This is a genomic window from Pseudomonas sp. FW305-20 (assembly GCF_058788075.1).
In genome coordinates this window covers 1-57,671 of the sequence record NZ_JBYTAJ010000023.1, presented here as the reverse complement: position 1 = coordinate 57,671, position 57,671 = coordinate 1, and the positions used below count along the sequence as shown (strand labels likewise).

Annotated in this window: 47 protein-coding genes and 1 pseudogene; 24 read left to right on the top strand and 24 right to left on the bottom strand. The window is 60.1% G+C overall.

Annotation, left to right across the window (positions count from 1 at the left end):
• Positions 1-476 precede the first annotated feature (476 nt).
• A complete protein-coding gene (locus AC3WP4_RS19495) occupies positions 477-1,379 on the bottom strand; it encodes a LysR family transcriptional regulator (RefSeq protein ID WP_102615673.1) in 903 nt (300 codons plus the stop codon).
• A gap of 166 nt (positions 1,380-1,545) precedes the next feature.
• Here AC3WP4_RS19495 and AC3WP4_RS19490 point away from each other — a divergent pair, with 166 nt between their 5' ends.
• The gene (locus tag AC3WP4_RS19490; protein WP_492575776.1) at positions 1,546-2,772 is read left to right on the top strand and encodes an MFS transporter; all 1,227 of its coding nucleotides are present in this window, start codon (positions 1,546-1,548) and stop codon (positions 2,770-2,772) included.
• Positions 2,773-2,914: 142 nt separating this feature from the next.
• On the opposite strand, the gene hemE is transcribed toward AC3WP4_RS19490, so the two are convergent.
• From hemE to AC3WP4_RS19435, 11 genes are all read right to left on the bottom strand, one after another.
• Positions 2,915-3,982 (bottom strand): uroporphyrinogen decarboxylase, encoded by a 1,068-nt coding sequence (gene hemE / locus AC3WP4_RS19485; protein ID WP_008149581.1) that lies wholly within the window; start codon positions 3,980-3,982, stop codon positions 2,915-2,917.
• A gap of 252 nt (positions 3,983-4,234) precedes the next feature.
• Entirely contained in the window at positions 4,235-5,653 is a 1,419-nt protein-coding gene (locus tag AC3WP4_RS19480; protein WP_008149580.1) for an FAD-dependent oxidoreductase, read from the bottom strand.
• Between the two features lie 33 nt (positions 5,654-5,686).
• A complete protein-coding gene (gltB, locus tag AC3WP4_RS19475; RefSeq protein WP_102615675.1) occupies positions 5,687-10,132 on the bottom strand; it encodes a glutamate synthase large subunit in 4,446 nt (1,481 codons plus the stop codon).
• A gap of 350 nt (positions 10,133-10,482) precedes the next feature.
• Entirely contained in the window at positions 10,483-12,081 is a 1,599-nt protein-coding gene (locus tag AC3WP4_RS19470) for an AAA family ATPase (RefSeq protein ID WP_102615676.1), read from the bottom strand.
• 10 nt (positions 12,082-12,091) lie between these two features.
• Complete coding sequence (gene aroB / locus AC3WP4_RS19465) at positions 12,092-13,192, bottom strand: 3-dehydroquinate synthase (protein ID WP_102615677.1); 1,101 nt, start codon at positions 13,190-13,192, stop codon at positions 12,092-12,094.
• A 151-nt stretch (positions 13,193-13,343) separates the two neighbouring features.
• Positions 13,344-13,862 (bottom strand): shikimate kinase AroK, encoded by a 519-nt coding sequence (aroK, locus tag AC3WP4_RS19460; protein WP_010464421.1) that lies wholly within the window; start codon positions 13,860-13,862, stop codon positions 13,344-13,346.
• A 4-nt stretch (positions 13,863-13,866) separates the two neighbouring features.
• Positions 13,867-15,957, bottom strand: a complete 2,091-nt coding sequence (locus tag AC3WP4_RS19455; RefSeq protein WP_102615678.1) for a type IV pilus secretin PilQ — start codon at positions 15,955-15,957, stop codon at positions 13,867-13,869.
• Positions 15,958-15,970: 13 nt separating this feature from the next.
• Positions 15,971-16,498, bottom strand: a complete 528-nt coding sequence (locus AC3WP4_RS19450; RefSeq protein WP_074872908.1) for a pilus assembly protein PilP — start codon at positions 16,496-16,498, stop codon at positions 15,971-15,973.
• Complete coding sequence (pilO, locus tag AC3WP4_RS19445) at positions 16,495-17,118, bottom strand: type 4a pilus biogenesis protein PilO (RefSeq protein WP_074872905.1); 624 nt, start codon at positions 17,116-17,118, stop codon at positions 16,495-16,497. Before pilO ends, AC3WP4_RS19450 begins: the two co-directional genes overlap by 4 nt.
• Entirely contained in the window at positions 17,115-17,681 is a 567-nt protein-coding gene (locus AC3WP4_RS19440; protein WP_074872902.1) for a PilN domain-containing protein, read from the bottom strand. The genes pilO and AC3WP4_RS19440 overlap by 4 nt, the downstream gene beginning before the upstream one ends.
• Complete coding sequence (locus AC3WP4_RS19435) at positions 17,681-18,745, bottom strand: pilus assembly protein PilM (protein WP_102615679.1); 1,065 nt, start codon at positions 18,743-18,745, stop codon at positions 17,681-17,683. Before AC3WP4_RS19435 ends, AC3WP4_RS19440 begins: the two co-directional genes overlap by 1 nt.
• Positions 18,746-18,963: 218 nt before the next feature.
• Here AC3WP4_RS19435 and AC3WP4_RS19430 point away from each other — a divergent pair, with 218 nt between their 5' ends.
• On the top strand, positions 18,964-21,405 hold the full coding sequence (locus tag AC3WP4_RS19430; protein ID WP_371916910.1) for a penicillin-binding protein 1A: 2,442 nt from the start codon (positions 18,964-18,966) through the stop codon (positions 21,403-21,405).
• A gap of 229 nt (positions 21,406-21,634) precedes the next feature.
• Here the strand turns inward: AC3WP4_RS19430 and AC3WP4_RS19425 are convergent, their stop codons facing one another.
• The 3 genes from AC3WP4_RS19425 to rpmE all read right to left on the bottom strand — a co-directional run bounded on the left by AC3WP4_RS19425 (position 21,635) and on the right by rpmE (position 24,132).
• The gene (locus AC3WP4_RS19425; RefSeq protein WP_008149557.1) at positions 21,635-22,903 is read right to left on the bottom strand and encodes a malic enzyme-like NAD(P)-binding protein; all 1,269 of its coding nucleotides are present in this window, start codon (positions 22,901-22,903) and stop codon (positions 21,635-21,637) included.
• Positions 22,904-23,086: 183 nt separating this feature from the next.
• Positions 23,087-23,887, bottom strand: a complete 801-nt coding sequence (locus tag AC3WP4_RS19420) for a thermonuclease family protein (protein ID WP_102615680.1) — start codon at positions 23,885-23,887, stop codon at positions 23,087-23,089.
• A 14-nt stretch (positions 23,888-23,901) separates the two neighbouring features.
• Positions 23,902-24,132, bottom strand: coding sequence for a 50S ribosomal protein L31 (rpmE, locus tag AC3WP4_RS19415; protein ID WP_008149553.1), 231 nt, complete (start codon positions 24,130-24,132; stop codon positions 23,902-23,904).
• Between the two features lie 371 nt (positions 24,133-24,503).
• On the opposite strand from rpmE, the gene AC3WP4_RS19410 reads away from it, so the two are divergent.
• The 11 genes from AC3WP4_RS19410 (at position 24,504) to AC3WP4_RS19360 (ending at position 38,476) form a co-directional block, all read left to right on the top strand.
• Positions 24,504-24,947 carry a hypothetical protein gene (locus tag AC3WP4_RS19410; protein WP_102615681.1) on the top strand — a complete coding sequence of 148 codons (444 nt, stop codon included), beginning with the start codon at positions 24,504-24,506 and terminating at the stop codon, positions 24,945-24,947.
• Between the two features lie 303 nt (positions 24,948-25,250).
• The gene (locus tag AC3WP4_RS19405; RefSeq protein WP_102615682.1) at positions 25,251-27,470 is read left to right on the top strand and encodes a primosomal protein N'; all 2,220 of its coding nucleotides are present in this window, start codon (positions 25,251-25,253) and stop codon (positions 27,468-27,470) included.
• Between the two features lie 238 nt (positions 27,471-27,708).
• Entirely contained in the window at positions 27,709-29,445 is a 1,737-nt protein-coding gene (gene argS, locus AC3WP4_RS19400) for an arginine--tRNA ligase (protein ID WP_102615683.1), read from the top strand.
• A gap of 1 nt (position 29,446) precedes the next feature.
• A complete protein-coding gene (locus AC3WP4_RS19395; RefSeq protein ID WP_074872886.1) occupies positions 29,447-30,151 on the top strand; it encodes an SPOR domain-containing protein in 705 nt (234 codons plus the stop codon).
• A 404-nt stretch (positions 30,152-30,555) separates the two neighbouring features.
• Positions 30,556-31,086, top strand: coding sequence for an ATP-dependent protease subunit HslV (gene hslV / locus AC3WP4_RS19390; protein ID WP_007899242.1), 531 nt, complete (start codon positions 30,556-30,558; stop codon positions 31,084-31,086).
• A 55-nt stretch (positions 31,087-31,141) separates the two neighbouring features.
• Positions 31,142-32,482, top strand: coding sequence for an ATP-dependent protease ATPase subunit HslU (gene hslU / locus AC3WP4_RS19385; protein WP_074872883.1), 1,341 nt, complete (start codon positions 31,142-31,144; stop codon positions 32,480-32,482).
• Between the two features lie 206 nt (positions 32,483-32,688).
• Complete coding sequence (locus AC3WP4_RS19380; protein WP_033055352.1) at positions 32,689-33,069, top strand: gamma-butyrobetaine hydroxylase family protein; 381 nt, start codon at positions 32,689-32,691, stop codon at positions 33,067-33,069.
• Between the two features lie 257 nt (positions 33,070-33,326).
• Positions 33,327-35,006: a class II poly(R)-hydroxyalkanoic acid synthase gene (phaC, locus tag AC3WP4_RS19375; RefSeq protein WP_074872880.1), complete on the top strand. Its 1,680-nt coding sequence runs from the start codon at positions 33,327-33,329 to the stop codon at positions 35,004-35,006.
• 156 nt (positions 35,007-35,162) lie between these two features.
• Positions 35,163-36,017 (top strand): poly(3-hydroxyalkanoate) depolymerase, encoded by an 855-nt coding sequence (phaZ, locus tag AC3WP4_RS19370; protein WP_074872878.1) that lies wholly within the window; start codon positions 35,163-35,165, stop codon positions 36,015-36,017.
• Between the two features lie 128 nt (positions 36,018-36,145).
• Complete coding sequence (gene phaC / locus AC3WP4_RS19365) at positions 36,146-37,828, top strand: class II poly(R)-hydroxyalkanoic acid synthase (protein WP_074872874.1); 1,683 nt, start codon at positions 36,146-36,148, stop codon at positions 37,826-37,828.
• A 27-nt stretch (positions 37,829-37,855) separates the two neighbouring features.
• The gene (locus tag AC3WP4_RS19360) at positions 37,856-38,476 is read left to right on the top strand and encodes a TetR/AcrR family transcriptional regulator (protein ID WP_008149531.1); all 621 of its coding nucleotides are present in this window, start codon (positions 37,856-37,858) and stop codon (positions 38,474-38,476) included.
• Between the two features lie 76 nt (positions 38,477-38,552).
• Here AC3WP4_RS19360 and AC3WP4_RS19355 read toward each other — a convergent pair whose 3' ends face one another.
• From AC3WP4_RS19355 to AC3WP4_RS19345, 3 genes are all read right to left on the bottom strand, one after another.
• Complete coding sequence (locus AC3WP4_RS19355; protein WP_074872871.1) at positions 38,553-39,371, bottom strand: phasin family protein; 819 nt, start codon at positions 39,369-39,371, stop codon at positions 38,553-38,555.
• A 10-nt stretch (positions 39,372-39,381) separates the two neighbouring features.
• Entirely contained in the window at positions 39,382-39,804 is a 423-nt protein-coding gene (locus AC3WP4_RS19350; protein ID WP_074872868.1) for a phasin family protein, read from the bottom strand.
• A gap of 237 nt (positions 39,805-40,041) precedes the next feature.
• Positions 40,042-40,317 carry a polyhydroxyalkanoic acid system family protein gene (locus AC3WP4_RS19345; protein ID WP_074872865.1) on the bottom strand — a complete coding sequence of 92 codons (276 nt, stop codon included), beginning with the start codon at positions 40,315-40,317 and terminating at the stop codon, positions 40,042-40,044.
• 155 nt (positions 40,318-40,472) lie between these two features.
• On the opposite strand from AC3WP4_RS19345, the gene ubiE reads away from it, so the two are divergent.
• From ubiE to AC3WP4_RS19290, 11 genes and pseudogenes are all read left to right on the top strand, one after another.
• Positions 40,473-41,243, top strand: a complete 771-nt coding sequence (ubiE, locus tag AC3WP4_RS19340) for a bifunctional demethylmenaquinone methyltransferase/2-methoxy-6-polyprenyl-1,4-benzoquinol methylase UbiE (RefSeq protein WP_007948968.1) — start codon at positions 40,473-40,475, stop codon at positions 41,241-41,243.
• Positions 41,243-41,866, top strand: coding sequence for a ubiquinone biosynthesis accessory factor UbiJ (locus AC3WP4_RS19335; RefSeq protein WP_074872862.1), 624 nt, complete (start codon positions 41,243-41,245; stop codon positions 41,864-41,866). Before ubiE ends, AC3WP4_RS19335 begins: the two co-directional genes overlap by 1 nt.
• Positions 41,863-43,467, top strand: a complete 1,605-nt coding sequence (ubiB, locus tag AC3WP4_RS19330) for a ubiquinone biosynthesis regulatory protein kinase UbiB (protein ID WP_074872859.1) — start codon at positions 41,863-41,865, stop codon at positions 43,465-43,467. Before AC3WP4_RS19335 ends, ubiB begins: the two co-directional genes overlap by 4 nt.
• Before the next feature lie 80 nt (positions 43,468-43,547).
• Positions 43,548-43,949, top strand: a complete 402-nt coding sequence (gene hisI, locus AC3WP4_RS19325) for a phosphoribosyl-AMP cyclohydrolase (RefSeq protein ID WP_074872856.1) — start codon at positions 43,548-43,550, stop codon at positions 43,947-43,949.
• The gene (locus tag AC3WP4_RS19320) at positions 43,942-44,274 is read left to right on the top strand and encodes a phosphoribosyl-ATP diphosphatase (protein WP_003220849.1); all 333 of its coding nucleotides are present in this window, start codon (positions 43,942-43,944) and stop codon (positions 44,272-44,274) included. The genes hisI and AC3WP4_RS19320 overlap by 8 nt, the downstream gene beginning before the upstream one ends.
• 25 nt (positions 44,275-44,299) lie before the next feature.
• Entirely contained in the window at positions 44,300-44,578 is a 279-nt protein-coding gene (locus tag AC3WP4_RS19315) for a twin-arginine translocase TatA/TatE family subunit (RefSeq protein WP_074872853.1), read from the top strand.
• Positions 44,579-44,588: 10 nt separating this feature from the next.
• Positions 44,589-45,041, top strand: coding sequence for a Sec-independent protein translocase protein TatB (gene tatB, locus AC3WP4_RS19310; RefSeq protein ID WP_074872851.1), 453 nt, complete (start codon positions 44,589-44,591; stop codon positions 45,039-45,041).
• On the top strand, positions 45,038-45,832 hold the full coding sequence (gene tatC / locus AC3WP4_RS19305; RefSeq protein ID WP_074872848.1) for a twin-arginine translocase subunit TatC: 795 nt from the start codon (positions 45,038-45,040) through the stop codon (positions 45,830-45,832). Before tatB ends, tatC begins: the two co-directional genes overlap by 4 nt.
• Positions 45,829-46,536, top strand: a complete 708-nt coding sequence (locus AC3WP4_RS19300; RefSeq protein ID WP_102615684.1) for a 16S rRNA (uracil(1498)-N(3))-methyltransferase — start codon at positions 45,829-45,831, stop codon at positions 46,534-46,536. The genes tatC and AC3WP4_RS19300 overlap by 4 nt, the downstream gene beginning before the upstream one ends.
• A 216-nt stretch (positions 46,537-46,752) precedes the next feature.
• Positions 46,753-47,832: pseudogene (locus tag AC3WP4_RS19295) on the top strand (methyl-accepting chemotaxis protein); the annotation flags it as partial.
• The gene (locus AC3WP4_RS19290) at positions 47,818-48,690 is read left to right on the top strand and encodes a methyl-accepting chemotaxis protein (protein ID WP_404942672.1); all 873 of its coding nucleotides are present in this window, start codon (positions 47,818-47,820) and stop codon (positions 48,688-48,690) included. The pseudogene AC3WP4_RS19295 and the gene AC3WP4_RS19290, both read left to right, overlap by 15 nt.
• A 452-nt stretch (positions 48,691-49,142) precedes the next feature.
• On the opposite strand, the gene mdoH is transcribed toward AC3WP4_RS19290, so the two are convergent.
• The 6 genes from mdoH to AC3WP4_RS19260 form a co-directional block, all read right to left on the bottom strand.
• A complete protein-coding gene (gene mdoH / locus AC3WP4_RS19285; RefSeq protein WP_074872838.1) occupies positions 49,143-51,713 on the bottom strand; it encodes a glucans biosynthesis glucosyltransferase MdoH in 2,571 nt (856 codons plus the stop codon).
• Positions 51,706-53,541, bottom strand: a complete 1,836-nt coding sequence (locus AC3WP4_RS19280; protein ID WP_074872835.1) for a glucan biosynthesis protein G — start codon at positions 53,539-53,541, stop codon at positions 51,706-51,708. Before AC3WP4_RS19280 ends, mdoH begins: the two co-directional genes overlap by 8 nt.
• 321 nt (positions 53,542-53,862) lie before the next feature.
• Positions 53,863-54,300 (bottom strand): D-aminoacyl-tRNA deacylase, encoded by a 438-nt coding sequence (gene dtd / locus AC3WP4_RS19275; protein WP_074872833.1) that lies wholly within the window; start codon positions 54,298-54,300, stop codon positions 53,863-53,865.
• Entirely contained in the window at positions 54,297-55,268 is a 972-nt protein-coding gene (gene pip / locus AC3WP4_RS19270) for a prolyl aminopeptidase (RefSeq protein ID WP_074872830.1), read from the bottom strand. Before pip ends, dtd begins: the two co-directional genes overlap by 4 nt.
• A 113-nt stretch (positions 55,269-55,381) precedes the next feature.
• Positions 55,382-56,302 carry an alpha/beta hydrolase gene (locus tag AC3WP4_RS19265; protein WP_102615687.1) on the bottom strand — a complete coding sequence of 307 codons (921 nt, stop codon included), beginning with the start codon at positions 56,300-56,302 and terminating at the stop codon, positions 55,382-55,384.
• A gap of 207 nt (positions 56,303-56,509) precedes the next feature.
• Positions 56,510-57,457: a choline ABC transporter substrate-binding protein gene (locus AC3WP4_RS19260; RefSeq protein WP_074872821.1), complete on the bottom strand. Its 948-nt coding sequence runs from the start codon at positions 57,455-57,457 to the stop codon at positions 56,510-56,512.
• Positions 57,458-57,671 lie beyond the last annotated feature (214 nt).

The following is a 57,671-nucleotide window of genomic DNA, read 5'->3' as shown; positions in this document are numbered from 1 at the left end:
GCTACTAAACGGAAGGGTGGCAGCTGCGCGCAAGTTAGTAGACCGGACACCGACCCAAATCCGGCGCACCCAAGGGCGCCATGCGCACAGCTACCATCAAGTGCAGACGTATGCCTGACTGAACGACACTTGTGCATTCGTTTGGGAGGGAAAACCGGGCTACTAAACCCGATCACTGGAAATCAGTGATGCGAACGAAATTACCGATAGCCCCCAAAGCGCACAAGCCGGCGGATTCTGGAGTAGTTGTAGGCAATGCCGCAAGGCGCTGTGGCCTGTTCAAGGTTGTTCGGAAATGTCTTACACCCTTAAGCGAAGCGTCCGATATGGCATCGGTAACTGCTCCTTTTTTGGTGAACTCGCGGACGCTTTCGCGGGCAAGCCCGCTCCCACAAAGTCCAGCAGCGTGCCGAAACAGGTGTTCACACCGCTGAACCCTGTGGGAGCGGGCTTGCCCGCGATTGACTGCGAAGCAGTCACGTCTTCAACGGCTCAACCTTACGCGTCAACAACTCCACAAACGCCTTGGCCATCGGCGACTTCTGATCCTTGCGCTGTACCAGCCACACGGCCGAAACCGCCTCAGGATCGAGCAACGGCCGATAGACCACCCCATCGATGCGCATCCGCTGATAAGACGCCGGCAGCACCGAAACACCCAACCCCGCCGCCACCAGACCAATGATCGTCATCGCTTCGCCCGCCTCTTGGGCAAAGTGCGGGCTGAAACCGGCATCCCGAGCCAGGCTGAGCAATTGTGCGTACAAACCACTGCCATAACTGCGTGGGAAAAATACGAAAGGCTCGAGGGCCAGGGCCGACAGAAACAAGCCCTCTTCGCTGTCGTTCACCAATGGATGCTTGGAGCTGAGCACCGCCACCAGTGGCTCACGCATCAGTTCCACCACGCTGAGCGAGTCCGGTAACCCAAGCGGTCGCATGATTCCTACTTCGATCGACTCCTCCACCAACGCATCGGCGACCTGGGTGCTGCTCATCTCCCGCAGGTTCAGGTGCACCGCCGGGAATCGCTGACGAAATGAAAAGATCGCCTGTGGAATAGTCGAGTTGAATGGCGCCGACGAGGTGAAGCCAATTTTCAGTTCGCCCAGCTCACCCAACTGCGCCCGCCGTGCAACATCCGCCGCTTTGTCGACCTGCGCCAGCACCAGCCGCGCCTCTTCCAGAAACAACCGGCCGGCTTCACTGAGCTCCACCCGACGATTGGTGCGCTCGAACAACCGTGCTCCCACTTCTTGTTCCAGCGCCTGAATCTGCTGACTCAGCGGTGGTTGCGAAATGCCCAGCACCTGGGCGGCGCGGCCGAAGTGCAGCTCTTCGGCGACGGCGATGAAGTAGCGCAGGTGACGCAATTCCATGAAAACTCCATTAGGTCGCTAAACCTATCAAACAGGTCGAACAATATATTGGATTGAATCATTAGGCGGCTATATGCTTTTTTCATTGCCTGACCGGCTGCTTGTCCCGAGGTCTGAAGTGAAAACTGCTGTCGCCCCACTCGCTCATGAAGTTCCGCCCGCCGCGGTGGACGATGTTATCGCCGAATTAAAGGAGATCTACATCGAAAAAGGCACGCCAATGTTCATGCGCACTGTGCTGGCGCTGTTCTGTGGCGGCTTCGCGACCTTCGCCCTGCTTTACTGCGTGCAGCCGATGATGCCGCTGCTGTCCCATGAGTACGCCATCAACGCCGCTCAGAGCAGCCTGATCCTGTCGGTCGCCACCGGCATGCTCGCCATCGGCCTGCTGATCACCGGCCCGATCTCCGATCGTATCGGACGCAAACCGGTGATGGTCGCCGCGCTGTTCGCCGCCGCGCTCTGCACCATCGCCAGTTCAGTAATGCCGAGCTGGCACGGCGTGCTGGTGATGCGGGCGCTGATTGGGTTGTCGTTGAGCGGCCTGGCAGCGGTTGCCATGACTTACTTGAGTGAAGAGATCCACCCGCAGCACATCGGCCTGGCCATGGGTTTGTACATCGCCGGCAACGCGATTGGCGGGATGTGCGGACGCTTGATCACTGGCGTGTTGATCGACTTTGTCAGCTGGCACACGGCGATGCTGGTAATCGGCGGCCTGGCCCTGATCGCGGCGGCGGTGTTCTGGAAAATCCTTCCCGAGTCGCGCAACTTCCGCGCCCGCTCTTTGCACCCGCGCAGCCTGATTGACGGGTTCACTCTGCACTTTCGTGACGCCGGCCTGCCGCTGCTATTCCTTGAAGCCTTCGTGCTGATGGGCGCGTTCGTCACCCTCTTCAACTACATCGGCTATCGCCTGCTGGCCGAGCCGTACCACATGGACCAGGCCTTCGTCGGGCTGCTCTCGGTGGTGTATCTGTCGGGTATCTACAGCTCAGCGAAAATCGGCTCGTTGGCCGACCAGCTCGGCCGTCGCAAAGTGCTGTGGGCGACCATCGTGCTGATGATCGCAGGCCTCGCCCTGACCATGCTCACGCCGCTGCCGGTGGTGATCATTGGTATGTTGATCTTCACTTTCGGCTTCTTCGGCGCCCATTCGGTGGCGAGTAGCTGGATTGGCCGTCGGGCGATCAAGGCCAAAGGGCAAGCATCGTCGCTTTACCTGTTCAGCTATTACGCCGGGTCGAGCATTGCCGGGACGGCGGGCGGGGTGTTCTGGCACATGGGCGGATGGAACGGGATCGGGTTGTTCATCGGCGGGTTGCTGGTGATTGCGCTGCTGGTGGCGCTGAAACTGGCGAAGTTGCCGCCGCTCGGCGGAGTGAAAGCCTGAATTTGCCTCATACAAAACAACTGTGGGAGCGAGCCTGCTCGCGATGAGGTCATAACATTCAACATCTAAGTTGGATGTTAGACCGCCATCGCGAGCAGGCTCACTCCCACAGAAAAGCAGGGTGCTTGTTAACCCGCGACGATCACTCGTGATACTGCGCAGACAGTTCATGCACCGCGCGCAGGAAGGCGCCGGCGTGTTCCGGGTCGACTTCGGGCGTGATGCCATGACCAAGGTTGAACACGTGGCCGCTGCCCTTGCCGTAGCTGGCGAGGATGCGGCCGACTTCGGTGCGAATGGCTTCTGGCTTGGCGTACAGCACGGTCGGGTCCATGTTGCCTTGCAGGGCGACTTTGCTGCCGACGCGATCACGGGCGCTGCCAATGTCACAGGTCCAGTCCAGGCCGAGCGCATCAGCGCCAGCGTCAGCAATGCTTTCGAGCCACAGGCCGCCGTTCTTGGTGAACAGGATGACCGGCACTTTGCGGCCTTCGTGTTCACGGATCAGGCCGCTGACGATTTTGCGCATGTAGGCCAGGGAGAATTCCTGGTACGCCGCCGCCGAAAGGCTGCCACCCCAACTGTCGAAGATCTGCACCGCTTGCGCCCCGGCCATGATCTGGCCGTTGAGGTAGCTGGTGACCGTCTGCGCGAGCTTGTCCAGCAACAGGTGCAAGGCTTGCGGGTTGTCGTAGAGCATGGTTTTGGTCTTGCGGTAGTCTTTCGACGAGCCGCCTTCGACCATGTAGGTGGCCAGGGTCCATGGGCTGCCGGCGAAGCCGATCAGCGGCACGCGGCCGTTCAGTTCGCGGCGGATGGTGCTGACCGCGTCCATGACGTAGCCGAGGTCTTTGTGCGGATCAGGAATCGGCAGCGCTTCGATGTCCGCCATCGTGCTGATGACTTTCTTGAAGCGCGGACCTTCACCGGTTTCGAAGTACAGGCCTTGGCCCATGGCATCGGGAATGGTCAGGATGTCGGAGAACAGGATCGCCGCGTCCAGTTGTGGGTAGCGGTCGAGCGGCTGCATCGTGACTTCGCAAGCGAACTCCGGGTTCATGCACAGGCTCATGAAGTCGCCGGCCTTGGCACGGCTGGCGCGGTATTCCGGCAGGTAGCGACCGGCCTGACGCATCATCCACACGGGGGTGACGTCTACGGGTTGCTTGAGCAGGGCGCGAAGGAAACGGTCGTTCTTCAGGGCAGTCATGTCGGCATCCGGAAAAAAAGTGCGGGCATTTTCTCAGAGCGCGACGCAAAAGGCACGGTTGCAGGTCAGCCTTTTGTCTATCGGGTCAATTTGTCGCGGTGGAACACTGTCTTCGCAACACCATAAAACGACTGTGGGAGTGAGCCTGCTCGCGATAGCGGAGTGTCAGTCAGTACATCTGGTGACTGATTCACCGCTATCGCGAGCAGGCTCGCTCCCACAGGGTTACTGCATTTCAGTTCAGGATCGGGGTTAAACGCCCAGATAATCCAGGATCCCTTCGGCGGCATTGCGGCCTTCGAAGATCGCCGTCACCACCAGGTCAGAACCGCGAACCATATCACCACCGGCGAAGATTTTCGGGTTGCTGGTCTGATGCTTGTACTGACCTTGCTCCGGGGCCACGACGCGGCCCTGGCTGTCGGTCTGGATGCTGTGCTGTTCGAACCACGACGCCGGGCTTGGACGGAAACCGAACGCAATGACCACGGCATCAGCCGGGATGATCTCTTCGGAACCCGGGATCGGCTCGGGGCTGCGACGGCCACGGGCGTCCGGTTCGCCGAGACGGGTCTCGACCACCTTCACGCCTTCGACACGGTCTTCACCGACGATCGCGATCGGCTGGCGGTTGTAGAGGAATTTCACGCCTTCTTCCTTGGCGTTCTTCACCTCTTTGCGCGAGCCCGGCATGTTCGCTTCGTCGCGACGATAAGCGCAGGTCACCGACTTGGCGCCCTGGCGAATCGACGTACGGTTGCAGTCCATCGCCGTGTCGCCGCCACCCAGTACCACCACCTTCTTGCCTTTCATGTCGACGAAATCTTCCGGCGACTTTTCAAAGCCCAGGTTGCGGTTGACGTTGGCGATCAGGAAATCCAGCGCGTCATGCACGCCCGGCAAATCCTCACCGGCAAAGCCACCCTTCATGTAGGTGTAGGTACCCATGCCCATGAACACGGCATCGTATTCTTCGAGCAGTTGCTCGACGGTCACGTCCTTGCCCACTTCGGTGTTCAGGCGGAACTCGATGCCCATGCCGGTGAAGACTTCGCGACGATTGCTCAGCACGGTCTTTTCCAGCTTGAACTCGGGGATGCCGAAGGTCAGCAAGCCGCCGATTTCCGGGTTCTTGTCGAACACCACCGGGGTCACGCCGCCGCGCACCAGCACGTCGGCACAGCCCAGGCCTGCCGGGCCTGCGCCGATCACCGCAACACGCTTGCCGGTCGGTATGACCTTGGACATGTCCGGGCGCCAGCCCATGGCGAACGCGGTGTCGGTGATGTACTTCTCGACCGAACCGATGGTCACCGCGCCGAAACCGTCGTTGAGGGTGCAGGCACCCTCGCACAGACGATCCTGCGGACACACCCGGCCACAGACTTCCGGCAGGGTGTTGGTCTGGTGCGACAGCTCGGCGGCCTGGAGGATGTTGCCCTCGGCCACCAGCTTCAGCCAGTTCGGAATGAAGTTGTGCACCGGGCACTTCCATTCGCAATACGGGTTACCGCAACCCAGGCAGCGGTGGGCCTGATCGGCCGAATGCTGGGGTTTGAAGGGTTCGTAGATCTCCACGAACTCTTTCTTGCGTTGACGCAACAGTTTCTTCTTCGGATCCTTGCGCCCGACATCGATGAACTGGAAGTCGTTATTCAGACGTTCAGCCATTGTTAAAACCTCATCAAACTCTTCAGGCGCATATCACTGCGGGTTGGCACGGGTGCTGGAAAGCAACGATTTCAGGTTGGCAGCCTTGGGCTTGACCAGCCAGAAACGACGCAGATAGTCATCGAGGTTTTCAGCGAGGTTACGACCCCACTCGCTGTCGGTTTCCTCGACGTATTCGTTCAGCACGCGTTGCAGGTGGCTGCGATAGGCTTCCATCGCCTCACCGCTGATCCGCTGGATTTCCACCAGTTCGTGGTTGACCCGGTCAACGAAGGAGTTGTCCTGGTCGAGCACGTAGGCGAAACCGCCGGTCATGCCTGAGCCGAAGTTGTAACCGGTCTTGCCCAATACGCAGACGAAACCACCGGTCATGTACTCGCAGCAGTGATCGCCCGTGCCTTCCACAACCGTGTGAGCACCGGAGTTACGCACCGCGAAACGCTCGCCTGCGGTACCGGCGGCGAACAGCTTGCCGCCAGTGGCGCCGTACAGGCAGGTGTTGCCAATGATGGCACTGTCCTGAGTCTTGTAGACGCTGCCCTTGGGCGGGACGATAACTAGCTTGCCGCCAGTCATGCCTTTGCCGACGTAGTCGTTGGCGTCGCCTTCCAGGTACATGTTCAGGCCGCCAGCGTTCCACACACCGAAGCTCTGACCGGCCGTCCCTTTGAAGCGGAAGGTGATCGGCGCATTCGCCATGCCTTGGTTACCATGCTTGCGAGCGATTTCACCGGAGATCCGCGCGCCGATCGAACGGTCGCAGTTGCAGATATCCAGCGCGAAATCAGCGCCGCTCATGTCGTTGATGGCCGAGGTGGCCAGATCGACCATTTTCTCGGCCAGCAGGCCTTTGTCGAACGGGGGGTTGCGGTCGACCTGGCAGAACTGAGGCTTGTCCGCCGGGATGTGATCGCTGCCCAGCAACGGCGTCAGGTCCAGGTGTTGCTGCTTGGCGGTCTGGCCTTCGAGGATGTCCAGCAGATCGGTACGACCGATCAACTCTTCGAGGGAGCGCACGCCCAGCTTGGCCAGCCACTCACGGGTTTCTTCGGCGACGTAGGTGAAGAAATTCACCACCATGTCGACGGTCCCGATGTAGTGATCCTTGCGCAGCTTCTCGTTCTGAGTCGCGACGCCGGTGGCGCAGTTGTTCAGGTGACAGATGCGCAGGTATTTGCAGCCAAGGGCGATCATTGGCGCGGTGCCGAAGCCGAAGCTTTCAGCGCCGAGGATCGCTGCCTTGATCACGTCGAGGCCGGTTTTCAGGCCACCGTCGGTTTGTACCCGCACTTTGCCGCGCAGATCGTTGCCGCGCAGGGTCTGGTGGGTTTCGGCCAGGCCGAGTTCCCACGGGGCGCCCGCGTATTTGATCGAGGTCAGCGGCGATGCACCGGTACCGCCGTCGTAGCCGGAAATGGTGATCAAGTCCGCGTAGGCCTTGGCCACACCGGCAGCGATGGTGCCGACGCCCGCTTCTGCAACCAGCTTCACCGAGACCAGCGCCTTCGGGTTGACTTGTTTCAGGTCGAAAATCAGCTGCGACAAGTCTTCGATCGAGTAGATGTCGTGGTGCGGTGGAGGCGAGATCAGGGTCACGCCCGGCACTGCGTACCGCAGCTTGGCGATCAGACCGTTGACCTTGCCGCCGGGCAGCTGACCACCTTCGCCGGGCTTGGCGCCCTGAGCGACTTTGATCTGCAGCACTTCAGCGTTGACCAGGTATTCCGGGGTCACACCGAAACGGCCAGTCGCGACCTGCTTGATTTTCGAGCTCTTGATGGTGCCGTAGCGCGCCGGGTCTTCGCCGCCTTCGCCGGAGTTGGAACGCGCACCGAGGCGGTTCATCGCTTCGGCGAGGGCTTCGTGAGCTTCCGGCGACAAGGCGCCGAGGGAGATGCCCGCGGAGTCAAAGCGCTTGAGCACCGACTCCAGCGGTTCGATCTCGCTGATGTCCAGCGGCGTGTCCAGGGTTTTGACCTTGAACATGTCACGGATCATCGACACCGGACGGTTGTCCACCAGCGCCGTGTATTCCTTGAACTTGCTGTAGTCGCCCTGCTGCACAGCGGCTTGCAGGGTGTTGACCACGTCCGGGTTGTACGCGTGATATTCGCCACCGTGGACGAACTTCAGCAAACCGCCCTGCTGGATCGGCTTGCGCGGGCTCCAGGCTTCGGCCGCCAGGGCTTTCTGCTCGGCTTCGATGTCGACGAAACGCGCACCTTTGATGCGGCTTGGCACGCCACGGAAGCTCAGCTCGCAGACTTCTTCGGACAGGCCGATGGCCTCGAACAGCTGCGCACCGCGGTACGAAGTGATGGTTGAGATACCCATCTTCGACAGGATCTTCAACAGGCCTTTGGTGATGCCTTTGCGGTAGTTCTTGAACACCTCATAGAGGTCGCCCAGCACTTCACCGGTACGGATCAGGTCGCCCAGCACTTCATAGGCCAGGAACGGATAGACCGCCGAGGCGCCGAAACCGATCAACACGGCAAAGTGGTGCGGATCGCGAGCCGTCGCGGTTTCCACGAGGATGTTGGAGTCGCAACGCAGGCCTTTTTCGGTCAGGCGATGGTGCACCGCCCCGGTGGCCAGGGAGGCGTGGATCGGCAACTTGCCCGGGGCAATGTGACGGTCACTCAGCACGACCTGGGTACGACCGGAGCGCACGGCTTCTTCAGCCTGATCAGCCACGTTGCGGATCGCCGCTTCGAGGCCGACGCTTTCGTCGTAATTGAGGTCGATGATCGTGCGCTCGAAGCCCGGACGATCGAGGTTCATCAGCGAGCGCCACTTGGCCGGGGAAATGACCGGCGAGCTGAGGATCACGCGCGAGGCGTGTTCCGGCGACTCCTGGAAGATATTGCGCTCGGCACCGAGGCAGATCTCCAGCGACATGACGATGGCTTCACGCAGCGGGTCGATCGGCGGGTTGGTGACCTGCGCGAATTGCTGGCGGAAATAGTCGTACGGCGTGCGCACGCGCTGGGACAGCACGGCCATCGGCGTATCGTCGCCCATCGAGCCGACGGCTTCGTAGCCTTGCTCGCCGAGCGGACGCAGCACCTGATCACGTTCTTCGAAAGTGACCTGGTACATCTTCATGTACTGCTTGAGCTGGTCAACGTCGTAGAACGCCGAACCGTGGTCGTTATCTTCCATGGTCGCCTGGATGCGCAGGGCATTCTTGCGCAGCCATTGCTTGTACGGATGACGGGACTTCAAGCGGTTGTCGATGGCGTCGGTGTCGAGGATCTGGCCGGTTTCGGTGTCCACGGCAAAGATCTGACCCGGGCCAACGCGGCCCTTGGCGAGCACGTCTTCAGGCTGGTAGTTCCAGACACCGATTTCCGAGGCCAGGGTGATGAAACCGTTCTTGGTGGTGACCCAACGCGCCGGACGCAGACCGTTACGGTCGAGCAGGCACACCGCGTAGCGACCGTCGGTCATGACCACGCCGGCCGGACCGTCCCACGGCTCCATGTGCATCGAGTTGTATTCGTAGAACGCACGCAGGTCCGGGTCCATGGTTTCGACGTTCTGCCACGCAGGCGGAATGATCATCCGCACGCCACGGAACAGGTCGATGCCACCGGTCACCATCAACTCGAGCATGTTGTCCATGCTGGAGGAGTCGGAACCGACACGGTTGACCAGCGGGCCGAGCTCTTCCAGGTCCATCTGGTCATTGGTGAACTTGGTGCGACGGGCCACGGCCCAGTTGCGGTTACCGGTGATGGTGTTGATCTCGCCGTTGTGCGCGAGGAAGCGGAACGGCTGGGCCAGCGGCCATTTCGGCAGGGTGTTGGTCGAGAAGCGCTGGTGGAACACGCAAATCGAGGTCTGCAGGCGCTGGTCGCTGAGGTCTGGATAGAAGGCGGTCAAATCCGCCGGCATCATCAGGCCTTTATAAATGATGGTCTTGTGCGAAAAGCTGCAGACGTAGTGATCGGCGTCGGCGGCGTTGGCCACGGACGAGCGACGACGGGAGGTGAACAGCTTGACGGCCATGTCCTGATCGCTCAGGCCATCACCGGCGATGAACACTTGTTCGATCTGCGGCAGGCGCTCAAGGGCCAGGCGACCGAGGACGCTGGTGTCGATCGGCACTTTGCGCCAGCCGACGAGGGTCAGGCCAGCAGCGAGGATCTCGCGGTTCATGTTCTCGCGAGCGGCTTCGGCTTTGACCGGGTCCTGGTTGAAGAAGACCATGCCCACTGCATATTGCTTGGGCAGTTCGACGCCGAAGGTTTCCTGGGCGATGGCTCGCAGGAACACGTCCGGCTTTTGAATCAGCAGACCGCAACCGTCACCGGTCTTGCCGTCGGCGTTGATCCCACCGCGGTGGGTCATGCAGGTCAGGGCCTCGATGGCCGTTTGCAAAAGGGTATGACTGGGCTCGCCCTGCATATGGGCTATCAGGCCGAAACCGCAGTTATCCTTGAATTCATCTGGTTGGTACAGACCTGCTTTCATAGACACTTTCTCACCAGGCTGCCTCTTGTCGAGGCAAATTTCTTTTCAATTCAACCACTTACCATCCGCGCCGAACGTACGCCAGCTTTGCGGGGGCAAAAGGGAGGTCATTGTACACACCGACACGGAGGCTCACAAATTTGACGACGAACTGTCGCAAATCTATGTCGCATTTGTGAAAGGTTTAAAGCGATATGCTGTGCTAGTCAAAACTTTTTTAATTTTGACCGCAACGACTCAAAGACTACTGTGACGCAGACACCACAAGGCACGCGGTCTGTAGAGACGGCATGCGCTTGTAGAAATTTTGAGGTGCTTGGAGAGGCGGCCTGGGTAAGGCCGCCGAATCTTCAGCGAGTTGTTGCCAGTTCCTGTTGGACGCTGGCGACAGTGCGAGGCCAAGGTTTACCAGCCTGAACCTTCGCTGGCAAGGCCTTGATAGCGGTAACGGCTGCATCGCGGTTGGCGAAGCTACCGTAGGTGATGACGTAAAGCGGCTTGCCGTTGAGGACTTTCTTGAAATAACGGTACTCGCCGCCCTGCTCCTTGACGAAGGATTGCGCGGCCGCTTCGGAACTGGTGCCGAGGATCTGCACCACGTAGTTACCCGGCGCTTGCGCTGAGTACCAGGTGCCGCCGGCAGCCTTGGCCACGGCGGCTGGTTTCTCGGCAGGCTTGGCGGCTGCGGCGGCTGGCTTGGCTGGCACTGGAGCGGGAGCCGGCTTCACGGCAGGCGCAACCGGGACTGGCTTGGCCGTCGCGACCTGAGTCGGCGCAGGCACAGGCTTGGCGGCAGGTGTCGGTGCCGGGCCAGGCTGGATGCCCGCAGGCGGCGCGGTGGTCGTCACGGTCGGCGGTGTAGCGCTCGAACCTTCGACCGGCACGCCGTCATCGCCTTCGGTGATGCCGCCGGCGGCTTCGGCCAGCGGACCGCGCATGACCGGTTGCGAGTTGCCGACCAGCGGCAATGGCATCGGCTGCGAGTTACCGGCGAATTCGACGGCAGGCGCGCCGCCGCTGTCAGGTTGTGGCGTGCCCTGGCCGAGCGGCAGTTGCGCCTGTTCATTGGCAGGCGCGCCGGTGGTCGGTGCTTTGCTGCGACCCGGCATCAACCAGGCGGCGGCTACCGCGACCACGACAACGGCGGATATCGCCAATACGTGTTTCTTCGGCATGTTGAACCCCATACTTGGACGCTTCACCGCTGAGCGGCTGGCAATCATGGCTTCGATCATTGCATCGCGGGCAACCTGGTTGATGGTGCCAGGCCAACCGTCGGAGCTTTCGTGAATATCAGAGATCTGATCTGCGGTGAAAAGTTCGATACCCCGGCCGGCGCCTTCGAGACGCTGTTCCAGATACTCGCGGGTTTCTTCTTCGGTGTAAGGCTGCAACTCGATGACGTGGAAACGCTCTTCCTCGAGGCTCAGCGCATCCAGTTGAGCAATCAGCGACGACTCGCCGAACAGGAACACATGCGGGCGACCTTCCGGTGCACCGGCAGCCAGGGCCAGCAAGGCTTCCAGCGCGGACTCGTCAAGCTGCTCGGCGTCATCCACCAGCAAATAGACTTCCTGCCCCGTCAACGCAAGTTGCACCACTTGGGCCAGAATCGCGCCGATCTCGGCCTGGGCGACATTCAGCGCCTGGGCCACCTGACGCAGCACGCCGGCCGCATCACCGGCGCCACGGGCGGAAACCACCACGCTCTGCACCGACTGTTTGTTGGTGCTGGCCACCAAGGCCTGACGCAACAGCGTCTTGCCACTGCCTTGCGGGCCCGTGACGACCAGCAACAACTGACTGTAGCGTGCCAGGTGATGCAGTTGCCCCAGCACCGGTTTGCGCTGGGCCGGGAAGAATTTGAAGCCAGGCACCCGTGGAGAAAAAGGGTCGTGACTCAACTGGTAATGGCCGAGGAAAGCCTCGTCGGCGTGCAAACTAGTCATCGGGATCTTATTAACCTTTAAGCTGAGCCAGAGCGCGGTAATCCGCTCCCAGCGTGGCCTGTAAAACCTCTTTCGGATAATCGTCGGTCACCACCGCTTCGCCCATGTGGCGCAGCAGCACCAGGCGCAAACGACCGTCGATCACTTTCTTGTCAATTGCCATGTGTTCGAGAAAATCGGCTTCAGTCATCTCTTCTGGCGGGATAACCGGCAGGCCGGCACGCTGGAACAGACGAATGCCGCGATCGCGTTCCTGTTCGCTGATCCAGCCCAGGCGCGTGGACATTTCCAAGGCCATTACGGTGCCAGCAGCGACCGCCTCACCATGTAGCCAGACACCATAGCCCATGTGGGTTTCGATGGCGTGGCCGAAGGTGTGACCCAGGTTGAGCGTGGCGCGAACACCGGTCTCCCGCTCGTCGGCACCGACCACCGCAGCCTTGGCCGCGCAAGAGCGCTCGATGGCGTAGGTCAGGGCGACCTGGTCCAGGGCGCGCAGGCGATCGACGTTTTCTTCGAGCCAGGTCAGAAACGGTTCGTCGCAGATCAGCCCGTATTTGATGACCTCGGCAAGCCCGGCGGAGAGTTCCCGGGCCGGCAGGGTATTGAGGGTCGCGGTATCGATCAGCACCACGTTCGGCTGATAGAAAGCGCCGACCATGTTCTTGCCCAACGGATGGTTGATCCCGGTCTTGCCGCCTACCGAGGAGTCGACTTGCGACAACAGTGTGGTCGGGATCTGGATGAAATCGACACCACGCTGATAGCAGGCGGCAGCAAAACCGGCCATGTCACCAATCACGCCACCACCGAGGGCGATGACCGTGGTACGGCGGTCGTGCCGCGCGGTCAGCAATCCGTCGAAAATCAGTTGCAGGGTTTCCCAGGTCTTGAACGCTTCACCGTCCGGCAATACCACGGAAACCACCGAGAACTGCGCGAGGCTGCGGGTCAGACGCTCGAGATAGAGCGGCGCAACGGTCTCGTTGGAGATGATCGCCACTTGCCGTCCACGGATATGCGGGGCCAGCAGTTCCGGCTGATCCAACAAACCTTCGCCAATATGAATCGGGTAGCTGCGCTCGCCTAGATCGACCTTGAGTGTCTGCATGTGTCCCCACAGTGAAGATGGAATCAGGCGTCCTGCCTTGAGTTAACGAATGTCCACGGCGTCTGCTGCTGTGACGCCGTTCGATAGCCATCTGCCACAACCTTGAGCGGCCACGACAGGACGCCGAGGATAGCGCATTTCGCGCTGCGCTTTAACGGGGAGGTAGCTGCTGCAAGCGTTCGAGAATATCGAGCACGACCATACGCGGCGGCCGCTCATCGGTTTCCACCACCAGATCGGCAATTTCCCGATAAAGCGGATCGCGGATCGCCAGCAGATCCCGAAGGGTCTTGGCCGGATCGGCAGTACGCAACAGGGGGCGATTGCGATCGCGGGACGTGCGGCCCACTTGCTGCTCGACAGACGCATGCAGATAGACCACTCGCCCCCCGGCGTGCAGCGCCCGGCGATTGGCCTCGCGCATCACCGCGCCGCCACCGGTCGCCAGCACCACGCCGTCGCACCCGCACAGCTCGGCAATCATCGCCTGCTCGCGGTCACGAAAGCCTGGTTCGCCTTCCTTATCGAAGATCCACGGGATATTGGCGCCCGTGCGCAATTCAATTTCCTTATCGGAATCTTTGAACGGCAGGCGCAGCTCTTTGGCCAGCAACCGGCCGATGGTGCTTTTTCCAGCCCCCATCGGTCCAACAAGAATCAAATTTCGCACAGAATCAACGACTCACAGCAATCGCCTGGTTATTCATGATACGCGGTGTGAGAAACACCAACAGCTCGGATTTTTTCTCCGAAACCACGTCACGCCGGAAAAGGCGGCCAAGATACGGCACATCGCCGAGAAATGGCACCTTATCTACAACCTTGCTCTGAGTATTTGAGAAAACCCCGCCAATGACGATGGTCTCGCCGTCGTTGACCAGGACCTTGGCATTGACCTCGTTTTTCTTGATCGGCGGCACATCCTGCACCTTGTTCAGGTAGTCCGGTTCGTCCTTGGTGACCTTGACCTCCATGATGATCCGGTTGTCCGGCGTGATTTGCGGCGTCACTTCCAGAGACAGCGAGGCCTCCTTGAACGACACCGACGTTGCGCCGCTGGAGCTGGCTTCCTGATAGGGAATCTCCGTGCCCTTGAGGATTTTCGCGGTTTCCTTGTCCGAGGTGACCACCTTGGGCTGCGAGACGATTTCGCCGTTGCCGGTCTTCTCCATGGCCGTCAGCTCGAGATCCAGCAACACATTGTCGGTGATGAAGGCGATCCCGAGCCCCGAGGTATTGCCGGCGGCACCCAGGTCGACGAATGGCGAGTTGGTGCTGGTGCTGCCAGGCGTACCGATGGTCGATGAAGCATTCGCCCCACTATTACTGACACCCGAGGTGTTCCAGTTGCCCTTGTTCTGGATTGATCCGCCCCAGCGCACGCCGAGGCTTTTGTCATAGTCGACGTTGGCTTCGACGATCCGTGCTTCGATCATCACCTGACGCACCGGGATATCCAGTTGCGCGACGATACGGCGCAGTTCGTCGAGGCGGTTCTGGGTCTGGTAGGCAATGATGTTGTTGGTCCGCTCATCCACGGTGATCGAGCCCCGCTCGTCGACTTTCGACTCGACACTGGTGACCGACTGGAACAGCTTGGCGATATCGGCAGCTTTGGCGTAGTTGACTTGCAACAATTCGCGACGCAGGGGCGCGAGGTCAGCAATCTGCTTCTGCGACTCCAGTTCCTGACGCTCGCGGGCGGCAATTTCATCGGCTGGCGCCACCAGCAAAACGTTACCGATCTTGCGTTTATCCAGGCCCTTGGTTTTCAACACCAGATCCAGCGCCTGATCCCACGGTACGTTCTGCAAGCGCAGGGTGATACCGCCCTGCACCGTGTCGCTGGCCACCAGATTGAGGTTGGTGAAATCGGCGATCAGTTGCAGCACCGAACGCACATCAATGTCCTGGAAATTCAGCGAAAGCTTTTCACCGGTGTAGGCGAAGCGTTCGGTGTTGCGTTTCTGCAAGTCATCGGCGGTCATCGGCCGGATGCTGACGGTCAGCTTGTTGTCGGTCTGGTAAGTCGAATAATCGAAGGCGCCGATGGGTTCAATGCTGATCGTGGCCCGATCGCCCGTGGCGCTGGCGTTGACGAACTGCACCGGGGTGGCGAAATCCTTGACGTCCAGACGAACACGTAACGGTTCAGGCAATCGGGTCCTGGGGAAATCGAGAATGATCTTGCCGTCGCGCTCCTGAATGTCCGGGGCAATGGAAGGGTCCGACAGATCGATGACCACATTGCCTTCGCCCTGGGTGCCGCGCTGGAAATCCACACCCCGGATGGCCTTGCCTGCCGGCGCATAGGCTTTCGCCGGGGCTGGCGTTGCAGTCGCTGCACGCGGCGTTTTGGGCGCCGGGCTGGAGGCCGTTTTGTTGGCGCCTTGCCCGACGACCACCAACAGCGTGTTGCCTTCGACCCGTGCGTTGTAAGGCGTCAACTGGGTCAGATTGATGATCAGCCGCGCACGGTCCTTGGCTTGCACCACCGTCGCGCTGCGGGCATTTCCGCCGCCCAGTTCACGATTTTTGCTTTTCAACTGACTGACGACACCAGGCAGATCCAGCGCAATCCGTGCCGGCGATTGCGTGGTGTAACCCTGAGGCGACGGTGGCGGCCCATCGAACGACAACTTCAACTCGACGCGGTCCCCCGGCAACGCCGCAACATCCAGCGCTTCAAGGTTGGCCGCTAGTACCATCGGCGACAGCAACGCTATCCATAGCGAAGTACCGAAGGTTGAGAAAATCCTGTTCATTATTCGAGTTCCACTATGAGTGTTCTTTCAAAGGGATGGTCCGCGGCCGCTCCAGCCAGGCGCCTTCGCCGTCGGGAACGATTTCGACCACATCGACCTGCGAACCACTGATGGCGACGATCCTCCCATCGTTACGCCCCAGGTAATCGCCGACTTTCAACCGATGCACCCCGCCCGCCCCGCGCAGCAGCGCGAAGGAACCGGTCGCATTGGCGATCGTTCCGACCATTTCAAACTGCTCGATGTTGAAACCTTCGAGGTACTGCTTGACCCGATTCGGATCAGGTTTGACGTTTCGCGAGCCGTGTTTCTGGCCGGCCAGATCGACTCTGATCTGTCGGGAAAACGGGCTTCGCAGGTTGGCGGCGCTGTAGGTGAATGTTGGGTAAGACCGAAATGTCGGCGTTGGTTCAATCTTGCCGGGCGCACGCAACCGCATTTCGTTCATGTAGGCATCCAGGTCGCTGAAATCATTGTCGCCGCCGCAACCGGCCAGGCCGGCGACCAACACAACCATCGACAAGCAACGAATCGGGCTCATTTTTGCAGCCCCTTGTCGTTGTAGCGGTAGGTCTTGGCGAGGATTCTCATGCGCAACTTCGAGCCACCTTCCGGGTTGGCCGGTGCAAGGTCAAAGTCATGCAGGGTGACAATCCGGGGCAGCCCGGCAACACCGCTGACGAAGGTGGCCAGGTCATGATAGGCGCCGGTGACGGTGATCTGGATCGGTAGCTCGATGTAGAACTGCTGCGTGTTCTCCGGCAGCAGTTTGATCTCTTCGAACTCCAGGCCACTGCCCAGGCCGGTGCGAGTAATGTCCTCCAGCAAGCCGGGCACTTCGGTGTCGCTGGGCAATTGCCGCAGAAGTACGCCAAAGGAGTTCTCCATTTCCTTCATCTGCTGCGTATACAGCTCCAGATTCGCCGCCATATGGGCCTTGTTGGCGAATTGCTCCTTGAGGGCCGACTCTTCCTCGCGCTTGAGTTCGAGGTGGCTCTGAAGGTCACTGATGGAAAAACTGTAGCCCAGCGAAAGCACCAGCATCATGAGCAGGATACCCGCCAGTGCTTTGATGGCTGGCGGCCAGGAACCCATGTTATTGGTGTCCAGGTCATTGATGTCGATCTTGCGCAAGCTTTCGAACCAGTCAGACAGCCTCATTTGCCGCCCTCCGCAGCGGCGGGCTGGGTCTGACGAACGGTCAGCTGAAAGACGTTGGCCTGATCCAGCTGACCGGCGGTCATCGCCTTGACTTCCGTGAGGCTGGGCGCATCGAACCAATCGGACGCATCCAGATTGCGCATCAGGTCCGAGACACGATTGTTGGACTCGGCCGCTCCGGTGATGGACAAGGATTTGCCGGCCATGTTCACCTCAGTGAAATACACGCCGTCGGGCAGCGTCCGCGCCAGCTGATCGAAAATACGTCCGCTGATCGGCCGGTTGCCTTGCAGGTCCTGGATGATGCGCATGCGCTCGACCAGTTGCTGGCGACGCGCCTTCAAATCGCTGATCTGTTTGATCCGCTCATCAACCACGGCAATCTGTTTGCCGATGTAATCGTTTCGAGCCACTTGCCGATCGATAGCGCCACTGATGGCCTGGTTCGCGATGAGCACAGCACCCACAGCCCCTACGATCACACCGACCAGCGCCAGCAGAAAGCGTTTGCGGCGCACTTCACGCAGTTCTTCGCGCCAGGGTAAAAGATTGATCCGTGCCATCAGTCGAAACTCCTGAGGGCCAGCCCGCAGGCGATCATCAGTGCCGGCGCATCGCTGGCCAGGGCACCGGCGTTGACCTTGCTGCTCAAGGCCATGTCGGAAAAGGGGTTGGCCACCTGCGTCGGCGTACCCAAACGTTGTTCGATCAAGCGGTCCAGCCCCGGAACCGATGCGGTACCGCCGGCCAATAGAATGTGATCGACCGAGCTGTACTGACCGGAGGCGAAGAAAAACTGCAACGAACGCGACACCTGTTGCACCAGCGCATCGCGAAACGGCTGTAACACCTCAATGACGTAATCGTCCGGCAAACCACCCTGTTTCTTCGCCAGCCCCGCCTGCTCGATGGTCAGGCCATAACGTCGCTGGATTTCTTCCGTGAGTTGACGACCGCCGAACAATTGCTCGCGGGTGTAGATGATCCGCCCCTGGTGCAGCACGCTCAGGGTGGTCATGGTGGCGCCGATATCGACCACCGCTACCGTGAAACGCTCCTGAGAGGCAGCCAGCTGTCTCGCCAGCAATCCGTAGGAACGCTCCAGCGCATAGGCCTCGACGTCAACCACACGAGCTGTCAGGCCGGCCAGGGCCAGGGCCGCTTCCCGGACCTCGACGTTTTCCTTGCGACAGGCCGCCAGCAGCACGTTGACCCGTTCGGGGTTGCGCGCAGAAACGCCCTGGACCTCAAAGTCGATGGCCACTTCGTCCAATGGATAAGGGATGTATTGATCGGCCTCGATCTTCAGCTGGTTTTCCATTTCGTCGTCGGAAAGACCGGCGTCCATCTCGATGGTCTTGGTAATCACCGCCGAACCGGCCACGGCCACGGCGACGTTCCTGAGGTTGGTCCTGGCCTTGAGCAACACGCGGGCGAGCGCCTGCCCTACGCCTTCGAGCTCGGCGATATTTTTCTCGACCACCGCATTAGTGGGTAAAGGTTCCACCGCATAGGCCTCGACCCGATAACGGTCGCCTTGGCGGCTTAGCTCCAGAAGCTTGACCGACGTGGAGCTGATGTCGATCCCCAGAAGCGTATTGGCTTTCTTATTGAAGAGTCCTAGCACTACCAATTCCCTATGACTATCCGTGTCTTACGGACTCTGTAATATCCATTGCGTTCAAACCACCCGTCTTGACAGCAGCGCAAATCACGCTCCCGCCGGAAAAATGCTTATAATGCCCAGCGCTTTTTTCCGGTTTTTACTTCAAGTGCGGGTCGTTTCCTGTTTATCTGAACCCTGATGCCTAATTCATTCTTTGCCCTGGATGTCCAAAAGCCTTGATTCGTCTGCTGAAATTTTTCGGTTGGTCCATCGTCGCCGTTTTCTGCGGACTGCTCCTCGGTCTTAGCGGCGCCTTTCTCTACCTTAGTCCGGGATTACCATCCGTGGAGGCTCTGAGAAGCATCCAGTTGCAGATTCCTTTGCGGGTCTACAGCAGCGACAACAAGCTGATCGCAGAATTTGGCGAAATGCGCCGCACACCGATCCGGTTCGCCGACATTCCGCCCAATTTCATTAATGCGTTACTAAGTGCTGAAGACGACAACTTCGCCAATCATTACGGTGTCGATCCTGGCAGCCTGATGCGCGCGGCCACCCAGTTGATAAAAAGCGGACACATTCAGTCCGGTGGCAGCACCATCACCATGCAGGTGGCGAAGAATTTCTTCCTGACCAGCGAACGCAGCTTCTCGCGCAAAACCACTGAAATTCTCCTGGCCCTGCAGATTGAACGGCAGTTGACCAAGGACGAGATTCTCGAGTTGTACGTCAACAAGATCTATCTGGGCAACCGTGCTTATGGCATCGAGGCCGCCGCGCAGGTTTACTACGGCAAGTCGATTCGTGATGTCAGCCTGGCGCAGATGGCGATGATCGCCGGCCTGCCAAAAGCCCCTTCGCGCTTCAACCCGCTGGCCAATCCGGCCCGCAGCAAGGAGCGACGCGACTGGATCCTTGGGCGCATGTACAAGCTCGGCAAAATCACCGAAGCCGACTACACGACCGCGATCAACGAACCGCTGAACGCCAGTTATCACGTGCCGACCCCGGAAGTGAACGCACCGTACATCGCTGAAATGGCCCGCGCCGAAATGGTCGGCCGTTATGGCAGCGACGCCTATACCGAGGGTTTCCGCGTCACCACCACGGTGCCGAGCAACCTGCAGGAAATGGCCAACACCGCCCTCCATGAAGGGTTGATGACCTACGACCAGCGCCATGGTTATCGCGGACCGGAGTCGCGCCTGCCGGGCAAGACTCGCGAGGCCTGGACAACCGAGCTGACCAAGCAACGCACCATCAGCAGCCTTGAGCCCGCCATCGTCACCCAGGTCGACAAGACCGGCCTGCAAGTGCTGACCCGTACCGGTGAGGAACATGTCAGCTGGGACACCATGAAATGGGCGCGGCCGTTCCTCAACACCAACAGCATGGGCGCCAATCCGAAACAGCCTTCGGACGTTGCCCAGGTCGGCGACCTGATTCGTGTGCAGCGCCAGCCAGACAACTCGCTGAAATTCAGCCAGATCCCACAGGTTCAGGGCGCCCTGGTTTCCCTCGATCCGCAGAACGGTGCAATTCGTTCCCTGGTCGGCGGCTTCGCCTTCGAACAGAGCAACTACAACCGCGCCATGCAGGCCAAGCGCCAGCCGGGCTCGAGCTTCAAGCCGTTCGTCTACAGTGCAGCGCTGGATAACGGCTACACCGCCGCCAGCCTGGTGAACGACGCACCGATCGTGTTCGTCGACGAGTACCTGGACAAAGTCTGGCGCCCAAAGAACGATACCAACACCTTCCTCGGCCCGATCCGCATGCGCGAGGCGCTCTACAAGTCGCGCAACCTGGTGTCGATCCGCTTGCTGCAAGCGCTGGGCGTTGACCGCACCATCGACTACATCAGCAAGTTCGGCTTCAACAAGCAGGACCTGCCACGCAACCTGTCCCTGGCCCTGGGCACCGCGACGCTGACGCCCATGGAAATCGCTACCGGCTGGAGCACTTTCGCCAACGGCGGCTACAAGATCACCCCCTACATCATCGACAAGATCGAAAGCCGCAATGGCGACACGCTGTTCGTCGCCAACCCGCCGAGCGTCCCCAAAGGCAACGTCGTCACCGACGGTATAGCCGCCCCTGTCGCGGCCAACGCCTTCACCGTCAGCGCCACCCCCGGCGAAGCGCTGACCGCACAGCCAGCACCACAAACGCCGGCCGTGGCCGAGCGCATCGTCGATGGCCGCACCACTTACATCCTCAACAGCATGCTCGAGGACGTCATCAAACTCGGCACCGGCCGCCGCGCCCTGGCCTTGGGCCGTAGCGACATTGCGGGCAAGACCGGTACCACCAACGAGTCCAAGGATGCCTGGTTCTCCGGGTACAACGCCGATTATGTGACCACGGTCTGGACCGGTTTCGACCAGCCTGAAAGCCTGGGTCGCAAGGAGTTCGGCGGTACCGTCGCCCTGCCGATCTGGATGAGCTACATGGGCGCCGCACTCAAAGACCTGCCGCCCCACACGCAGCCAGAGCCGGAAGGCATCCTCAGCCTGCGAGTCGACCCGATCAGCGGCCGTGCAGCCAGCCCAGGCACGCCAGGCGCCTACTTCGAGCTGTTCAAGGCCGAAGACACGCCACCGTCGGCAAACGAGCTGGGCAACGGCATTGCGCCGGGTAGCCCGCTGCCAGCGGATGAAGCGGCGCCGATCGATTTGTTCTGATCGCCTGGAGCTGCAAAAAGCCCCGACTTCGAAAGAAGAGCGGGGCTGATCGTTCCCACGCTCTGCGTGGGAATGCCTCAAGGGACGCTCTGCGTTCCAGCTCTGGAAAGGGACGCGGAGCGTCCCGGGCTGCATCCCACGCAGAGCGTGGGAACGATCGGCGACCCTCAGACATAAAAAAGCCCCGACTCGCAAGAGCCGGGGCTTTGGGTTGAAGCGCTACAACGACTTAGCCGTTGAACACGTCATCCACGCTTTTCAGCGGGTAGTTCTTCGGATACGGCAGGGTCGCTACGCCGGTCTCGATTGCAGCCTTGGCCACGGCATCGGAGATCACGGTGATCAGGCGGGCATCCATTGGTTTCGGAATGATGTACTCACGACCGAATTCCAGCTTGATGCCGCCGTAGGCGTCGCACACTTCCTGTGGAACCGGCAGTTTGGCCAGTTCACGAAGGGCGTTGGCCGCAGCCACTTTCATTTCTTCGTTGATGCGCTTGGCGCGAACGTCCAGGGCACCACGGAAGATGAACGGGAAGCCCAGCACGTTGTTGACCTGGTTCGGGTAGTCCGAACGGCCGGTGGCCATGATCACATCGTCACGGGTGGCGTGAGCCAGTTCCGGGGCGATTTCCGGATCAGGGTTGGAGCACGCGAACACGATCGGGTTGGCCGCCATGGACTTCAGGCCTTCAGCGCTCAGCAGGTTCGGGCCGGACAGGCCCACGAACACGTCCGCGCCTTTCAGGGCATCGGCCAGCGTGCGTTTTTCAGTCGAGTGAGCGAAAACAGCCTTGTACTGGTTCAGGTCGTCACGGCCGGAGTGGATCACGCCGGTACGGTCAACCATGAAGATGTTTTCGATGTTGGCACCCATGCTCACCAGCAGTTTCATGCAGGAGATGGCGGCAGCACCGGCGCCCAGGCAGACGATCTTGGCGTCGGCGAGGGTTTTGCCAGCGATTTCCAGGGCGTTGATCATGCCGGCCGCAGTAACGATCGCGGTGCCGTGCTGGTCATCGTGGAATACCGGAATGTCGCACTGCTCGATCAGAGCACGTTCGATCTCAAAGCACTCAGGTGCCTTGATGTCTTCCAGATTGATGCCACCGAAGGTGATGGAGATACGCTTGACGGTGTCGATGAAGGCTTGCGGGCTTTCGGAGTCGACTTCGATGTCGAAAACGTCGATGCCGGCGAAGCGCTTGAACAGCACGCCTTTACCTTCCATGACTGGCTTGGAAGCCAATGGGCCAAGGTTACCCAGGCCGAGAATTGCGGTGCCATCGGAAATGACTGCAACCAGGTTGCCTTTGCCGGTGTATTTGTAGGCCAGTTCAGGATCGCGGGCGATTTCGCGTACTGGTTCGGCTACGCCGGGGCTGTAGGCCAGCGACAGGTCGCGGGCGGTAGCGGTGGCCTTGGTGAGCTCGACACTCAGCTTCCCTGGACGGGGATGGGCGTGATATTCGAGAGCGGCAGTTTTCAGATCAGACATAGGGGCATTCCGCTTTTTACTGTTGGACAGACGGACCGCCGAGGATACTCGCCTCGCAAAGTCCTCACAAGACTGACCAGTCACCCCTGTCAAGCGCCCGGCCCTACGACTTTGGACCAAGAGCCGCGGAACACAAGGGATTGACTGTTCACAATCGACAGAAAAAATGTCTACAATTTTTTATCACTGCGCCAGTTGAAGCATCGCCGGGTCGGTCAAGGGCAAAAGCCAGCGCGCCTGCCCTTCTTTCAGTCCGCCACGCCGCGAGCGATCCAGCACCCAACCACGGGCCTCGATCTGCCTGCCCTTCAGCCGCTCGAGATTCGCCACATCGAACTGCTCCAGCAAATTGGGTGCAACGCGCAATACAACCGAATCCTGCAACTCGATCCAAATCCCGCCGCGATTGCGCTGAACCTTGCTCACACGACCGCTGAGCACCGCGAATCCGGACGTGTTGATCTGCTCCGCTTTCAGCACAGGGGATTGACGCCACAACCCGAGTCCGGCCCGACGGGCACTGTGTTCCGCCGCTTGCTGGCAGTCGACCAGATCGACATTCGGCGCGACCGCCACCAGGAAACCGAGCCCTTCAGCAAGCATCTGCGCTTCAAGGTTGGCGCCATCGGCACCGTAGACATGGGCCAAGGTTCGGCCGTAATGGTCTTTGCTTTCTTTACCGGGCAGCAAACCAACCCGCCCATCATTGGCAGCCACCAGCGCTTCCAGGCGTTGGCGTGCCGCCACGGCGAACGGCTCGTCGGAACGGCCTTTCTTGCCCAGCTCCGGCGTATTCAAACCGATCATGCGCACGCTGCGGCCATCGCTCAGGCGCAGCGTGTCACCATCCACCACCCGCTGCACCACAACGGATGACAGCCCGCTCGGCGCCGGGCAGAAGGCCTGGGCACCGGAAAGCCAAATCGCAGACACAAAAAAGGCGCCCGCGAGGGACGCCTTTTTCATCAGCAAGGTAAAGCCCATGGGGCTTTGCAACCTTACTCTGCTGCAGCAGCAGGTTTCTTGCCGAAAGCACCGAAACGGTCTGCGAAGCGCTGTACACGGCCGCCAGTATCCAGAGTCTTCTGCTTACCGGTGTAGAACGGGTGGCACTCGTTGCATACGTCAGTACCCAGTGGCTTGCACAGGTTCGAACGAGTTTCGAACTTGTTGCCGCAGCTGCAAGTTACTTCGATGGTTTCGTACGCTGGATGGATATCGGCTTTCATGGTGTATTCCTCAGGCTAGTGTGCCGCCACTCAACACTATTGTTGAATACCGCACATAATTAGGCCGCGGATTCTACCAGACCTTTTTCAACGCGCAAGCTTCCCTCCGGCCTTTTCATCAGAAAATTGTCCCGACTTGCCCGCAAGCCGCCGACCACCGCACACCGACCTGACGCGTGTGCAACCGAAGCGCAAAATCGGGGGAATTCAACCAAACGGGATGTATTAATTATAAAACCACGGAGATCTATAACAAAAAAGACCAACTAACTGTCATTTTTATCAGGTGACGCCACTGCATAAATAGCGCGTACTTGTTGTTGCAGCAATACAACTCAAGCACAGCAAATTAATATTGCAGGAGCATATTCATGTCAATATCCGACAAGCCGCAACATAGCCAATCATCGCCAACAAAAAGTATGGCTACCGGAACTTTGACCGGCACAGTCATGATTCTTGGCTCTGGAAAAACTTACCCATTAACAGCTAATGGATTCTACCGCTATGATCAAAGGGTACACCTATCCGGTGACGATCCCGAGGGAATCGAGGATACCTTCCAAATAGAGATTTCTTTCAACACTCCAGAGCCCGCGTCCGGGACCTACAAGGTGGGGCCGAGCGAGGAAATAAATTGCAGCTATAGCCTTTGGCCTAGCGAAAAATGGTTTCATGCGATCGAAGGACAGTTAAACCTAAAAAACTTTGCAAGTGTAAGGCATCTCGAAGGAGAGCTTATCTTTACCACAGTCGCATTCGGCGACATACCCCAATACAAGGTTGATATAGTTTTCAGTATCACTGGAAATTAAACATAACCCCTCACTCTTATTTATAACAGTGAAAACTTTTATCAGGGTGAGGGATATCCAAACCGGCGTCCTTCACTCCATCGCATCCGGTTCAAGAACCTGCAAGATTAAAGAAGCTTAATAGCTTTGTGGCCCAACTCGATTAAAACGTCTTAGAGCAGCGTTCAGGCATAAAGACTCGACCACCTCGCCGTGCAAGCCGCCATTTAAAACAGAGCCCGTCACCCGACAGGGGACACCCCTACCACTCGTCTGCTAGGCTCGCGCCCTTCTTCACCGTCCGCCCAAGATGAGTACCCCCGCGTGCCCGACGCCATTTTGCGCCTCGCCCTGCCTTCGCCGCTGCGCCGTCTGTTCGATTACCGTGCCCCGGCCGGAGTCCTGCGTGCCCAGTTGCAACCTGGCATGCGCCTGCGGGTGCCGTTCGGCCGACGGGAGATGATCGGGATTCTGGTGGAGGTCACCGACACCAGTGAAGTGCCGGTAGAAAAGCTCAAGCCGGCCCTGGCCCTGCTCGATGCCACACCGCCCCTGCCGCCAGCGCTGTTCAAGCTGTGCCTGTGGACGTCTCAGTATTACCAGCACAGCCTCGGCGACACTTTGAGCTGGGCGCTGCCGGTGTTGCTGCGTCAGGGTGAACTGGCCGAAGCACGGCAGGAACGCTTCTGGTCCGCCGCACCCGGCGCCAGCCTCGATGATCCGCGCATCGCTCGCGCCCCGCGTCAACGTGAGGCCCTGGCGACCCTGGCCCAGCATCCCCACGGTGTCGCCCATCAGTTGTTGAGCAAACTGATGTTGAGCAAGGACAGCCTGGATTTGCTGCTGGCCAAGGATCTGGTGCAAGTCGAAATCCGCAAGCACGCCCCCGACGCCCGCCACGAACACTGGCTGGCGCAGCCGGAACTGCCGCTCAACCCGGAGCAACGTGCGGCCTATGAGGCGATTCGCGCAGGCTTCGACAGTTATCACGCATTCCTGCTGGCCGGCGTCACCGGCAGCGGCAAGACCGAAGTCTATTTGCAGTTGATCCGCGAAACCCTCGAGGCCGGTAAACAAGCGCTGGTACTGATCCCGGAAATCAACCTCGGCCCGCAGACCCTGGCGCGCTTCGAGCAGCGTTTCAATGCGCGCATCGCGCTGATCCACTCGGCGATCAATGACCGCGAGCGCCTCGAAGCCTGGCTCGCCGCCCGGGACGGTGACGCCGACATCATTATCGGCACCCGCTCGGCGCTGTTCACGCCGATGAAGAACCCCGGCCTGATCATCATCGATGAAGAGCACGACGGTTCCTATAAACAGCAGGAAGGCCTGCGCTATCACGCCCGCGACCTGGCATTGGTGCGCGCCCGCCAGGAAAACATCCCGATTGTCCTCGGCTCCGCCACGCCTTCGCTGGAAAGCCTGCACAACGCCTACACCGGTCGATACGGGCTCTTACGCCTGAATGAGCGCGCCGGCGGCGCCAAGCAGCCGCGATTCCTGCGCCTGGACGTGAAAAGTCGTCCACTGGACAGCGGCATTTCCGGGCCGATGCAGCAGGCCATCGGCCAGACGCTGGCCGCCGGACAACAAGTGTTGGTGTTCCTCAACCGTCGCGGTTTTGCCCCGACCTTGCTCTGTCACGACTGTGGCTGGATGTCCGAGTGTCAGCGCTGCGATGCGCGCATGACCGTGCACCAGCGCTCCGGCGAACTGCGCTGCCACCATTGCGGCTACGTCGAACGCGTTCCTCGGCATTGCCCGAAATGCGGCAAGGTCGATTTGCGACCAGTCGGCGCCGGCACCGAGCGCGCCGAAGAACGATTGGGGATTTTGTTTCCGAACGTCCCGGTGCTGAGGGTCGACCGCGATAGCACTTCGCGCAAAGACGCCATGAATCAGCTGTTCACGACCATTCAGAAGGGCCAGCCGTGCATTTTGGTCGGCACGCAAATGCTTGCCAAAGGGCACCACTTTCCACGGGTGACGCTGGTGTCGATTCTCGATGCCGACGGCGGGCTGTTTTCCGGCGACTTCCGCGCCAGCGAGCGCATGGCGCAGTTGATCGTCCAGGTGGCCGGGCGTGCGGGCCGGGCTGAAGAGCCGGGCAAAGTGATCATCCAGACGCACCTGGCCGACCATCCGCTGCTGGTGCAATTGACTGAACAGGGCTATTTCGCCTTTGCCGAACAAGCGTTGAGCGAACGTCGCTCGGCGGGGCTGCCGCCGTTTGCGCACCTGGCGCTGCTGCGGGCCGAAGCGCACAAACCGGGGCAAGCTGAAGGCTTCCTGGATGAGGCGTGCAGCGAGGCCGAGCGTTTGCTGGCCGAGCAGAATCTGACCGGGATTGAGTTGCTGGGGCCAGTGCCGGCACCGATGGAGCGCCGGGCCGGGCGTTATCGCGCGCAGTTGTTGCTGCAAGCCACGGCCAGGGCGCCGCTGCATCGATTGCTGAGCAGTTGGTTGCTGGTGTTGGAGCAGATGCCGAGTGGGCGGGCGGTGCGCTGGTCGCTGGATGTGGATCCGGTCGATTTGTATTGAATTCAAGATCGCTATCGCGGGCAAGCCCGGCTCCCACAGGGATCTGCGTTGTTCACTTGCTCTACGTCATACCACTTACCCTGTGGGAGCGGGCTTGCCCGCGATAGCGGTCGATTTGTCACCACATATCCATAACCTGCCCGCTATAGTTGGCAAGCCCGTCTTCGCAACGGATAATGCCCAGTTTTTCCACTAGCGCATCCAGGCGCCGCCGCGCTTGCGGTCGAAAGAGAACACCATGAAAGACACCATTCGCCAGCTGATCCAACAAGCCATCACCCAACTCGTCAACGAAGGTGTGTTGCCTGAAGGCCTGTCGCCGGCGATCCAGGTGGAAAACTCCCGCGACAAGACTCACGGCGATTTCGCCAGCAACATCGCCATGATGCTGGCCAAGCCAGCTGGCATGAAGCCGCGCGACCTGGCCGAGAAAATCATCGCCGCGCTGCCGACTGACGAAAATGTCACCAAGACCGAAATCGCCGGTCCCGGTTTCCTGAACTTCTTCCAGAACACCCAGGCCCTGGCCACTCGCCTGGACGCCGCCCTGGCCGATGCCCACATCGGCGTGCGCAAGGCGGGTCCGGTGCAGCGCACTGTCGTCGACCTGTCGGCACCGAACCTGGCCAAAGAGATGCACGTCGGCCACTTGCGCTCGACCATCATCGGCGACGGCGTGGCGCGGGTTCTGGAATTCCTCGGCGACGAAGTGATCCGCCAGAACCACGTTGGCGACTGGGGCACCCAGTTCGGCATGCTGATGGCGTATCTGCAGGAAAACCCGATCACCAGCGACGAGCTGTCGGACCTGGAAAACTTCTACCGCGCCGCCAAGCAACGCTTCGACGAATCCAAAGAATTCGCCGATCGCGCCCGTGGCCTGGTGGTCAAGCTGCAAGCCGGCGACCCGGACTGCCTGGCGCTGTGGACCAAGTTCAAAGACATCTCGCTGTCGCACTGCCAGAAAATCTACGAACTGCTGAACGTCAAACTGACCATGGCTGACGTGATGGGCGAAAGCGCCTACAACGACGACCTGATCAACGTGGTCAACGACCTCAAGGCCGCCGGCCTGCTGGTCGAAAGCAACGGCGCCCAGTGCGTGTTCCTCGACGAGTTCAAGAACGCCGACGGCGACCCGCTGCCGGTGATCATCGTCAAGGCTGACGGCGGTTACCTCTACGCCACCACCGACCTGGCGGCCGTGCGTTACCGCAGCGGTGTGCTGAAGGCCGATCGTGCGCTGTACTTCGTCGACCAGCGCCAGGCCCTGCACTTCCAGCAAGTGTTCCAGGTCGCGCGCCTGGCCGGCTTCGTGACGCACCCGATGGAAATGGAACACATGGGCTTCGGCACCATGAACGGCGCCGACGGCCGTCCGTTCAAGACCCGTGACGGCGGCACCGTGAAGCTGATCGACCTGCTGACCGAAGCCCAGGAGCGTGCCTACAACCTGGTGAAAGAAAAGAACCCGGAACTTGCCGAAGACGAACTGCGCAACATCGCCAAGGTCGTGGGCATTGGCGCGGTGAAATACGCCGACCTGTCCAAGCATCGCACCAGCGACTACAGCTTCAACTTCGACCTGATGCTGAACTTCGAAGGCAACACTGCGCCGTACCTGCTGTACGCCTACACCCGCGTGGCCGGCGTGTTCCGCAAACTCGGCAAGGACTTCAGCGAAGTCGAAGGCCAGATCGTCCTCGAAGCCCCGCACGAACACGAACTGGCGGCGAAGCTCGCGCAGTTCGGCGAAGTGCTGAACAACGTGTCCGACAAAGGCACGCCGCACATCCTGTGCACCTACCTGTACGATGTCGCCGGCCTGTTCTCCAGTTTCTACGAGAACTGCCCGATCCTCAGCGCCGAGACCCCGGCACAAATGCAGAGCCGCCTGCGCCTCGCCGCGCTGACCGGTCGCACTCTCAAGCAAGGCCTGGAACTCTTGGGTCTGGAAACTCTGGAGCGTATGTAAGTTGGCTGCCAAGAAAAAACCAGCACCCAAGCGTGGCGCCAGCCGTTACCAAGCTCCTGCAAAGCAACCGATCCCGGGTTGGCTGTGGATGGCCATCGGCCTGACGGTCGGCGCTTTTCTGGTGTTCCTGATGAAACTGGAACCGGGCAAGGGTAGCGAGAGCGTCAAGCGCGAGAAGGTCGAGCAGCAGAAAGCCAAGATCGCCGAGGCCAACAAGACCCCGCCGAGCCCGACGCAACCGGTGAAGCCGAAGTACGACTTCTACACGTTGCTGCCGGAATCGGAAGTCATCGTGCCGCCGGATGCGGTGCCGGAGAAAACCCTGCCGACACCACAAGTGCCGGCCATTCCGACGACACCGGTTACGCCCGAGCAAGCGGCCAAGATCGATACCGCGCGGGCTCAGGCCGCCCTGGCCGGGATTACCCCGCCGCCAGCGCCACCGGTGTCCAAAGCGGCGCCGGTGACCAAGTTCTTCCTGCAGGCCGGTTCGTTCCGCAAGGAAGCTGATGCGGACAAGGTTCGGGCCCAGATCATCCTGCTCGGTCAGGCGGTGGCGGTTGAATCCGGCACCGTTAAGGACGAAACCTGGTATCGGGTGCTGGTTGGTCCGTTCAGTAATCGCGAACAACTGACCACCGCCCAGAAACAACTGGCTGGCAGCGGGTTCAGCAACCTGTTGTTACAACAACGCCAAAGCCGCTAACCCTTCATGATCGTTCCCACGCGCAGCAAAGGAATGCAGCCCGGGACGCTCCGCGTCCTTTCCAGAGCTGGAACGCGGAGCGTCCCTTGAGGCATTCCCACGCAGAGCGTGGGAACGATCAATAAACAGCCTGCTTTTGTGGCGAGGGAGCTTGCTCCCGCTGGAGTGCGCAGCACTCCCAAATCCGGCCACCGCGATCCGTCAGACGGACCGTGAAGGCCGGGTTTACGACTGCTTCGCAGCCGAGCGGGAGCAAGCTCCCTCGCCACAGGAACTCACCCGCCCCCTTCTTTGCCACTGACACACCGCTCGTCCCCTCTCCCTTCCTGCAGTTGAAATCCTCTCCACCACCCCCATATGAGTTGGCATAAGGCATTTTCGCCCCGCTGCGTGGAGACTCTCCCTTGACCACCATCGTTTCAGTTCGCCGCCACGGCAAAGTCGTCATGGGCGGCGACGGCCAGGTTTCTCTGGGCAATACCGTGATGAAAGGCAACGCGAAGAAAGTTCGCCGCCTGTACCACGGCCAGGTGATCGCCGGTTTTGCCGGGGCCACCGCTGACGCCTTCACCCTCTTCGAGCGTTTCGAAGGCCAGCTTGAGAAACATCAGGGCCACCTGGTTCGCGCCGCTGTCGAACTCGCCAAAGAATGGCGCACTGACCGCTCCCTCAGCCGCCTCGAGGCCATGCTCGCGGTCGCGAACAAAGACGCTTCTCTGATCATCACCGGCAACGGCGACGTGGTCGAACCCGAAGAAGGTCTGATCGCCATGGGTTCCGGTGGCGGTTACGCCCAGGCCGCCGCCAGCGCACTGCTGAAGAAAACCGACCTGTCAGCCCGGGAAATCGTCGAAACCGCCCTCGGCATCGCCGGCGACATCTGTGTATTCACCAACCACACCTTCACCATTGAGGAGCAGGACCTCGCTGAGTAAGCCTGTCTTGGCCACCACGCCACGGCTCACTTTTACCTGAGGACCGCCAATTACTATGTCCATGACTCCCCGTGAAATCGTCCACGAACTCAATCGCCATATCATCGGCCAGGACGATGCCAAGCGCGCCGTCGCCATCGCGCTGCGTAACCGCTGGCGCCGGATGCAGCTGCCTGAAGAGCTGCGCGTTGAAGTCACACCAAAAAACATCCTGATGATCGGCCCGACCGGTGTCGGTAAAACCGAGATTGCCCGTCGCCTGGCGAAACTGGCCAACGCGCCGTTCATCAAGGTCGAAGCGACCAAGTTCACCGAAGTCGGCTATGTCGGCCGCGACGTTGAATCGATCATTCGCGACCTGGCCGACGCGGCGATCAAGCTGCTGCGCGAACAGGAAATGACCAAGGTTCGCCACCGCGCCGAAGACGCCGCCGAAGATCGCATCCTCGACGCCCTGCTGCCACCGGCACGCATGGGTTTCAGCAACGAAGACGCCGGATCGTCCGCTGACTCCAACACCCGCCAACTGTTCCGCAAGCGCCTGCGCGAAGGTCAGCTGGATGACAAAGAGATCGAAATCGAAGTCGCCGAAGTGACCGGTGTCGATATTTCCGCGCCACCGGGCATGGAAGAGATGACCAACCAGTTGCAGAGCCTGTTCGCCAACATGGGCAAGGGCAAACGCAAGAGCCGCAAGATCAAGGTCAAGGAAGCGCTGAAACTGGTGCGCGACGAAGAAGCCGGTCGCCTGGTCAACGAAGAAGAGTTGAAGGCCAAGGCACTGGAAGCGGTCGAGCAACACGGCATCGTGTTCATCGACGAAATCGACAAAGTCGCCAAGCGCGGCAACTCCGGTGGCGTCGACGTCTCCCGTGAAGGCGTACAGCGTGACTTGCTGCCGCTGATCGAAGGTTGCACCGTCAACACCAAACTGGGCATGGTCAAGACCGACCACATCCTGTTCATCGCGTCCGGTGCGTTCCACCTGAGCAAGCCGAGCGATCTGGTGCCAGAGCTGCAAGGTCGTCTGCCGATTCGTGTCGAACTCAAGGCGCTGACGCCTGAAGATTTCGAACGCATTCTCAGCGAGCCGCACGCGTCGCTCACCGAGCAGTATTGCGCCCTGCTGAAAACCGAAGGCCTGGTGATCGAGTTCCAGCCGGACGGCATCAAGCGCATCGCCGAGATCGCCTGGCAGGTCAACGAGAAGACCGAGAACATCGGCGCCCGTCGCCTGCACACGCTGCTGGAACGCCTGCTTGAGGAGGTGTCGTTCAGCGCCGGCGATCTGGCCAGCGCCCACGACGAAAAGCCGATCATGATCGACGCCGAATACGTCAACAGCCACTTGGGCGAATTGGCGCAGAACGAAGACCTGTCCCGTTATATCCTGTAGGTCACATTCTGTGTGAGCGGGCTTCTGTGGCGAGGGAGCTTGCTCCCGCTGGGTCGCGAAGCGGCCCCAAAATCGGCGAATGCGGTTTATCAGCAAGACCCCATTCGCCGGATTTACGACTGCTGCGCAGCCGAGCGGGAGCAAGCTCCCTCGCCACAGGATCACCCGCCGACACAGGGCCTCCATTAAGACGGACGACCGGCCCCATGACGACCCAACTCCCCACCGACATCAAACTGCACAAAGCCTCGAAAACCCTGTCGCTGAAATACGCGTCCGGCGAGGAACATCACCTGCCCGCCGAGTTCCTGCGCGTGCACTCTCCTTCCGCCGAGGTCCAGGGCCACGGCAAACCTATCCTGCAATTTGGCAAGATCGGCGTAGGCCTGACCAAGGTCGAACCGGCCGGTCAGTACGCACTGAAATTGACCTTCGACGACGGCCACGACAGCGGCCTGTTCACTTGGGAATATCTGTACCAGCTGGGCGTGCGCCAAGAGGATCTCTGGAACGATTATCTTGCCGAACTCAAAGCCGCCGGAAAGACCCGCGACCCGAACGAATCCATCGTCAAGCTGATGCTCTAACTCGGGCCTCTCGCTCATTAGAAGGCATTTTCTAATTCCATCTGTTTGAATGCTCCGCGTTTGGGCCAACGATTGGCCTGCTTGCGAAAAAAATTAAACTCGGGTAACCAATGGTGCTGGCAAGGTACCTGCAGTGCTCTCTGAACTAAAAAGCAGCGATGCAGAATTAACGGTCACCCGAGCAGTAGTACCTGGCACTGGCTGTGGACTGCACAGCTGGACCCAGGTACTCGTCTCAGGACAATGGAGCGTCGTAGATGAGTAACAAGAATAACGATGACCTGAAACTTCAGGCCTCGGAAAATACCTTGGGGCTGAATCCCGTCGTTGGACTGCGTAGAAAAGATCTGTTGGGCTCTGCCCGTATGGTGCTGACCCAGGCCATCAAACAACCGATTCATAGTGCAAAGCATGTCGCTCATTTCGGTATCGAACTGAAGAACGTGCTGTTCGGCAAATCTGCGCTGCAACCGACAAGCGATGACCGTCGCTTCCACGACCCGGCCTGGAGTCAGAACCCGCTCTACAAACGTTATTTGCAAACTTACCTGGCGTGGCGCAAGGAACTCCACGACTGGATCGGCGAAAGCAATCTCTCGCCCAAGGACGTCGCACGCGGGCATTTCGTGATCAACCTCATGACCGAAGCCATGGCCCCGACCAACAGTGCGGCCAACCCGGCGGCGGTCAAACGCTTCTTCGAAACCGGCGGTAAAAGCCTGCTCGACGGCCTCTCCCATCTGGCCAAGGACCTGGTGCACAACGGCGGCATGCCGAGCCAGGTCAACATGGGCGCGTTCGAGGTCGGCAAGAGCCTGGGCGTCACCGAAGGCGCGGTGGTGTTTCGCAATGACGTGCTGGAACTGATCCAGTACCGGCCGACCACCGAACAGGTGCACGAGCGCCCACTGCTGGTGGTACCACCGCAGATCAACAAGTTCTATGTTTTCGATCTGAGTCCGGACAAGAGCCTGGCGCGCTTCTGCCTGCGCAACAACATGCAGACGTTCATCGTCAGCTGGCGCAACCCGACCAAGGAGCAGCGTGAGTGGGGCCTGTCGACCTACATCGAAGCGCTCAAGGAAGCCGTCGACGTGGTCACCGCGATCACCGGCAGCAAAGACATCAACATGCTCGGCGCCTGCTCCGGCGGTATCACCTGCACCGCCTTGCTGGGCCACTACGCCGCACTCGGCGAGAAAAAGGTCAACGCCCTGACGCTGCTGGTCAGCGTGCTGGACACCACCCTGGACAGCGACGTGGCACTGTTCGTCGACGAGCAGACCCTCGAATCCGCCAAGCGCCACTCCTACCAGGCCGGCGTACTGGAAGGCCGCGACATGGCGAAAGTTTTCGCCTGGATGCGCCCCAACGACCTGATCTGGAACTATTGGGTCAACAACTACCTGCTGGGCAACGAGCCGCCGGTGTTCGACATCCTGTTCTGGAACAACGACACCACACGGTTGCCCGCTGCGTTCCACGGCGACCTGATCGAGATGTTCAAGACCAACCCACTGATCCGTCCTGATGCACTGGAAGTGTGCGGTACGCCGATCAATCTGAAGCAGGTCACTGCCGACATCTACTCCCTGGCCGGAACCAACGACCACATCACTCCGTGGAAGTCCTGCTACAAGTCGGCACAACTGTTCGGTGGCAAGGTTGAGTTCGTGCTGTCCAGCAGCGGGCATATCCAGAGCATTCTGAACCCGCCGGGCAATCCGAAATCGCGCTACATGACCAGCTCCGAAATGCCGGTCAAGGCCGAGGAGTGGCAAGAAAATTCCACCAAGCACACCGATTCCTGGTGGTTGCACTGGCAGGCATGGCAAGCCGAGCGTTCGGGCGAGCTGAAAAAGTCCCCGACCAAACTGGGCAACAAGGCTTATCCAGCAGGTGAAGCTGCACCAGGCACGTATGTGCATGAGCGGTAACTGACACACCTCGCGCCCCTGTGGGAGCGGGCTTGCTCGCGAAAGCGATTGATCATTCAACAGTGATGTCGACTGACCTGACGCATTCGCGAGCAAGCCCGCTCCCACAGGGGATCGGGGGTGAAATTGAGAGAGTGACCCCACAGGGCTTGAAGCATGCCGCAACCGTTCATATTTCGTACCGTCGACCTGGATGGCCAGACCCTCCGCACGGCGGTACGCCCCGGCAAGCCTCACTTGACGCCCTTGCTGATTTTCAACGGCATCGGCGCCAACCTGGAGCTGGTGTTTCCGTTCGTCGCGGCGTTGGACCCGGACCTTGAGGTCATCGCCTTCGACGTTCCTGGTGTCGGCGGTTCGTCGACGCCAAGGCAACCGTATCGCTTTCCGGGCCTGGCAAAACTCACGGCGCGGATGCTCGACTATCTCGACTACGGGCAAGTCAACGTGATTGGCGTGTCGTGGGGTGGCGCCCTGGCGCAGCAGTTCGCCTACGACTATCCCGAGCGCTGCAAGAAACTCGTTCTGGCGGCCACGGCGGCTGGCACGGTGATGGTGCCGGGCAAGCCTAAAGTCCTGTGGATGATGGCCAGCCCACGACGCTATATCCAGCCATCCCACGTGATTCGCATTGCGCCGATGATCTATGGCGGTGCGTTCCGTCGTGATCCGACCCTGGCCGCCAGCCATGCCGCCAAGGTCCGCTCGGCAGGCAAGCTCGGTTACTACTGGCAGCTGTTCGCCGGCCTCGGCTGGACCAGCATTCACTGGCTGCACAAGATCCACCAGCCAACCCTGATACTGGCCGGTGACGACGATCCGCTGATCCCGTTGGTCAACATGCGCTTACTGGCCTGGCGGATTCCCAACGCCCAGTTGCACATCATCGATGACGGGCATCTGTTCCTGATTACCCGGGCCGAAGCAGTGGCACCGATCATCATGAAGTTTCTCCAGGAAGAACGTCAGCGTGCCGTGATGCATCCGCATCCGGCGCCATTGGGCGGCTAATCGGCCCTGGCTTTTGTTACAAAAAGGGGTCGGGAAGACGCAGCGCCGCGCAACAATCCGCAACAGCGTCTATGGTGTTCTGGTTCGGTGTATCTGTATTTGGCCTGAAGACGAAGGAGTGTTGATTCATGCGCGAAAAGCCAGCGAGGGAATTTCTATCCACTCCCGCCGCGTTCATTAATGCGCAAAGTGCAATTACCGGTCTGCGTGGTCGGGATCTGTTTTCGACCCTGCGCAGCGTTGCCGCCCATGGATTGCGCAACCCGGTGCACACCGCCCGACACGCCTTGAAGCTAGGCGGTCAACTGGGCCGAATCCTGCTGGGTGAAACCTTGTACCCGACCAATCCGCAGGACAATCGCTTTGCCGACCCGGCGTGGAGCCTCAATCCTTTTTATCGCCGTAGCTTGCAGGCCTACCTGAGCTGGCAGAAGCAGGTCAAACAGTGGATCGACGAGAGCAACATGACCCCGGACGATCGCGCCCGCGCGCACTTCGCGTTCGCCTTGCTCAACGACGCCATGGCACCGTCCAACAGCCTGCTTAATCCAATGGCGATCAAGGAGATCTTCAACTCCGGCGGCAACAGCCTGGTGCGAGGCATCAGCCACCTGGTCGATGATTTACTGCACAACGACGGCCTGCCCAGACAAGTCACCAAGCAAGCTTTCGAAGTCGGCAAAACAGTCGCTACCACTACGGGCTCCGTGGTGTTTCGCAATGAGCTGCTGGAGTTGATCCAGTACAAGCCCATGAGCGAAAAGCAGTATTCCAAACCGCTGCTGGTGGTGCCGCCACAGATCAACAAGTACTACATTTTCGACCTGAGCCCGCACAACAGCTTCGTCCAGTTCGCCCTGAAGAACGGCCTGCAAACCTTCATGATCAGCTGGCGCAATCCGGATGTGCGTCATCGCGAATGGGGGCTGTCCACGTACGTCGAAGCCGTCGAAGAAGCGATGAATGTGTGCCGGGCGATCACTGGCGCCCGCGAGGTCAACCTGATGGGCGCCTGCGCGGGCGGGCTGACCATTGCCGCCCTGCAAGGCCATTTGCAGGCCAAGCGACAACTTCGGCGGGTGTCCAGCGCGACCTATCTCGTGAGCCTGCTCGACAGCCAGATGGACTCGCCTGCGACCCTCTTCGCCGACGAACAGACGCTTGAAGCGGCCAAGCGTCGCTCCTATCAGAAAGGCGTGCTGGACGGCCGCGACATGGCCAAGGTCTTCGCCTGGATGCGCCCCAACGATTTGATCTGGAGCTATTTCGTTAACAACTACCTGTTGGGCAAAGAACCTCCGGCGTTCGACATCCTCTACTGGAACAACGACAACACACGTTTGCCGGCAGCCTTGCACGGCGACTTGCTGGACTTCTTCAAACACAACCCGCTGAGTCATCCGGGTGGTCTGGAAGTGTGCGGCACGCCGATCGATTTGCAGAAAGTCACCGTCGACAGTTTCAGCGTCGCCGGCATCAACGACCACATCACCCCGTGGGATGCGGTGTATCGCTCGACCCTGCTGCTGGGTGGCGAACGGCGCTTCGTGTTGTCCAACAGCGGGCATGTGCAGAGCATTCTCAACCCACCCTCAAACCCGAAAGCCCACTTCGTCGAGAGCACGAAGCTGAGCACTGACCCACGGGCCTGGTATTACGACGCCAAGCAAGTCGATGGCAGTTGGTGGACCCAATGGCTGGGCTGGATTCAAGAACGTTCAGGTGCGCAAAAAGAGACACGCATGGTGCTTGGCAACCAGAACTATCCACCGATGGAGGCAGCACCCGGTACTTACGTGCGTGTGCGCTGACGTTCAACGAACCATTAAGAAGACTGGATGAAAACCCGCGACCGGATTCTCGAATGTGCTTTGCAGTTGTTCAATCACAAGGGCGAGCCGAACGTCTCCACCATGGAAGTGGCCAACGAAATGGGCATCAGCCCGGGCAACCTCTACTACCACTTTCACGGCAAGGAGCCGTTGATTCTCGGACTGTTCGAGCGCTTCCAGGCCGAACTGGCGCCCCTGCTCGATCCCCCGGCCGATGTGGAGCTGGCACCGGAAGATTACTGGTTGTTCCTGCACCTGATCGTCGAACGCCTGGCCCATTACCGGTTTCTGTTCCAGGACCTGTCGAACCTCGCCGGGCGCTTGCCGAAACTGGCCAAGGGCATACGCAACCTGCTCAATGCGCTGAAGCGCACACTGGCTTCGTTGCTCGCTCGATTGAAGGCTCAGGGGCAATTGGTCAGCGATACCCAGGCGTTGGGGCAGTTGGTGGAACAGATCACCATGACGCTGCTGTTCTCGCTGGACTATCAGCGGATTCTTGATCGCGAGGGCGAGGTGAGATTGGTGGTGTACCAGATCATGATGCTGGTGGCGCCGCATCTGTTGCCGCCGATCAAGGTCGCGACGGAGCAGATGGCCCTTCAATACCTCGAAGAACACGAGTAACCCTGTGGTGTTCATTAATCTGTGCACAAAAAAACGCCCGACCTTTGCAGGCCGGGCGTTTTCTTGAGCCCTGGAATCAGGACTGACTGGTTGGCGTCGAAGGAACTGGCGCGACAGTCGGGGTTGCAGCAGGGGTCGGCGCAGTTGCGGAGTTCGATGCACTGACCGGGGCCGGGGTTGCCGGTTTGGCGGCAGCCGCTGCTGGTTTTGGTGCAGCCGCTTTCGGCGCTGCCGGCTTTTTCACCGCTGGCTTCTTCGCTGCGGCAGGTTTGGCCGCTGGCTTGGTAGCGGGTTTGGCCGCTGCAGTTTTGGCAGCCGGTTTAGCGGCTGGTTTTGCTGCTGCCTTGGCCGCTGCAGGTTTCGCTGCGGCAGTTTTGGCCGCTGGTTTGGCAGCCGGTTTAGCGGCAGCTTTGGCCAGTGGTTTGGCAGCCGACTTGGCTGCAGGTTTGGCCGCCGCGGTTTTCGCCGCAACAGGCGCTACCTTGGCACCGGTGAGTTTTTCGATTTGCTTGGTCAGGGTATCGACCTTGCTGTGCAGTGCCTTGACTTCATTGCGGCTCGGTACACCCAGGCGCGAAATGGCGCTGTTCAGACGCTTGTCGAAAGCCCCTTCCAGCTCATCCCACTTGCCCAGTGCGCGATCTTTCACACCGCTGATGCGCGACTTGGCCGACGTAGCAGAGTCCTTGGCAGCATCGACTTTTTTGCCGACAGCGCTCTTGGTGAGCTTCTCGGCTTTCTCGCCGTCTTTAACCAATGCATCGAAGAGCTTGCTGCCGTCAGTGTCGATCTTCGAGTACACGCCTAAACCAGCCAGCCAGATTTTGCGGGAGTAGTCTTCGACTTTCCCAATCCACGAGCTGCCTTCTTTTTCGGTGTTCTTTTTACCAGCCATCCCGTTCTCCTTAAGATTTACGCGCGACGCGTTCGAGCAATGCCGTCAGCTCATCGAGCTTGGCAGAGAGTGTCTCAACGTCATGTTTAGACGGAATGCCGATACGATTCAAGGTACTTGCGACACGCGAGTCAAAAGCCTTCTCGACCTTGTCGAGTTGAAGTTCGACCTTGCCTTTGAAAGTGCTCACTTCACTCTTGGCTTCATCGATCTCGGCATTGGCCGCTTCAAGCTTCTCGGCAACTACTTTTTTGCCTTTCTTTTCAACAGTTTGACCAGCCTTTACCAACTCTTGAAAGTACTCGCTGCCCTCTTGGCCGACCTTGGTGTAGGCACCCAGGCCTGCCAGCCAGATCTTGCGGGCATAAGATTTAACGTCGCTCAGAGCAGTCGTCGAAGCGTCGATTTTTTTCTTCAAAATAACTTTGGCCATGGTGCACCTCACGCGCAGAAGGTTTGAGGAACTGCCCGCGAAAGCGTCGGGCTCAGGCACAAAGTAGTGAGAATAATTAGAAACGGCACCCTAACAACTGACACAAACCCTTGGGCACACCACAAAACAAATGTGGGAGTGAGCCTGCTCGCGATAGCGGTCTATCAGTCGAAATCAATGTTGATTGACAGACCGCTATCGCGAGCAGGCTCACTCCCACAGGGGAAGGGATTTCAATCAGGCCAACGCTTTATCCAGCGCCTTTTCGATTTCCGATTTGATGGTGCCGCTCATGGCTGACATCAACAGACCCAGTTCGACATCGACCTTGATCGAGTCCTCGCCCACATACACCGCGCCTTTCACACCGGAACGCTTGAGGTTCAGGGTGTCGCCGGACCATTGCGGCTCCAGGCCATATTGATCGGACAGTTTCTGCGCCAACAGATCAGCCTTCTCGCGGGCCGCTTCCTTACCCAGGCCATGGGCACGCTCAACACTAATACGGGCCATCGAATGACTCCTGCTTTATGAATACTTTCCTGAAGCATCTTGACCGCTACTGCGGCAAAACGTCCCGGCGGTTAGCTATCTTACCTGCAGCCTTGCCAAGACAAAGCAGGCCACCAGGATTAGAATGTCCCGCATTCTCTTTTGGTGACAGCGATATGACTGATCAGCGCAAAGGCAGCGATGCCGAACCCACCACTCACTTCGGCTTCAAAAACGTTCCGGAAAGCCAGAAAGCGGAAAAAGTCGCTGAGGTATTCCACTCGGTAGCCGCCAAGTACGACTTGATGAACGACCTCCTGTCTGGCGGCATGCACCGTCTGTGGAAGCGTTTCGCGATCGAGCTGTCGGGCGTTCGCACCGGTAACCGCGTGCTGGACATCGCCGGCGGCACGGGCGACCTGACCAAGAAGTTCTCGCACCTCGTTGGCCCGACCGGCCAGGTCGTGTTGGCCGACATCAACGAATCCATGCTCAAGGTCGGTCGTGACCGCCTGCTGGACCTGGGTGTGGCCGGCAACGTCGAATTCGTCCAGGCCGACGCTGAAAAGCTGCCGTTCCCGGACAACCATTTCGACTGCGTGACCATCGCTTTCGGCCTGCGCAACGTTACCCATAAAGAAGACGCCCTGCGCTCGATGCTGCGCGTGCTGAAACCGGGCGGCCGTTTGCTGGTGCTGGAGTTCTCCAAACCGACCAACGCGCTGATGTCCAAAGCCTACGACGCCTACTCGTTCGCCTTCATGCCGCTGATGGGCAAGCTGATCACCAACGACTCGGAAAGCTATCGCTACCTGGCCGAATCGATCCGCATGCACCCGAATCAGGAAACCCTGAAATCGATGATGGTCGAAGCCGGTTTCGACCGCGTGACCTACCACAACATGACCGCAGGCATCGTCGCCCTGCACCGTGGCATCAAGCCCTGATGTTGCTGGCCGGCCTGCTCGCCAGCGTTGAACTCGGTCTGAACCGGGTGCTGCGTCTCGACAGCACGGCGTTGCCGCGGCTGGCGCATTTGAGTGGCAAGGTGATTGCCGTCGACTGCCGCAGCCCGGCACTGCAACTGTTCATCCTGCCCAGCGACGAAGGCCTGATGCTGGCTTCCCAGTGGGAAACCGGCGCCGACTGCACCTTGCGCGCACCGGCCTCCAGCCTGTTGAAACTGGCCATGAGCAAGGACAAGACTTCGATCCTGCATGCTCCTGAAGTCGAACTCGATGGCGACAGCGGCGTGCTGCTGGAACTGGCGGCGATCCTTCAGGACCTTGAACTGGACTGGGAGTACGAACTCTCGCGCTGGCTGGGGCCTGTCGCCACGCAACTGCTCGGCGGTCACCTGCGCAGTCGCGCACGCTGGTATCAGCAAGGGTTCGCCAGCCTCAATCAGAACCTTGGCGAATACCTGGCCGAAGAATCGCGCACCCTCGTCGGTCAGCGCGAAGCCGAAGCCCGTTTCAGTGAACTGGACCAGATCAAACTCGATCTGGAACGTCTCGAGGCGCGTTTCGAGCGCCTCTCCCGATCCCTCGACCCAAGCGATAACGCATGAAGCTGCTTGCCGTCCGCCGTTTGTTGCGCATCCAGCGCGTTGTGATTCGCTACCGCCTCGATGACCTGTTGTTCGCCCTGCCACTGCCGTGGTTTCTGTTGGCGTTGCGCTACGCCTTGCCGTGGCGCTGGTTCCCGCGCAAGACGCTGGACCTGAGCCGCGGCGCACGATTGCGTCTGGCGTTGCAGGACCTGGGACCGATTTTCATCAAGTTCGGGCAAATCCTGTCCACCCGCCGCGACTTGCTGCCGGAAGACATCGCCGATGAGCTGATGAAACTGCAGGACCGCGTACCGCCGTTCGACTCGCAAGTGTCGGTCAGGCTGATCGAAGAACAGCTCGGCAAAAAGATCAGCGAAGTCTTCAGCCGCTTCGACGTCGAACCGCTGGCCTCGGCCTCGGTGGCGCAAGTGCATGCCGCGCAGCTGAAAACCGGTGAAGAAGTGGTGGTCAAGGTGATCCGCCCGGGCCTCAAACCGATCATCGCGCAGGATCTGGCGTGGCTGTTCATCCTCGCCCGCGCCGCCGAAAAACTCTCGGCCGACGCGCGCCTGCTGCACCCGGTGGACGTGGTCCAGGACTACGAAAAAACCATCTACGACGAACTCGACCTGTTGCGTGAAGCGGCCAACGCCAGCCAGTTGCGGCGTAACTTCGACGGCTCGGAGCTGCTCTACGTGCCGCAAGTCTATTGGGACTGGTGCCGGCCGAAAGTGCTGGTGATGGAGCGCATCTACGGCATCCAGGTCACTGACCTCGCGACCCTCGCCGACCAGCGCACCGACATGAAAATGCTCGCCGAACGCGGCGTCGAGATCTTCTTCACCCAGGTGTTCCGCGACAGCTTTTTCCACGCCGACATGCACCCCGGCAACATCTTCGTCAGCACCGTGAACCCGTGGAGCCCGCAGTACATTGCGATCGACTGCGGCATCGTCGGCAGCCTGACCCCGGAAGACCAGGACTACCTGGCGCGCAACCTGTTCGCGTTCTTCAAGCGTGATTACCGTCGTGTGGCGCAGTTGCACATCGATTCGGGGTGGGTGCCGGCGGAAACCAAACTCAACGAATTCGAGGCGGCGATCCGCACCGTGTGCGAGCCGATCTTCGAAAAACCGTTAAAGGATATTTCTTTCGGCCAGGTGCTGATGCGCCTGTTCCAGACCGCCCGGCGCTTCAACATGGAAGTGCAGCCGCAGCTCGTGTTGCTGCAAAAAACCCTGTTGAACATCGAAGGCCTGGGCCGTCAGTTGTACCCGGACCTCGATTTGTGGAACACCGCCCAGCCGTTCCTCGAACGCTGGATGCGTGAGCGCGTCAGCCCCAAAGCCTTGATCGGCAACGTGCAGAGCCAGTTCGAACAACTGCCGCACCTGGCCAACATGGCCCGCGACCTGCTCGAACGCATGTCCCAGCCCCACGCCTACGACCCGCCGCCTCCGTGGCACCGTCGCAAGGACGATTGGCTACTGCGACTGCTCGGATGTGCGCACCTGGCCGGCGGCACCATACTCGCTGCCGGCGGGCCGCTGAACGAACTGGGGCATTGGCCGGCCGGGATCATGGTGGCGGTCGGTTTGTATCTGGTCGTTCGTCGATAGCCAGCGCCCCCACACGCTGGCACACTGTTTCAACGCTTGGGTTCTACTCATGAAGTGTGGAACCGCTGTCGGAGTCGAAGATGAAAAACTGGCTGGACGAGATCAAGTGGGACGCCGACGGCCTGGTGCCGGCGATTGCCCAGGATCACAAGACCGGGCGCGTCCTGATGATGGCCTGGATGAACCGTGAAGCGCTGGAACTGACCGCTGCCGAGAACCGCGCCATTTACTGGTCACGTTCCCGTGGCAAGCTGTGGCGCAAGGGCGAAGAGTCCGGCCACGTGCAAATCCTGCATGAGATGCGCCTGGACTGTGACGCCGACGTGATCATCCTGATGGTCGAGCAGATCGGCGACATCGCTTGCCATACCGGTCGTCAGAGCTGCTTCTATCGCGTCTTCGAGAACGGCGACTGGAAAACCGTCGACCCGGTGCTCAAAGACCCGCACGCCATCTACTGCGCAGGACACACCCATGAGTGACACATTGACCCGTCTGGCCCAGGTGCTGGAAGAGCGCAAAGGCGCCGCCGCCGACAGCTCGTATGTCGCCAGCCTGTACCACAAGGGCTTGAACAAGATTCTGGAAAAAGTCGGCGAAGAGTCGGTCGAAACCATCATTGCCGCCAAGGATGCCGCCATCAGCGGTGACTGCAGCGATGTGATCTACGAAACCGCCGATTTGTGGTTCCACAGCATGGTCATGCTCGCCCAACTGGGACAGCATCCTCAGGCTGTGCTCGATGAACTGGACCGTCGTTTCGGTCTGTCCGGACACGTCGAGAAAGCCTCGCGTCCGTCCGCCTGAACAACTATTAGAGAGGAGCAGCGACATGGGCATTTTTGACTGGAAACACTGGATCGTCATCCTGGTTGTTGTCGTGCTGGTGTTCGGCACCAAGAAACTGAAAAACCTCGGCACTGATGTGGGCGAGTCGATCAAGGGCTTCAAAAAAGCCATGAGCGATGAAGACAAACCAGCTGATCCGACGGTGACACCGGCCCAACCGGTTCCACCCGCGCAGCCACAGACCACTCAGTCCGTGAACCAGCCGCACACCATCGACGTGCAGGCGCAAAAAGTCGAAGAGCCGATCCGCAAAGACGTGTGAGCACTGACTAATGTTTGGTATCAGCTTCTCTGAACTGCTGCTCGTCGGCCTCGTGGCCCTGCTGGTGCTGGGTCCCGAGCGTTTGCCGGGTGCTGCGCGCACCGCTGGCCTGTGGGTCGGCCGTCTGAAGCGCAGCTTCAACGCGATCAAACAGGAAGTTGAACGTGAAATCGGTGCCGACGAGATTCGTCGGCAGCTGCACAACGAGCACATTCTGTCGCTGGAGCAGGAGGCGCGGAAGATCTTCACGCCGACTCAGCAGGAGGCCACGCCGGTTCAGCCGGTTGAGCCTGTGGCGGAGCAGACGATTCATGCTCCGGCCGCTGCCGAACCTGCACCTGTTGTAGCAGCCGCTGAACCGGCGCCCGTTGTTGCAACCACCCCGGCTGAACCTGTTGCTCCTGCCGCCGCGCCGACAACGCCGGCTCCTCACGACACCACTTTGCCGCCGCGAGTCTCATGAGCGATCTCCCCGAAAACGACCAGCACATGCCGCTGGTTTCGCACCTCACCGAGTTGCGTACCCGCCTGCTGCGCTGTGTAGCGGCGATCTTCATCATCTTCGCCGGGTTGTTTGCCTTCACCCAGCAGATCTACACCTTCGTCTCCACACCACTGCGGCAATACCTGCCTGTGGGCGCGACGATGATCGCCACCGATGTGTCGTCGCCGTTCCTGACGCCGCTGAAGCTGACGATGATGGTCTCGCTGTTCCTGGCGATCCCGGTGATCCTGCATCAGATCTGGGGCTTTATCGCGCCAGGCCTGTACAAGCATGAGAAGCGCATTGCGGTGCCGCTGCTGGTGTCCAGCATCATGCTGTTCTACACCGGCATGGCGTTCGCCTATTACCTGGTGTTCCCGCTGATCTTCAAATTCTTCGCCGCCGCCACCCCGGCCGGCGTGGAAATGATGACCGACATCAGCAGCTACCTCGACTTCGTCATGACGCTGTTCTTCGCCTTCGGCGTAGCGTTCGAAATTCCGGTGGCCGTGGTGCTGCTGGTGTGGATCGGCGTGGTCAACGTCGCTTACCTGAGGAAAATCCGCCCGTACGTGATCATCGGCTGCTTCGTGGTCGGCATGATCCTGACGCCACCGGACATCTTCTCGCAGACCCTGTTGGCCGTACCGATGTGGCTGCTGTTTGAAATCGGCATTCTGTTCGGCGGCCTGATCAGCAAGCGCGGCGAGCACCCTGACGACCAACCGGCCGACGACCCCAACGACCAGCCGCCAGCGACTCAACCGTGAACCTGCTGCTGCTCGAAGAGGCCGACTTCATTGCGGCCGACCGGGCGATCCTGCGTGATCGCCGGTTGACGCACATGCAGGAAGTCCACCGTTCGGTTGTCGGCGACAGCCTGCGGGTGGGGCGTATCGGCGGGCTGATGGGCTCGGCCGAACTGCTGCGCCTGGACGCCGATGAAGCCGAACTGCGCGTCACACTCGACCAGCCTCCACCGGCCAAGCTGCCACTGACCCTGGTGCTGGCCCTGCCACGGCCGAAAATGCTGCGTAGGGTGTTCCAGACCGTGGCGGCCATGGGTGTGCCACGAATCATTCTGGTGAACAGCTATCGCGTCGAGAAGAGCTTCTGGCAAACGCCGTTCCTGGAGCCCGAGGCGATTCGCGAGCAGTTGATCCTTGGCCTTGAGCAGGCCCGGGACAGCGTGCTGCCGCAGATTGTCATCGAGAAACGCTTCAAGCCGTTCGTCGAAGACCGTCTGCCAGCCATTACCGAGGGCACCCTCGGCCTCGTCGGCCACCCCGGCAATTACCCGCCCTGCCCTCGCGGCCTGGACGAAGCGGTAACCCTGGCCATTGGCCCCGAAGGTGGCTGGATTCCTTACGAAATCGAGCTGCTCGGCAAGTCCGGCCTGCAACCGGTGCAACTCGGCGACCGCATCCTGCGGGTCGAAACCGCCGTCACCGCGCTGCTCGCCCGCCTTTTCTAAGGTCAAACACCCTACCTGTGGCGAGGGAGCTTGCTCCCGCTTGGGCGCGAAGCGGCCACCGTTTTTCTCCATAAGAACTCATCCACCGGTTTCACGACGGCTTCGCCGCCGAGCGGGAGCAAGCTCCCTCGCCACAGGTGATTTTGCCTGCCCGTATATGGGCAGCACCTACAGATTCCCGGCTGCCAGCCGACACAGTTCCCATAAAACCAACAAATGGTTCGAGGGAGTTGCAGCATGTACCGATGGCTAGCCGAGAAACTGGGGAACGTCAGCGTCAATCGCAAACTGAGTGTCGGCTTCGGTCTGGTGCTGCTGCTTACCTTGTTGATCACCTTCACCGGTTGGACCGGCCTGAGCGGCGTGATGAGTCGCGGTGACAAGCTGGGGTTTATTGCCAGCCTCAATGACCTGACCAAAGACCTGCGCCTGGCCCGTCTGGATTACGAAATGCGTCGCGGCGACCAAGGCCCCGGTGCGGTCAACGAGCTGCTCGGCCAACTCGATACCGGCTTGAAAACCGCGCGCACGCTGATCGAACAACCGGCCGACGCGGCCATGATCGACCAGCAACTGGCCGCCGTCAGTGAGTACAAACAAGCCTTCACCGCCATGACCCAGGCTGGCGCCCACCGCGAAGACGCCCGCAGCAAACTCGGCGCCACTGCCGACAACGCCGTGGCCCGTGTCGCCGAGGTCGAAAAATCCATGCTGCAAGGTGACAGCGTCGCCGATTTCAACAGCGTGATCGACCTGAGCAAACTGATCCAGCAAGCGCGTTTCCAGGTGCGCGGTTACACCTACAGCGGCAAGACCGAGGCCGAGCAACCGGCGCTGGACGCCATCGACAACGCGCTGAAGAACCTCGAAAGCCTGCCCTCCAAACTGCCGGAACAGCACATCGCCAACCTGCAGCAGGCCACTGACTCGCTCAAGGCCTATCGCGCCGCCGTCAGCCAGTTCCGAGACTCTCAGGTAGCCAGCGCTGCCGCGCTTAAGCGCATGGCCGTGCAAGGCGATCTCCTGCTCGATGTCAGCAAAAAACTCACCGCGTCGCAAACCATCGTCCGCGACACCGACGCCGCGCACGCCAAAAACCTGTTGCTACTGGCCACTGTCCTGGCGCTGGCCTTCGGCATGCTTGCCGCGTGGGCCATCACCCGCCAGATCGTGATTCCCCTGAGCCAGACCCTCAAGGTGGCAGAGCGTGTTGCTGCCGGCGACCTGACCCAAAACCTGATCTCTGAGCGTCAGGATGAACTCGGCCAGCTACAGCGCTCCATGCAGAGCATGACACTGGGCCTGCGCGAATTGATCGGTGGCATCGGTGACGGCGTCACGCAAATCGCCAACGCTGCCGAAGAACTGTCGGCAGTCACTGAGCAGACCCGCGCTGGCGTCAACAGCCAGAAGGTCGAGACCGATCAGGTGGCCACTGCCATGAACGAAATGACCGCCACCGTGCAGGAAGTTGCGCGTAACGCCGAAGAAGCGTCCGAAGCGGCCGTCGCCGCTGACCAGCAGGCCCGCGAAGGTGACAAAGTGGTCGGCGAAGCCATCGCCCAGATCGAGCGCCTGGCCACGGAAGTCGGCAACTCCACCGAAGCCATGGGGCATCTCAAACGCGAAAGCGACAAGATCGGCAGCGTGCTCGACGTGATCAAATCCGTGGCTCAGCAAACCAACCTGCTGGCCCTCAACGCCGCTATCGAGGCCGCCCGTGCCGGTGAAGCCGGACGTGGGTTTGCGGTGGTCGCCGACGAAGTCCGCAGCCTGGCCCAGCGTACGCAGAAATCCACCGAAGAAATTGAAGAGCTGATCGTCGGCCTGCAAACCGGTACCCAGCAAGTCGCGACCATCATGGACAACAGCCGCAGCCTGACCGACAGCAGCGTCGAACTGACCCGCCGCGCCGGTGGCTCGCTGGAAAGCATCACACGCACCGTGTCGGCGATTCAGTCGATGAACCAGCAGATCGCCGCCGCGGCCGAGCAGCAGAGTGCCGTGGCCGAAGAGATCAACCGCAGCGTGCTGAACGTGCGCGACGTGTCCGAGCAGACCTCGGCAGCCAGTGAAGAGACCGCGGCGTCCAGCGTTGAACTGGCACGGTTGGGGACGCATCTGCAGATGCTGGTGGGCAGGTTCAAGGTTTGAGGTGATGTGAATGCCACGGTTCGCAAAGGACCGAGGTGAGACCTTCGCGGGCAAGCCCACTCCCACAGGGGATATGTGTCGATCACAAAGCCAATGTGGGAGCGGGCTTGCTCGCGAAAGCGATCGAACAGGCACTGAGGTAAGAGAACCTGGCGCAAGAAGGCGTGCGCCCGCGGATCCTTCGGTGCATCGAAGAATCGGCCATTGGGCTTCTTTCTGTTTCATGGGTTTAGCAAAATCCGAAAGTTATGTCGCCAGGAAGACCGTCATCGCCAGCAGGCTGGCTCCCACACTGGATCCGTGGCGTACACAAATCCCCTGTGGGAGCCAGCCTGCTGGCGATGGGAGCGACGCGGTCGAACCGATCGAGCCTTATTCCATGTCCTTGAAGGATTTGCTGCCTGATGCCGATCATCAGCGCAAAAAAAACCCCGCTTTCGCGGGGTTTTTTATCAGGCCAACTGAGGCTGCACACTCAGCGGCTTGAGCGGCAACAGCGGCGCATGGGGATCGGCTTTCACCGACTTACGCCACGCTTGCAGCCACTCGGGGTGAGCTTCGTTCCAGACCTGCTCATGCAGGCGACCCAGCGCTACCGGGTCACTGAGCAGTTGCACCCGCTCATCGTTGCTCAAACCCTCTGGCCCGACTTTCAGCGCATGACGCACCCGTTCGATCCGCAGCCATTCGATCGGCTCGGCCTCACGGTGGCGTGAAGTCGCCAGCGAGCATGCCAAGGCATTCTGCTGTGGATCGACCACTGCCCGGACGAAGCCGTCGTTCAGCGCATGCCAACGGTTTTCGTGGGTGTACTGGTCGGTCGCCACCAACGCCTGTGGCGGATTGTATTCCTCAGGGATCAGGAACAGGCTTTCGTCACGGGACTTGAGGCCCAGGCCGACTCGACTGGAGATCACCGACACCGGAATCGATAGCATCAACGAACCGACGATCGGCACCAGCCACCAGAGGAAGCTCGGGTTCAGCCAGATCACCAGCAGGGCCCAGAAGAAGCCCAGCAAGGTTTGCGGACCGTGGCGCTTGACCGCTTCGCTCCACGGCGTGGAGTCGTCGTCACGTTGCGGCGAGTTCCAGGTCGCGGCCCAGCCGAGAAACGCGGCGAGCACGAAGCGGGTGTGGAAAATCATCCGTACCGGCGCCAGCAGCATGGAGAACAGCATCTCCAGCAGCATCGACATCGTTACCTTGAACTTGCCACCGAACTCTTTCGCGCCCTTGGCCCAAATCAGGATGATGCTCAACAACTTCGGCAGGAACAGCAGCACGACGGTGGTCGAGAACAGCGCGATCGCCTTGTCCGGGTGCCATTGTGGCCACAACGGATAGAGCTGACGTGGCTCCAGGAAGTACTGCGGCTCCATCAGCGTGTTGGTCGCCAGCAGCGCCGTCGACAGCACGAGGAAGAAGAACCACAACGGTGCCGACAGGTAAGACATCACACCCGTCAGGAACACCGCACGGTGCACCGGGTGCATGCCTTTTACCAGGAACAGCCGGAAGTTCATCAGGTTGCCGTGACACCAGCGACGGTCACGCTTGAGTTCGTCCAGCAGGTTCGGCGGCAATTCTTCGTAGCTGCCCGGCAAGTCGTAGGCAATCCACACACCCCAGCCGGCACGGCGCATCAGCGCCGCTTCAACGAAGTCGTGGGACAGAATTGCACCGGCAAACGCGCCTTTACCGGGCAACGGCGCCAGGGCGCAGTGCTCGATGAACGGCTTCATGCGGATGATCGCGTTGTGGCCCCAGTAGTGGGATTCGCCCAACTGCCAGAAGTGCAGACCGGCGGTAAACAGCGGACCGTACACCCGGGTAGCGAACTGCTGCATGCGGGCATACAGCGTATCCATGCCCGATGCGCGCGGTGCGGTCTGGATGATCCCGGCGTCCGGAGTGGCTTCCATCAAGCGCACCAGACTGGTCAGGCAATCGCCGCTCATCACGGAGTCGGCGTCGAGCACCACCATGTACTTGTAATCACCGCCCCAACGACGGCAGAAGTCGTCGAGGTTACCGCTCTTGCGCTTGACGCGACGGCGACGGCGGCGATAGAAAATCTTGCCGAAGCCCTTGGCTTCGCGGCAGACGTCCAGCCAGGCTTGTTGCTCGGCGACGCAGATATCGGCGTCGTTACTGTCGCTGAGGACAAAGAAGTCGAAGCGATCCAGGTCACCCGTGGCCGCGACCGACTCGAAGGTCGCCCGCAGACCGGCAAACACTCGCGGCACGTCTTCGTTGCAGATCGGCATCACCAAAGCGGTGCGCGCGCTCTTGGGGATCGGCTCGTTACCGGCGCTTTTACCGGATATGCGGTATTTGTCATGGCCGGTGAGCAACTCGAGGAAGCCCATCAGCGCGGTCCAGAAACCGGCCGATACCCAGCAGAACAGAATCCCGAACAAAATCAGGATGCTGGTTTGCAGCGCATACGGCAGCACTTGCGTAGCCGTTTGCGACAGCGGTTGATGCAGCACTTCGTTCAGGTCGACGAACGACCAACCCTGGTACGGCATGATGCCTTTCATGTACCAGCCGGCAACGATGGTCTGGCCGAGCATCAGTACCAACAGAATGTAGCGACGGATCGAACCGACGGTGCGCCAGCGAGCCGCCGGCAGCACATTTTCATCCTTGGGCGGGGCCGGCGGATTGGTGCGACCGGTCAGACGACGCCAGCCACGCACCAGAATATTGGTGCGCCACGGCTCCGGCACGACTTTGGTCCGACGAATCGGCGGGGTCGCCCGCAGGCAAACCCGGCCGCTGGCGTCGAGCATCAGCATTTCAGCGTCGGCCAGTTCTTCGGCAGTGTTCAGGGTCAGGCGACGACCCACCGAAGCTTGAGCAGCCTCGGTCGGCGCGTCGAATGTCGAGGACGAAAGGCGCTCATGCAATTCGCTGAAAGACTGGCAACCCGCGAGTTCCGCGCGCTGCTGGTCGGTCATCGGCAGATGCGCCAGATACTCGGCAAGAGTCTCTGGCTGTACTTGAGAATTACTCATCGGCAGGCAACTGATAGCTCCAGGTCTCGGTCAGGACTTCTTCAGTCGGTACCGATTCCGGTGTGGCTGGGACCGCTTCGGCAGCGACTGGCTGCTTGGCGTCTTTGTTGTCCGTGTCCTTGGAATCTGCGACTGGCTTGGCTTCGGCCGGCTTGGCTTCAACCTGCTTGGCCTCGGCTTGCTTGGTTTCCTTCGCTTCCTTGGCCAGCTTCTCCTGCTGCCGAGCGGCGATCTTGTCAGCCTTGGCGACGGAAGAGTTGGAGGCTGGCGACGATGTCTTGGCCAGGTCGGCAGTCACGGCGTTCTTGACCAGTGCAGCACGCATCTCGGTAGGCTTGCTCGGGTCCTTGATTTTCATCCGCAGCGTCAGGCGCCAGCCCTTGGTTTCAGGGTTGTAACGTACGCTGTTCTCGACCAGCTCGGCATTTTCGCCAACGCTGACCTGGCTACGAACTTCCGTAGCTTCCGGCAATACCGCAAGGGACGGGCCTTCGAAGTCCACCAGATAAGCCACGCTGCCGTCCGGCTGACGAATCAGGTTGGACTGTTTCACGTCACCCGTGGAACGCAGGGTCTGTTGAACCCAGGCGCTGTCCGGTGCGTGAAGCGCGGCTTCGTCGATGGTCCAGTGCATGCGATAAGCGACTTCCAGCGGCTGGCCTGGTTCAGGCAGTTTTTCCGGGCTCCAGAACGCAACGATATTGTCGTTGGTTTCGTCGGCAGTCGGAATCTCTACCAGATCGACGGAGCCCTTGCCCCAATCGCCTTTTGGTTCGATCCAGGCACTTGGGCGCTTGTCATAGCGGTCGTCGAGGTCTTCGTAGTGGCTGAAGTCACGACCACGTTGCAGCAGGCCGAAACCACGCGGGTTCTCGATCGAGAAGTTGCTCACCGACAAGTGTTTCGGATTGTTCAATGGACGCCAGATCCACTCGCCGTTGCCGGCATGGATCGACAGACCGCTGGAGTCGTGCAGTTCGCGACGGTAGTTCAGCACTTTCGACGGCTGATTGGCGCCGAACAGGAACATGCTGGTCAGCGGCGCAACGCCAAGCTTGGTGACCTTGTCACGCAGGAACATCTTGGCCTTGACGTCGACAACGGTGTCGCTGCCCGGACGCAGGGTCAGGCGATAGGCACCGGTAGCGCGAGGCGAATCCAGCAGCGCGAAGATCACCAGGTGCTTGTCACCCGGTTTTGGCTGTTGAATCCAGAACTCGGTGAAACGCGGGAATTCTTCGCCGGACGGCAAAGCGGTATCGATGGCCATGCCGCGAGCGGACAAGCCATAGGTGTGCCCCTTGCCGACAACGCGGAAGTAACTCGCGCCGAGCATGGTCATGATTTCGTCTTGCTTGTCAGCCTTGTTGATCGGGTACAGCACACGGAAACCGGCATAACCCAGTTGTTCGGTGGCTTTAGGATCGAACTTCACATCGCCGAAATCGAAACGACTTGGGTCGTATTTGATCTCTTCGACGGTGTTGGCTGTGATTTCGTTGATTTTCACCGGCGTATCGAAATGCATACCCTGGTGATAGAACGACAGCTTGAACGGAGTCTTCTGATCGGCCCACTCGGCTTTTTCAGTCAGGAAGCGGATTTTTTGATAGTCCGCGAATTTCATCTCGCGGAACTCGTTCGGCAGGTTACTGCGCGGAGCTTCGTATTTCTGCCCGGCCAGCTCTTTTGCCTTGACCGATACATCATCCAGATTGAATGCCCAAAGCTGACCGGCGCTGAGCAGGCAGAGCAGTGCAGAGCCCGCTACCAGAGCGCTTCGTAACCGTTTGGCAGACAATTTTGCATTACAGGGACTAACAATCACGAGCAACCCTCGCCGAAAACAGATCAAAAAACCAACGGCCAGTTAAAGTGCCAGTGGGGAATGCGGCATGGAAAAACCGACCCTACAGACCACTCTTGCCAAGTTGGCGAGCATTGTTCCGACTCCTATGGGGCTAAATGATTCCCCAAGAGGTTCAGGACAAGTCTCTACCTAAGTCAAAATGGACCAACGAACGCTGATCCCCGTAGCGCGCGATTATCTAGTAGGCCGCGTTACAACGCATCAGGGGTAACAAAGTATTTATCGCGAAAAACGCCTGTTTATAGTCGAAATGCCCTTAAAAACATGTTTCAAGCGCTTTCAGGTCTGTAACAGGAAGGTTACCGGGCCGTCATTGACCAAGTGCACCTGCATATCCGCGCCGAATCTACCTGATGCCACAGTGCCATGCACCTGTTTCGCTTTGCCTAATAGATAGTCGAAAAGCTCCTCGCCCAAGGCCGGAGGGGCAGCGGTCGAAAAACTCGGACGCAACCCGTTCCTGGTATCGGCGGCCAGGGTGAACTGTGAGACCAGCAGTAACCCACCGCCTACATCCGCCAGGGACAGATTCATCTTGCCCTCGGCGTCACTGAACACACGATAGTTAAGCAGTTTCTGCAAAAGTTTGTCGGCGCTCGCCCGAGTATCCTCGGGCTCAATCGCCACCAGTACCAGCAATCCCTGATCGACGGCACCCACCACCTCCCCCGCTACCTCGACTCGTGCGCCACGCACACGCTGCAGCAGGCCCTTCATGCTTCTTCAGGGGCCAGGTCGAGCATACGATGGGCCATCAGATCGGCGGCGCGAACCAGTGCGTCAGTAATGCCAGGTTCGGAAGCGGCATGGCCGGCGTCACGGATCACCTGCAATTCACTGTTCGGCCAGTTCTGATGCAGTTCCCAGGCATTGTCCAGCGGGCAGATCACGTCGTAGCGACCGTGGACGATCACGCCAGGCAAATGGGCGATCTTGCCCATGTCGCGAATCAGCTGGTTGGGCTCAAGGAATGCATTGTTGGTGAAGTAGTGACATTCGATACGGGCAATCGATAACGCGCGCTGTGGCTCGGAGAAACGATCGACCACCATCGGGTTCGGGCGCAGAGTGGCGGTCCGGCCTTCCCAGGTAGACCAGGCCTTGGCTGCATGCATCTGGGCGATCTGGTCGTTGCCGATCAGGCGCTTATGGAAAGCCGAGAGCAAGTCTTCGCGCTCGTCCAGCGGAATTGGCGCGATGTAGTCCTGCCAGTAATCGGGGAACAGACGACTGGCGCCACACTGGTAGAACCACTCGATTTCCTGCGGGCGGCAGAGAAAAATCCCGCGCAGAATCAGACCGTGCACACGCTCTGGATGGGTTTGCGCGTAGGCAAGTGCCAGGGTCGAGCCCCACGAACCGCCGAACAACACCCATTTATCGATGCCCAGGTGCTGGCGAATTCGCTCAAGGTCGGCGACCAGATCCCAGGTGGTGTTGTTTTCCAGGCTGGCGTGGGGCGTGGAGCGACCGCAACCGCGCTGGTCGAAGGTCACAATGCGATACAGGTTTGGATCGAAATACCGACGGCTCTGGGCATCACACCCGGCGCCGGGGCCGCCGTGGATGAACACAACCGGCAAACCTTCCGGCGAACCGCTTTCGTCGACATACAGCGTGTGGGTTTCATCGACGGCCAGATCGTGCCGGGCGTGGGGTTTGATCTGCGGGTACAAAGTCTGCATTGCGCGCTCCGTAAGGGGTCGAGGTCATCCCTGGGGGGACTTCTATTATTCTGCCGTCCGGCATCATAAACCCGAATTACGCTAATGAGCATGCCTTGCAGAGCCAGAGTTTTTCAGCCGGTTTTTTCAGACAAATAGCTGAGCAGCGTTTCGTAGAGTGCGTCGACCTCGGCGGCCTGCCCCCGAGCCCGCAAACAGCCGTGGACCAAGCCCTCACCGTAGTAAAGCGTCGCAGTCACGCCCGCTGCGTTCAATCGCTCGGCGTAGAGCACGCCGTCATCGCGCAACGGGTCGAATTGCGCCACGGCGATCAAGGCCGGCGGTAGCCCAGTGAAATCCTCGGCGAGCAACGGCATCGCATAGGCACTTGGCTGGCCGGTGCCGCGCAAATACAGGGCGTGATAACAATCCAGGTCGCTGCTGCTGAGCAAGGGAGCATCGGTGCATTCACTGCGCGACGGCAATCGGTGATCGCCGCCCAACCCCGGATAAATCAGCACCTGCGCCGCCGGCAATGGCTCGCCCGCATCGCGCAGCGCCAGGCACAACGCCGCCGCAAGGTTGCCACCGGCGCTGTCCCCGGCCACCAGCGTTCGCTCGGGATCGAGGCGGAATGGCCCGGTTCGTAGCGCGCGCCAGACACCCAGACAATCCTCGAACGCCGCCGGAAACGGATATTCCGGCGCCAACCGATAATCGACGGCGATCACCAGCACGCCGAGCGTCGACGCCAGTTCGGCGCAGATGAAGTAGTGGGAGTCCAGGTCCCCCACCACCCAACCGCCGCCGTGCAGATAAACGATGCACGGGCAACCGCCGGTCGGTGGCGAAACCGGCGGCTGATAGGACCGCACCGGCACGCCGGCCAATTCGAAATCCACCACATAAAGCCCGGCGGGTCGCGACGGAGTGAACGCCCGGCACATGTCGCTGTAGGCCCGGCGCAAACCGTTGAGGCTGCTGTCGGTACTGTTGAAGCTGACGGTTTTCTCGACGAAAGCTGTCATCTGTGCAGAAAGCGGGTAAGGAGCCATGAGTCAGGTGCCGGTCAGTTCAGCGGTTTGGGATTGGAACTCAGTTCTGTGGCGAGGGAGCTTGCTCCCGCTGGATGCGCAGCAGCCCCCAAACCATTCAACCGAGTTTTATCAGATACACCCGACCAGCCGGGTTTACGACGGCTTCGCCGCCGAGCGGGAGCAAGCTCCCTCGCCACAGACAGCGTACATGCCGAGGAATGGTGATCAGTTTTTCAAACTGGCCTGAACCGTGGCCACGCCATCCTTGCCATCGAAGCTGCTGACACCGGCGAGCCAACGCTGCAGATCCTCGGGATGATCACGCAGCCATTGCTTGGCAACATCCTGAGGCGTCTTGCGCTCCATGATCGGCACCATCAACTGGCTTTCCTGGGCGGCGGTGAAGGTCAGGTTTTCCAGCAGGCGATTCACGTTCGGGCAGCGCTGGGCGTAGTCCGGGGCGGTCACGGTGGAGACAGTGGCGGCGCCCTCGTTCGGGCCGTAAACGTCTTCACTGCCGGTCAGGTAGGCGACCTTCATGTTGATGTTCATCGGGTGCGGGGTCCAGCCGACGAACACCACGAATTCCTTGCGATTCACCGCCCGCTGAACAGCGGCCAGCATGCCGGCCTCGCCTGACTCGATCAGCTTGAAATCCTTCAAGCCAAATTGATTGGTCTCGATCATGGTCTTGATGGTGGTGTTGGCGCCGCTGCCCGGCTCGATGCCGTAGATCTTGCCGCCGAGCTGATCCTTGAATCTGGCGATATCGGCGAAGGTTTTCAGCCCCGCTTCGGCGACGTACTCAGGTACTGCGAGCGTTGCCTGGGCGTCGGCCAGGCTCGGTTTGTCCATGACTTTCACTTGATTGGCAGCGAGGAACGGCGCGATGTTTTTGTCCATCGCCGGTTTCCAGTAACCGAGGTAGATGTCCAGGCGCTTGTCGCGGATGCCGGCGAAGATGATTTGCTGCACGGCGCTGGTTTGCTTGCTTTCGTAGCCCAGGCCATTGAGCAGTACGTCAGCTACGCCGCTGGTGGCGATCACGTCGGTCCAGTTGACCACGCCCATGCGCACGGCCTTGCAGGAAGCGTCGTCACTGGCCAGGACGCTGGTGCTCAGCACAGCCGTGCCGCAGAGGATTGAGAGACAGCGGGTAAACAGTCTTTTCATTGGGGAGGTTCTCGTGCGGCAGCGGATTATTGTCGGGCCGGTGTCTTTGTGCACCGTGGGCCAAACATTACGCAGCAGACGAGCGGTAAAAGCGAACTGTGGCGACCGTGTTTTGCACGGTGGCGACTGTTCGAGTCGATCGTTCCCACGCTCTGCGTGGGAATGCAGCCCGTGACGCTCCGCGTCACTGGACGCGGAGCGTCCCTTGAGGCAT

Bases quoted from the DNA above. Each gene is read 5' to 3' on its own strand.
- AC3WP4_RS19260 (WP_074872821.1), bottom strand. From the start codon at position 57,457: ATGAAAAGACTGTTTACCCGCTGTCTCTCAATCCTCTGCGGCACGGCT.
- dtd (WP_074872833.1), bottom strand. From the start codon at position 54,300: ATGAAGGGCCTGCTGCAGCGTGTGCGTGGCGCACGAGTCGAGGTAGCG.
- AC3WP4_RS19315 (WP_074872853.1), top strand. From the start codon at position 44,300: ATGGGCATTTTTGACTGGAAACACTGGATCGTCATCCTGGTTGTTGTC.
- mdoH (WP_074872838.1), bottom strand. From the start codon at position 51,713: ATGAGTAATTCTCAAGTACAGCCAGAGACTCTTGCCGAGTATCTGGCG.
- ubiE (WP_007948968.1), top strand. From the start codon at position 40,473: ATGACTGATCAGCGCAAAGGCAGCGATGCCGAACCCACCACTCACTTC.
- tatC (WP_074872848.1), top strand. From the start codon at position 45,038: ATGAGCGATCTCCCCGAAAACGACCAGCACATGCCGCTGGTTTCGCAC.
- rpmE (WP_008149553.1), bottom strand. From the start codon at position 24,132: ATGAAAGCCGATATCCATCCAGCGTACGAAACCATCGAAGTAACTTGC.
- AC3WP4_RS19345 (WP_074872865.1), bottom strand. From the start codon at position 40,317: ATGGCCCGTATTAGTGTTGAGCGTGCCCATGGCCTGGGTAAGGAAGCG.
- AC3WP4_RS19320 (WP_003220849.1), top strand. From the start codon at position 43,942: ATGAGTGACACATTGACCCGTCTGGCCCAGGTGCTGGAAGAGCGCAAA.
- AC3WP4_RS19335 (WP_074872862.1), top strand. From the start codon at position 41,243: ATGTTGCTGGCCGGCCTGCTCGCCAGCGTTGAACTCGGTCTGAACCGG.
- gltB (WP_102615675.1), bottom strand. From the start codon at position 10,132: ATGAAAGCAGGTCTGTACCAACCAGATGAATTCAAGGATAACTGCGGT.
- AC3WP4_RS19380 (WP_033055352.1), top strand. From the start codon at position 32,689: ATGACGACCCAACTCCCCACCGACATCAAACTGCACAAAGCCTCGAAA.
- AC3WP4_RS19450 (WP_074872908.1), bottom strand. From the start codon at position 16,498: ATGAGCCCGATTCGTTGCTTGTCGATGGTTGTGTTGGTCGCCGGCCTG.
- AC3WP4_RS19360 (WP_008149531.1), top strand. From the start codon at position 37,856: ATGAAAACCCGCGACCGGATTCTCGAATGTGCTTTGCAGTTGTTCAAT.
- AC3WP4_RS19290 (WP_404942672.1), top strand. From the start codon at position 47,818: ATGCAGAGCATGACACTGGGCCTGCGCGAATTGATCGGTGGCATCGGT.
- hslU (WP_074872883.1), top strand. From the start codon at position 31,142: ATGTCCATGACTCCCCGTGAAATCGTCCACGAACTCAATCGCCATATC.
- phaZ (WP_074872878.1), top strand. From the start codon at position 35,163: ATGCCGCAACCGTTCATATTTCGTACCGTCGACCTGGATGGCCAGACC.
- pilO (WP_074872905.1), bottom strand. From the start codon at position 17,118: ATGAGGCTGTCTGACTGGTTCGAAAGCTTGCGCAAGATCGACATCAAT.
- AC3WP4_RS19410 (WP_102615681.1), top strand. From the start codon at position 24,504: ATGTCAATATCCGACAAGCCGCAACATAGCCAATCATCGCCAACAAAA.
- tatB (WP_074872851.1), top strand. From the start codon at position 44,589: ATGTTTGGTATCAGCTTCTCTGAACTGCTGCTCGTCGGCCTCGTGGCC.
- phaC (WP_074872874.1), top strand. From the start codon at position 36,146: ATGCGCGAAAAGCCAGCGAGGGAATTTCTATCCACTCCCGCCGCGTTC.
- hemE (WP_008149581.1), bottom strand. From the start codon at position 3,982: ATGACTGCCCTGAAGAACGACCGTTTCCTTCGCGCCCTGCTCAAGCAA.
- phaC (WP_074872880.1), top strand. From the start codon at position 33,327: ATGAGTAACAAGAATAACGATGACCTGAAACTTCAGGCCTCGGAAAAT.
- AC3WP4_RS19420 (WP_102615680.1), bottom strand. From the start codon at position 23,887: ATGGGCTTTACCTTGCTGATGAAAAAGGCGTCCCTCGCGGGCGCCTTT.
- AC3WP4_RS19495 (WP_102615673.1), bottom strand. From the start codon at position 1,379: ATGGAATTGCGTCACCTGCGCTACTTCATCGCCGTCGCCGAAGAGCTG.
- AC3WP4_RS19350 (WP_074872868.1), bottom strand. From the start codon at position 39,804: ATGGCCAAAGTTATTTTGAAGAAAAAAATCGACGCTTCGACGACTGCT.
- AC3WP4_RS19480 (WP_008149580.1), bottom strand. From the start codon at position 5,653: ATGGCTGAACGTCTGAATAACGACTTCCAGTTCATCGATGTCGGGCGC.
- AC3WP4_RS19425 (WP_008149557.1), bottom strand. From the start codon at position 22,903: ATGTCTGATCTGAAAACTGCCGCTCTCGAATATCACGCCCATCCCCGT.
- argS (WP_102615683.1), top strand. From the start codon at position 27,709: ATGAAAGACACCATTCGCCAGCTGATCCAACAAGCCATCACCCAACTC.
- AC3WP4_RS19470 (WP_102615676.1), bottom strand. From the start codon at position 12,081: ATGACTAGTTTGCACGCCGACGAGGCTTTCCTCGGCCATTACCAGTTG.
- aroB (WP_102615677.1), bottom strand. From the start codon at position 13,192: ATGCAGACACTCAAGGTCGATCTAGGCGAGCGCAGCTACCCGATTCAT.
- AC3WP4_RS19440 (WP_074872902.1), bottom strand. From the start codon at position 17,681: ATGGCACGGATCAATCTTTTACCCTGGCGCGAAGAACTGCGTGAAGTG.
- AC3WP4_RS19355 (WP_074872871.1), bottom strand. From the start codon at position 39,371: ATGGCTGGTAAAAAGAACACCGAAAAAGAAGGCAGCTCGTGGATTGGG.
- hisI (WP_074872856.1), top strand. From the start codon at position 43,548: ATGAAAAACTGGCTGGACGAGATCAAGTGGGACGCCGACGGCCTGGTG.
- AC3WP4_RS19265 (WP_102615687.1), bottom strand. From the start codon at position 56,302: ATGGCTCCTTACCCGCTTTCTGCACAGATGACAGCTTTCGTCGAGAAA.
- pip (WP_074872830.1), bottom strand. From the start codon at position 55,268: ATGCAGACTTTGTACCCGCAGATCAAACCCCACGCCCGGCACGATCTG.
- AC3WP4_RS19455 (WP_102615678.1), bottom strand. From the start codon at position 15,957: ATGAACAGGATTTTCTCAACCTTCGGTACTTCGCTATGGATAGCGTTG.
- ubiB (WP_074872859.1), top strand. From the start codon at position 41,863: ATGAAGCTGCTTGCCGTCCGCCGTTTGTTGCGCATCCAGCGCGTTGTG.